Genomic DNA, 55,857 nt, shown 5'->3' with positions numbered 1-55,857 from the left:
TCATAAGGTTCAAGATGAATGTCAAGACCTTCTTCAAAGCCCTTTCTGAAGGCTTCCTTGGCCTGCCCGATTGTAACTTTGTCCCGGCTCAGCTCGTTGATGGCAACGGCTTTGCTTTTGAACGCTCTCTGCATCCTTTCCTTCACACGGTCATTCGGATACTTGAACAGGCTGAAAAGCTTATCTTCATCAAGGTCGAGGAGGATGGATCCATGCTGGAGGATAACACCCTTCTGCCTTGTCTGGGCGCTTCCGGCAACCTTTCTTCCCTCAACAACAAGCTCATACCAGCTTGGTGCATCAAAGCAGACGGAGGAACGCGGGTTCTTCAGCGACTCCCTTTCCTCGGCTGTCTTCGGAACAGCAAAATAGGCATCCATTCCAAGATTGTGGAATCCCTTAAGGATTCCTTCAGAAATCACCCGGTAGGCCTCTGTGACTGTTTTCGGCATTTCAGGATGGTCCTCTGAAACGATGACGCTGTATGTAAGCTCATGTTCATGCAGGACGCCCCTTCCGCCTGTCGGACGGCGGACAAACCCCAGCCCGTGCTTTTTGACTGCATCCATATCGATTTCCTTTTCCGCTTTTTGAAAATAGCCAATGGAAAGCGTTGCCGGATCCCATCCGTAGAAGCGGATGACAGGCGGGATCTTTCCCTCGCTGTTCCACTCGAGGAGTGCCTCATCCAAAGCCATATTGAAAGATGGGGAACCATATCCCGAATCAATAAATCTCCAAGTTTCTTTTAGCATATGTAACCCTCTTTTTCATGTTTTGAGTCTTGCACATGTTCTCTAGTCTATCAAAGTGGGCGGAAAAAACAAAGCAAACAGCCCTTGCCTAATATTTCAATTTACGTCTCGCCCGCTTTGTCTCCAGCAAATCCGAAAACGTGAGAAATACGTGAATTTTGCAGGAATTCCTTTACTCACATGCCTGCCGGCTTATATAATAAAAGCTGGCGTAGCTATACGTGAAAGGAGAAGTCACATTGGATACACTTTATATTCTTTTAATCATTATCGGGGGCTTTGTTACCTACTCTGTCGTTACATGGCTCTATCAGCGCAAAGTCGTCAAGACCCTGACAGAGGATGAATTCCGCGCAGGATACCGGAAGGCTCAGCTGATTGATGTCCGGGAGCCGAATGAATTCGATGCCGGCCATATCCTCGGGTCCAGAAATATCCCGTTATCCCAGATGAAAATGCGCATGAAGGAAATCCGTCCGGACAAGCCTGTGTATCTGTACTGCCAAAGCGGGATGCGCAGCGGACGTGCAGCCCAGTTTTTATACCGCAGAGGCTATAAAGATCTCCACCAGCTGCAGGGCGGCTTCAAAAAATGGTCAGGCAAAATTAAAGCGAAGAAATAAGGGAGGCACTTCCCTTCTATACATGAGCAAGAAAGGGTCCAGCCTTAAGGCGGGACCCTTTTTCCGTGTGATCATATGAAGCATTACTCCATTTCAAGAATAAATATGCGTTAGAAACAGAGTTTCACACGAATGTGCCCAAAATCAGCAGGGAACATACTAAGCCAAAAGAGATAGGGCGAAGCACAGCGCTGATGCCGTGTTTCGCCCCTCAATGCCATGAAACTTAAGCTTCTTTCTTATACCGGAGGACCGGTTTTCTTGCAGCCAGGGTCTCATCCAGGCGGCCGATGACCGTCGTATGCGGCGCTTCCTGCACGATTTCAGGATTTTCCTCCGCTTCCCTGGCAATCTGGATCATGGCTTCAATGAAGCTGTCCAGTGTTTCTTTTGATTCTGTTTCAGTCGGCTCGATCATGATGCATTCTTCTACATTCAGCGGGAAGTAGATGGTAGGCGGATGATAGCCGAAGTCGAGCAGGCGCTTCGCAATGTCAAGCGTTCTGACGCCAAGCTTTTTCTGGCGCTTGCCGCTGAGTACAAACTCATGCTTGCAGTGCCTGTCGAATGGCAGATCGTAGTATTCCGCCAGGCGCCTCATCATATAATTCGCATTCAGGACTGCGAATTCGGTGACATTTTTCAAGCCGTCCGGCCCCATTGTGCGGATATAAGTATAAGCGCGCACATTGATGCCGAAGTTTCCATAATACGGTTTGACCCTTCCAATCGATTGCGGTCGGTCATAATCAAGGACAAATTCCTCACCGCGCTTAGCAACGATCGGTTTAGGCAGATAGGGTATCAGGTCTTTCTTGACGCCGACCGGACCTGACCCGGGTCCTCCCCCTCCGTGAGGTCCTGTGAATGTTTTATGGAGATTCAGATGGACAACATCGAATCCCATATCTCCAGGGCGCGCTTTGGAAAGGACCGCATTCAGGTTGGCACCGTCATAATAAAGCTTGCCGCCGGCACCATGCACAATCTCTGCCATTTCAAGAATGTTTTCTTCAAACAGTCCAAGCGTGTTCGGGTTCGTCAGCATCAGGGCCGCTGTATCGGATCCGACTACCCGTCGCAGATCCTCAAGGTCTACTAGGCCGTTCTCATTCGATTTAACGGTGACGGTTTCAAAGCCGGCGACCGTTGCTGATGCCGGATTTGTCCCGTGGGCTGAATCCGGGACAATAACCTTTGTCCTGCCGGTGTCGCCATTGGATTCATGGAAAGCCCTGATCATCATCAGCCCTGTCCATTCCCCGTGTGCACCTGCTGCCGGCTGCAGCGTCACTTCGTCCATTCCGGTAATCTCAATTAAATGCTCCTGAAGGTCATACATCAGCTCCAATGCACCCTGGACAGAGCTTTCCTCCTGCAGGGGATGAATATGGGCAAAACCGTTAAAGCGTGCTACATTTTCATTGATCTTCGGATTGTATTTCATTGTGCATGATCCCAGCGGATAAAAACCTGAATCCACGCCATGATTCCTTTTTGAGAGAGCAGTATAGTGCCTCATGATGTCCAATTCCGATACTTCCGGAAGCTCAGGCTCTTCTTCACGCAGGTATCCTTCAGGCAGCAATTCAGCCACATCCACTTCAGGTACATCGAGTTCCGGCAGGCTGTAGCCTGTGCGGCCCGGCTTGCTTATTTCAAAAATCAGCGGCTGGTCTTGATTATGCATGGTAATCCCCCAATTCTTTAACAAAAGTATCGATTTCTTCTTTCGTGCGAAGCTCTGTCACGGCAACCAGCATATGGTTTTCCAGTGAACGATAGCTTCTGCCAAGATCATAGCCGCCGATGATTTCTTTATCGAGCAGGCTCTTATTGATCTCCTTGACTGGTGCATTCAGCTTTACGACAAATTCATTAAAGATCGGGCCTTCAAAGGCAAGCTCGAATCCGGCCTTCTTGAACTGATCCCTGGCATAGCGGGCTTTCTGCATATTCTGGACGGCAATATCCCTGACTCCCTTTTTGCCGAGGGCTGTCATGGCGACAGATGCAGCAAGAGCATTCAAGGCTTGGTTGGAGCAGATGTTGGAAGTCGCTTTATCACGGCGGATATGCTGTTCCCTTGCCTGAAGGGTAAGTACGAAGCCGCGGCGGCCTTCTTCATCAATCGTCTGCCCGACAAGGCGGCCCGGCACCTTTCTCATCAGTTTGGAGGTGACGGCAAAATAACCGCAATGAGGTCCCCCGAATGCCGTAGGGATCCCGAATGGCTGCGCATCCCCTGCCACAATATCGGCGCCAAACTTGCCTGGAGGCGTTAATGCGCCCAAGGAAAGCGGATTGCTTGATACAACGAACATGGATTTTTGGGCATGGATGACTTCCTCAAGCTCTTTCAGCGGCTCTATGCGGCCGAAGAAGTTAGGGTATTGAACAATGACTGCAGCTGTATCGCTGTCCATCTGCTCTTTCAGCACATCCATATCTGTGATTCCGTCCTTATGCGGAATTTCAACAACCTCTATATATTGCCCCTTTGCATAACTTCTGACAACATCCTTCGATTCCGGATGTACAGCCTCGGAGATCAGGATTTTCTTGCGGCGCGTCTGGCCAGCTGAAAGCATGGCTGCCTCAGCGAGGGCAGTGCCGCCGTCATACATGGAAGAATTGGCTACATCCATGCCAGTCAGTTCGCAGATCATCGTCTGGAATTCAAAGATGGCCTGCAGCTCCCCCTGCGAAACCTCCGGCTGATACGGTGTATAGGCCGTATAGAATTCGGAGCGGGAAATGACGTGGTCCACAATCACCGGCATATAATGATCATAGACACCGGCTCCGAGGAAGGATGAATTGGACCTGAGGTCGGCATTCTTTCCTGCCAGCTTGGTAAGCTCCTTCAATAATGCCGTTTCCGGCTTTGCCGGTTTAATATTGTACTCTCCCTTAAACCTGACAGCTTCAGGTATATCACTGAACAGTTCATCAATCGAACTTGCCCCGATCTTCTCAAGCATTTCCTTTTTGTCTGTTTCTGTCATAGGCAGATAGCGATGCGTCATGTTTTTCCCCTCCGTCACTTCTTATCTCTTTTATAAAAAGGTGTGGCAGCTATAACTGCTTTCAGCCGTTTGCCGCGGATTTCAACTTCTACCTCATTGCCAAGCTCCGCATATTGGGTCTTGATCAGGGCGAGGCCGATGTTCTTCTTCAGGGTCGGTGATTGTGTGCCTGTCGTCACTTCGCCGACCTGCTCTCCATCCGCCAGCACCGGATATCCGTGGCGCGGGATTCCCCTGTCAATCATTTCAAGCCCGACCAGCTTTCTCGGCACACCATTTTCTTTTTGCTGCTTGAGGACAGGCTTGCCGATGAAATCAGCTTCTTTATTAATCTTTACAGCAAAACCGATCCCGGCTTCAAGGGGGGTAACGTCTGGCGACAGCTCCTGCCCGTACAGCGCAAGGTTTGCTTCAAACCTCAGGGTGTCGCGGCAGCCGAGCCCGCAAGGCAGCACACCTTCTTCTTTTCCGGCTTCAAGGATATCATTCCAGATGCTTGAGGCATCATCCGAATGGCAGTAGATCTCGAATCCATCTTCGCCCGTATAGCCGGTGCGGGAAACGAGCGCTTTCTTTCCATTCAGATCCACGTCACTGCTGAATTTAAAAAAGCCAATTTCGCTTAGATCCTTTTCGCCTGCAAGCTTCTGGAGAATCCCTTCAGCTGCAGGTCCCTGCAAAGCAAGCTGGGCAGTCTGATCAGATAGATTCCTGATGTCAGCGCCGTCAATCAGATGATCTTCAAGCCACTGATAATCCTTTTCTATGTTTGCCGCATTGACAACCAGCAGATAGTGATCATCCTCGAATTTATACACAAGCAAATCGTCAACAGTGCCGCCGCTTTCATAGCACATCGCGGTATATTGTGCACCGCCGCTTTTGAGCTTGGAGATATCATTGGTCATCATTTTTTGCAGAAAATCCTGGCTGGCTTGCCCTTTCACTTCTATCTCTCCCATATGGGATACATCAAACAGGCCTGCTTTTGTTCTTACGGCTTCGTGCTCATCTTTGATGCCAGTGAACTGCACCGGCAGGTCCCAGCCGCCAAAATCGATGGTTTTTGCTCCAAGCTTCCGGTATTCCTCATATAATGGTGTACGTTTTAGCTGCGACATTCACTTGTCCCCCTTGATCCAAATAATAAATACAAGATTGCTAACCATGAGGCTTGAACGCCTGAAGGTTTTGGGCACGAAAAAAGGACAGAGAAATCCCCCGTTCCTAACGAGGGTCTCTGTCCTGGCACCTGAAAGTTTACCTTTTACCGGTTTTCCCCTTTGGTGGCTTCCTAAATGAAGCACTCTCCAGAGCCGCGTCCAACAAGGGTTCTTTTGCCTGAGAGATTCACATGAATGCTTGCTCCTTCGGCGCTGTATACACAGTCTCTCCCCTTATTCTCATCCGCATTTATAATTTTTTCCAATATGGCCATACTATTCAATGAAGAATCCGCAGCATGCTGCTGATGGCCGTTCGGAGCCAAAATTTGTTTAATGACAAATTTCGAAACATTCAAAGCTATTATCATCCTACCATCCTATTTCAGATTGGGCAATATATAATTTGAGACGCTTCTTTTTACCCGCAGGACTCCCCGGGGGCATTGCCAAGAGGGGCTTAACTACAAGCGAAGGAGCTGTTTTACCATGCCAGTCCAGATCGATTTTGATTCTACATGGCAAACCGAGTTTCTATCAAGAATATCCAATGACGGACCTTGGGGGAATTGGGAGCTTTACAGACTTGCTGCAGAGGTCGAGCAGCATACCATCATCCCCGAATTCAATGGCCTCCAGGCTCCGGGGCACTTGCCGGACCTGACGCCGCTGCCCCACCAGCTGGAAGTTGCCAGGCAGGTAGTTGAGAATATGAACGGAAAAGCGATATTGGCCGATGAGGTCGGGCTCGGAAAAACAATTGAAGCGGGACTGATACTAAAAGAATATATGATTAGGGGTCTCGTGAAAAAAGTCCTTATCCTGGTTCCAGCCTCTCTTGTCACCCAGTGGGAAATCGAGCTGAACACAAAATTCTACATACCGGCAGTTGCCCAGCGCAAGGCTTATGTGTGGGAGCAGTGCGATGTGGTGGTATCTTCCATAGATACAGCCAAAAGGAATCCGCACCGCGACATCATTTTTTCCCTTGATTATGATTTGATTATCATCGATGAAGCTCATAAGCTGAAAAACAGCAAAACGAAAAACTATGAATTTGTCCAGAGCCTGAAGAAGAAATTCTGCCTTCTCCTTACTGCTACACCGATCCAGAACAGGATAAGCGAGATTTTCAACCTCGTTTCTCTCTTGAAGCCTGGCCATCTGGGTAATGAAACAGCTTTTTATGAAAAGTATAAGAAGGATTCACGCTCGCTCGATGACAATGCCCACCTGAAAGAGCTGGTCAATAAAGTGATGATCCGGAACAGGCGGGCTGATACCGGGATTGAATGGACAAAACGGCATGTAGAAACCATCCCGATTGAATTTTCCAAGGAAGAAAGAGATCTGTACGAATCTGTTACAGAATTGAGAGGGGAAGGAGATTGGGTCAATTCAAGCCAGTTCTCCGTCATGACCCTGCAGCGCGAGGCCTGCAGCAGCCGGGAGGCAGTCTTTTATACGCTCCGCAATATGGTTTCCAGGCAGGAGGCCCCTTCTGATATGTTTCAGGAACAGATTCAGTTCCTGGTCAGCAAAGTGGAGAAGGTTCAGAGAAATTCTAAAGCAGAAAAAGCGCTCGAGCTTATCAAAGGCATTGACGATAAGGTCATCATTTTCACAGAATACAGGGCGACCCAGCTTTACCTACAATGGTTCCTGAAGCAGCACGGCATCAGTTCTGTCCCTTTCAGGGGCGGTTTCAAAAGGGGTAAGAAGGATTGGATGAGAGAGCTGTTCAAGAACAATGTCCAGGTCCTGATTGCGACAGAGGCCGGAGGTGAAGGGATCAACCTCCAATTCTGCAACCATATTATCAATTATGACCTGCCATGGAATCCGATGCGCCTTGAACAAAGAATCGGAAGGATCCACCGTTTGGGCCAGGAAAAAGATGTGATGATTTATAATTTCGCAGTCAAGGATACAGTTGAAGAACATATTCTCAAATTGCTGTATGAGAAGATTCATCTGTTTGAAAAAGTCATCGGGGAGCTTGATGATATCCTCGCCAAGCTTGAGTTCGGAAGCATCGAGGACCATCTGACAGATATTTTTGGAAGATCGGCTTCAGAGGGAGAGATGAGAATCAAAATGGAGAACTTGAATAGCATGATACAGCTTGCTGAAGAAATGAAGGAGGGCGGCGCACATGCAGCAGCAGGAAATACGTAAATTCCTGGCACGCTATTTTACCGCAAACGGCTGTGATATCACTGAGGAGGGACCCGGCTATATGACAGTCCAGCTGACAATTGAGCTTGATAAAGAGCTGATGAACCGTCCTTTCTACTGGCATTATCTTGAAAAAACCGGAGGCATCCCGAACCCGATGAAGCTGACGTTCATTACTAACCGGCAGCTTGCGCCTTCCGACTTGAAGGGAGAAACGATCCATTTCGGTTCTCCGCGCCTGCATCAGATATTTCAATCAGCACGGAGCCTTGCAGGCTACATCCGTCTGTACGAACAGCATTCTTCCCCGCCGGGCAGGCAGACGCCTTTAAGGCCGTGGCTTTGCATGAATGTAAAAATTTCTTATCAATGCGACCGGAAAAGAGATGTATTCAAATCGATCGGTCTGCAGCTGCTCAATGGCCAAATGGTTGAAAACTTCCATGACCGACTGCTTCAGCTGCAGCTTACACCGAAGATCCCCGACTATTCGTTTACATTGTCGCCTCTGATCATGCCAAAGAGCGGCATCAGCAGGATCGAAGGATTCCTGAAGTCGCAGATTGATTCAGAGGAGCACGGCTGGGCTGACGAGGCAAGGGAACGATGGAAGAAGGATCTTGATCTGCTTGAACATTTTTATGAAGATATGGAAGAACGGAACGAGACCTACGAAAATGAAAAAACCGCCCTGCAGGAGCAATATGAGCCAAAAGTCAATGTCAGCATCGTGAATGGCGGGCTTTTCTATCTGACAGATACGGCCGTTTAGGCAGAAACAGCATGGCTTTCACACATTTTCGATGCTTGTCCGGTATTCGCCGCTCCTCTTATCCTGCTGCAGCATAAGCTGGTACAAGATAAGGGAGTATCTTAAGGCTGTACTTCCTTATCATCACCCCTGGATAGTTTCCAGTATATACTTCTTCATCTCCCGAAAAAAAAGAGAAGTGCAGGCCCGGCCCGCACTTCTCTTTTTTTATTTCCGGCATATCATACTCCCCGCCGCCGGACTGGAGCATACACTCCTATTTCTCAGGCCAGGCTCCTCATAACGCCTTTTTCTATTGCCGTTTTGCCGCTTTACCTTTTTTCAGCCCAGCCAGCAGTGCATATGGGATGATTCCGAACCATTTGAATAGGAACGGCTCTTTTTCATCCTTGCGGCTTTCCTTCTGTTTTTTCCGCTCATCCTTCGGCTGGTCCATATACTTCACAAAAGTCTGGGTGACATATTTCACATAATCATTGGTTTTCATCGGACACACCTCTCTTTAGTCAAAGTATGTCCCGGCCGTCAGCTTTTCAAACACAGCTGCGCTTCTGCCGTGATGGAACCGATTGTCCTCCCATCAGTCTCAATAATATGGTCGGCAGCTTCCTTATACAATGGAAGCCTCGATTGATAGAGAACTTTTACTTTCTGTTCAAGCCCGCCCTCGAGCAGCGGACGTGCCGTATCAGCAGCAAGCCTTTTAATTGTTTCCTCAGGAGAGGCATGCAGGAACAGGACAGTCCCGGTGTTTTTTAGAAGGTCGCGGTTTTCCTTCCTTAAGACGACACCTCCCCCTGTAGTGACGATGATGTCCCTTGCCGACAAACGCTTCAGCATTTGCGTTTCCAGCTTACGGAAATATTCCTCGCCTTTCTGGGCAAACATCTCCTTGATGCTGATGCCTGCTTCCTTTTCTATTTCCTCATCCATATCAACCGCAGGCTTCCCAAGAACACAGGAAAGCTCTCTGCCGACAGTGGTCTTCCCCGCTCCCATAAAGCCGATTAAGTAGATTGTATTCATCAGGCGGATCTCCGTTCACTTTTTTTCTGTCCATTTTATCATTTTTCCGCGGTCTCTGTCATAAAACGCATATGAAACAATCGGTTTCTGGGATCCTATCGCCAGGGTAAAGGAGATTTCGAAGAGAGAGCCCGCCAGTTCTGTCATAGAATATGTCACAGTCCCTTCTTTAAATATAAAGCTGCCAGGCTGGAGGGTTTCATCCTCCTCCACATCCGCCAGGTGCCTCTCAAGCCTTTTGACAGAGCTGAGCAAATAATAATCCTGTTTGAGGATTTGTTCTTTTTCGTTCAGCAATTCTGCTTCTGACACATTCTGCCCCAGCAGGATAAGAAGCGATAAGCAGGAAGCCAGAAGAATGCTCAGAGACACAGGAAAAGCAAACCCTTTTTCATTCCGGAGCATTCTGGTTCACCTCTATAAATGGCACAATCACTGTGTGAAAATTTTCCCCGTTGCGGCTTTGCGCCTCTACGAGAAGGCTCTTGCCCTGAAAGGAAAACGAGGCCGCCTGGATATTCTGCAAAACCACTTCATGCCCTTGCCCGTTGACTCTCCTTCTTAGATTGCTGCCGTACCTTTCAAAGCTGACAGACTCACCGCTCCCCGCAAGCGTCAGCCGCCCTTCATTTACTTCAATATTTACGCTCATATGAACCTCTTTTTTCAGCTGTGCAGAAAAGATTTCCCATTCCATTCTTTGAAGCCTCATTTCCGATGCTTCCCCATCAGCCAGGTATCTGAGCGAAAGAGGGAGCAGTGAAGTAATGATGAGGAAGATGCTAAAGCCGAAGAGCATCTCAGCCAGCGTAAAGCCATTATTCCTTAAAATAAATGTCACAAATTCTTTCGTGTTTCCCGTTCTTTTTCTCATAGTGAACACAAACCTCCACACTCAGTCCATCCAATTCCATCTCCTCTATGGGATAGGCTTCATGGTGAAGCACAGAATGGGCCGATCCCGCAGCTTTCATCTGAAGATATTCATATAAGGCCTGCACCGCTTCAGAGCTTTTTCTGTGTTCCTCCGCCTGGTCTGAGGCATGGAGGAACAGCGGAAACAGCACACAGGCTGAAACAAGCCAGGCAGACAGGCTGAGGATAAGCTCCGCAAGAAAGAAGCCTTCATTCTTTAACAATATAAAACCTTCCTTTCCCTATTAAAAACGTGATCCTGTATGTTTCCCCGCCGGCTTCGGCATACAGCGAACCGAAGCTGCTTACATTCCCGCTTGGGAGAAAACGGAAGGATAACTTCATTGTATCTTCGTATATGGCGATATCCTCCTCATAGCTTCTGTCGATAATAGCGGCAGAATTGGGCGGGGTGGCGATATAACGGTTTTCGTCCGGAAAAATATAAAAGGAAATGGTCTCCTGGCGGGAAATCGCATATTGCTGTGCGAAAAAGAGGTCTGATTGAAGCTGAGACAAAAACAGCCTGCTTTCAAGCCGGCTTGCCTGAGGGACGATATAAACAGCAGCCAGAGAAGAGATCAGAAGAAAAATTGAGAAGACAAGCAGTGTTTCAACGAGCGTGAATCCACCTTCACCTTTAGCCATTATTCAGCTGCGTGACCTCCCCATCCGCACTGATAGAGATGCTGCTGCCGTTCGGACAGGATGTTTCGCCTTCTTTTAAATATCCCTCGCTTACAAGCTCCTCTATTCCCGAAGGATACTGTTTATGCTCTATCTCATATGACTGGACCTGGGCCTGGACCATCTTGATGTAAGCCTCGCAGCCTTTGCTGTTGATCTTGGAATTATGCTTGGTGATATTCGGCACGGTTATGATGAGCAGGACAGAAATGACAAGCAGGACGATCATCATTTCAATAAGGGTAAAACCTTTTTCGTTTTTCACTATTTCATCTCCTTTATAAACCATTTAGTAAATGAAACATGGGGAGCATCACGGCCAGATACATGGAAATCACGAGGGCGCCGATGAGGGAGAATAATACTGGCTGGACGATTTTGAGGCCTGAAGTGACCTTCTGCTCGAATGCCTCCATGCAGTGGATGCTGTAAAACCTCAGCTCCTGTCCAAGCTTGCCGTTTCTCTCGCCATGGCGGATGATTTGGCACAGATCTTCCTGGAAAAAAGCAAAGCCGGACAAAATATCATCCAGTTTCTCCCCGGTTCTGAGCCTGATTTTTATGGATTCCCCCAATTCACTGTAAAAAGGCTGCTGGGGATTTCGCTGGAATAAGAGGAGAGCCTCAGAGACTGAGAGCCCCCCTCCTAGCAGATAGCCAAGCTGGGCCGTGAAATACTGGGTAAAAAACAGCCGGAGCAGTGGGCCGGCTGCAGGGAGCATGGCAAGGCGCCGTTTCTGGTCCATCTGGGGAAGATGCCTGAACCTGAAAGAATAATACAATAATGAAGCTGCAGCGAGGGCAACGAAAAGGACAGCAAAAATGGGGAACAGGGTCCCTGCAAGCATTACCGCTTCAGTAAAGAAATTTGTGTCTAAATCCATGGAAGAAAAAAGCGAAGTAAATCTGGGGAGAAGCGTCTGCTGGACAAAGAAAAATAGAATAAATGTGGCTGACATCAGAAACAGCGGATAATAGAGGATTTTTCTCAGGCTGCTGATTTCCTTGCTTCTTCTCTCCATGATAGCGCTTCCGTCTATAAAGGCTTCTGCAAGGCCGCCATGCTGCTCGGCAAAATAGACATAGCCGATTAAAGTGGGGTTGAACTTGAGGTTTGTGAGGACCCGGTAAAAAGGATGGCCCTCTTTTAAATCATTGAGACTATCTGAAATTGCTGCTTTTCTGAAATCAGGCAGATGATAGGCCAGGGATTCGATTGCTTCGCTGAGCGGGTAGCCCCTCTGCAGAAGTTCGCCTGTCCTCTTCAGGAATCCCGCCTGTTCGTCCAGCGTCCATTTACGAGTCCTCATTATACACCCACCGATCCATTTCAGCCTCCTTAATGTACCCCAGCGCAATTCCTTTGAGAATGGCATTCTTCAGAGTAGGATACTGATAGGCGCTCCCTTCCCCTCTTGCCTCCTTCATGACCGCAGAAAGGGCTTTGCCTGTCAATAATTCAAACACACTCGCCCTTCTTCCCGCAGCGGCACCCCGGCAGTGAGGCGGACAGGTACCGCTGCAATACGGGCATGACAGCTCCACGAGACGCTGCGCTGTTACAGCTATCAGGGTCTGCTCAATTTCCTGCCATCCTACCCCGAACTCACAAAGCCGGTATATAGCACCCTTGGCATCCCTGGTGTGCATCGTACTCAGCACAAGATGGCCTGTCAGCGCTGCCCGTACGGCAATTTCAGCTGTCTCTGCATCGCGTATCTCACCGACCATAATGATGTCCGGATCATGCCTCAGGATGGCCTTCAGCCCTGAAGCATATGACACGCCCGCCTTTTCATTTACCTGCACCTGAAGTACGAGGTCGCTGTCCTTCTCGATCGGATCCTCCAGCGTGATGACATTTCTTTTGAATAAGGATGAAGTTTCATGCAGGAGGGAATAAAGGGTAGTTGTTTTTCCGCTGCCGGTCGGCCCGGTAAACAGGACCAGCCCATGGGCATGCTTCAGCAGTGCCAGGAGCTTATTCGACATAGCCGGAAACAGGGAGATCTTTGAAATGTGGATATTGTCTTCCTGGGGAAGGATGCGGATGACCAGACTTTCATGATGGGAAGAAGGAAGGGTGGACAATCGGAGGCCAATCAGCTTCTGATCAATCTCCAGTGAATACGCGCCGCTTTGCGGGCGCCTGCGGTCGCCGATATCCATTGAAGCAGAGAACTTGAAATGGGCAATCAGCCTCTCACAGTCATCAGTCGGCAGAACCTGCCGCGATAAGAGCCTGTCAGCGATCCTGAGCTGGACCAGGGTATCATGCCTGCGCGGGAGGATGTGGATATCCGAGGCATTTCTCCTGACCGCATCACATACGATACTGTCGGCCAATTTTTCAATTTTACTCAACCATATAACACCGCCTTTCTTTGGGATAATACTTATTTCGACAGTTCCTGCAAATGTCCTCCTGATATTTTTATTTTTTTTGCATAGGACTTCCGTTTTTCCATATACTATTTTTACACAGCAGCATTGGGCTATAGCCAAGCGGTAAGGCAACGGACTTTGACTCCGTCATGCGTTGGTTCGAATCCAGCTAGCCCAGTTTCAGAAGGCAGAAAAAGGGGAATCAGCATGGCTGATTCCCCTTTTTCTGTTCAGCTGCTAAGCTTCAGCGGTTCTTTCCTGCTGGCAATCCCCTTTAAAGCATCGGGATTATAGCCGACAACCAGCTTTTTCCCGTCAGTCAGAATGGGCCTTCTCAGCAGCTTCGGCTCTTCCACGATCATTTTGACAACCTCTGACAGGGAGAGTTCATTCACATCAATGTTCAGATTTTTAAAGGTGCTGCTGCGAGTGGCCAGAACCTCATCAAGGCCTTCTGTTGTCAAAGACAGGATCTCAAGCAGTTCTTTGCTGGATGGAGTTTCGCGGAACAGATGCCTTTCTGAAAAGTCGATTGAGTTTGCCTTGAGCCAGCTTTTGGTCTTTCGGCATGATGTACAGCTCGGGTACGTGAAGAAAGTCAGTTCATTCATTTTTATCCCTCACTTTTCTGGTTTTTTAGTTAGTTAGTTTGTTGTTAAATGAATTGTACATCATTTGTATAACCTTTGTACAGTATTTTACACTCCTTATTTAATACTTTTTTGTGAACTTTTTTCTAACATTCATTTTTGCCTTACCTGTTTCTGCTGCCGCTGTATTATAATGGAATTGGATCGGTGGAGGTGATGAAATGGATCAAACGTTAAAGGTGACAAATGTGCTGGCAGATCCAACCCGCTATCATATTTATCAGTTCATAACAAAGAAGCACAGCGACGTCACTGTCCAGGAGATTGCTGAAAACTTCAGCATTCATGCGAATGTTGCCCGCCTGCATCTGTCTAAATTGGAAGATGCCGGTTTATTGGTTTCCAAATCCGGCAAGACGGGAAAAGGGGGAAGGCCAAGCAGGCACTATAAGCTCTCCGATGAATTGATCCAGATGAATTTCCCTTTCCGGGATTTTCAGCTGCTTGCAAGAATCTGCATTGAATCAATGATGGGCCTCGGTGATGCCGGCAAAAAAGCCCTGAAGGAGACCGGAAGAAAATTTGGCAGGGAGCTCCTTATACAAGAATTGAACAGGCAGGAAAAAAAAGAGGAAGACCTTTCTTTTGACGAAAGATTCTTCTTGCTTAAGGGTGCGGCCATGGCGGCCGGTTTTTTCCCGGAGTTCAGCATGAATCCGGAAAAAACTAAAATATACTTCCAAATTTACAACTGCCCTTTTAAAGAGGTGGCAGCCAAACATCCGGCAGATGTGTGCGACATGCACTTCGAATACCTGCAAGGGATGCTCAGCGCACTTTTTCCTTCTGCCGAACTGGCTGAAACGGAAAATATGATGAATAACTGTAAATCGTGCTCATACTATGCAGCGGTTACAAAGTAACAGCAAAGAGTTGTTTACTTTTTAATAAGAATTACTTTATAATATGGTAGTGATTGAACTGCTTGCTTTAAAGGAGGGATACATATGGATCGCATGTACAGAGTATTGGGATTCTGGACGGGCATTTTTGCTGTCATGTTCTTCTTGGGGGACATGTATACAACGTCTCTAATCTTCTTCGGCCAAACAGGATTTTTCCTGCTTCTAAGCTATTTAAAGCTTTCCGAACGTATGTATATTTATATTTTTGGCGCTTATTTAACCGTTTTCTTTGTTGGCTTCACCTACTGGTCAACTTTTATGATGACCCCAGGAGCCGGTGGGCACTAAAGTGCGCAAAAGAAAAAGCGATGGAATTCCCATCGCTTTTTTTATTTCAAGTAAAATTATATAACTCCGATTACTGTCCACAGCTGCGTTCCTTAACGAAGCAAGGCACTTGCACTCTTTCTATCCTTCACCCAGCCCTTTCGTCTGCACGATGCTATGAAAGGCAGCACTCATCCCGGAAGGCAGGATCAGCTGCCTGATCGCCCGGTTCCGCCTGCTGGCTGCAGAAAAGGGATCAGGATCGTCATGATTTAGCAGATCCTCCAGGATACCGCAGGAAAGTAGGAATTCATCCTGCCTGTACTTCCCTTCAAATTTCAAGTCCCGCTTCTCTCCCTCACGGATAAAAGAATCAAAATGGACATGGCTTGTTATGTCCATTTTGCCGGGGTTGCGCAAGAAGTCATCGATCAGCCTGTGATTGGAATAGCCCCTCAAGCTTCCTCTTTTCCTGGCAGGGTCCATCAATTCTTCATCTGTATATCCATAATCCACAGTCAGGACAATCCCCTTCTGAAGCATTTCAGAAATGGAAGATATTAATCCAATCATCCTTAAAGGGATTTCCAGTCGCTGATTTTCTTTTAGCTTTAAACCGTTTTCCCTTATGTAGGACAGCACAGAAGGATCCCCAAGGGGAACAGCTTCTTCCTTGAGCTCCCCGCTTTCCATTGCTACCATAACTTCCATCATACGCCCCTGCTGTTTTTCAACCACTCTGACCGGCAGGGCATCGAATAATTCATTAGAAAAAATCAAACCGCAAAAAGGCTTAAGTTCCTCGAGAGAATCGACCTGCTGCACACGGGCTCCTATAAGAGAAGACTGCAGGCCTTTATGATATGGGCTTTCTTCTTTGACAAAATATGTGACAGGATCCCCGGACAGTTTATTCCACTCGTCAATGAATGCTGAAGCAAAACGGCCGTCCCCTGCCCCGATTTCACAGACACGGGAAGGGAGTCCCCGCTCCTGCGTTTGGCGGAAGTACCATTTGGCTACCGCCCTTCCATATATATCAGAAATATTTGATGTGGTGATAAAATCCCCGTTACGCCCGATTTTCGGCTTGGGTACCATATAATAGCCTTTATTTTCGTCGTATAGTGCGATATCCATAAACTGCTCAGCCGTTATCCTTCCCGATGGGCTGCGGCTGATGATTTCAGTCAAAAGTTCCAGCACCCTTCATCCCCGCCTTTTACTTGATAGCTCAGAATCCATTAAGGAATGGATTGGAATCCATTTCCTGTCCAATGTAAGTGGCAGGCCCGTGGCCGGAGAGGACCAGGGTATCCTCCGGCAGTACCAGAAGCTTGTCGTGGATGCTCTTCAGCAGCTTTTCCTGGTTTCCGCCGGGAAGGTCTGTCCTTCCTATGCTTCCGCTGAACAAAGCATCACCTGAAGCTACCAGGCTTGCTTCCGGAAAGTAGAATGAAACACTTCCAGGCGAATGGCCGGGCGTCTCAATAATTTGGAACGAAAACGCGCCGATTTTCATTTCCTGATCTCCTGCAAGAAGATTATCCGCAGGCTTGGCAGTGACCTTGCCCATCCTGAAAAACTGTGAGCCGTTCAGGGAAGGATCACGCAGCCATGAGGATTCCTTTTTATGAAGATAAGCAGGACAGCCGAATTCTTCCCTGATTTCATCCAATGCACCAATATGATCAAAATGGGCATGTGTCAGCAGGACAGCAAGCGGCTTCAGCTTATTGCCCTTAATATACCCTGCCAGCTTTGACGCTTCACCACCCGGATCTATAATCAGGCAGGTTCCATCCTCTCTTGAGAGAACATAGCTGTTTGTCTGAATCGGTCCTAAAGGTATCTGTTTCCACTCCATTATATAAAGCCTCCAGTTGAACATTTATTTATGTATATTTTACACTATTACTAATACCACCTAAAGCTGATTGCATAAAGAGGATAAAAATAAACCGGGGGGATGCTGAATTGAAGATTTTTTATGCTGCTGAGGCTTCAAGCCTTATCGGGGAATTGCCTGAGTTTGATCTGCTGCTCAGAAATGAAACAAGCCTGAAGGATACAGCGGGCACCCTATATTTGTTCGAATCTGAACAGGATAGGGAGACAGCGGTCTTTTTGCTGAAAGAAGGGCATCTGTTCGAAGACCGGCACCTCCTCATATACCTGGAAGATGCCATTATGGGGGAACATTTTGATGATTGCGGAACCATTTCAGAAAATGGGGAATATTATCTTTGGATGGAGCTTGTTCGCCCATTTGCCATAACAGCCGGGGAGGCGGCCCAGCGGGAGATGGCCCTGCTGCAATTTGAAGAGCATCTGGCTGCATCGTCTTCTCTCACGTGCGGGCGCGTTTATTTTATCGGGGTACACCTGGAGGAGCTGGCTTTAGGGATTGCAAGGGCATACGACATAGAAGTGTCATTTTTAGACCTCGACAAATTGGGTATATAAAATATATAATAATAACGAATGTAAACCATTACTTACATACAGATTTTACTAATCTGATCATACGATAAAGGGGGCTTTTCAACATGGGCTTGGTCATTGTCTTTGCTTTAGTTTCATTGCTTGCAGCATACGGCACCTTCTCTGCGCTTAAAAATAAGAATCTCCTGGGAATTGTGTTCGGAGGAGGCTCTTTTGCCGTTTTCGGCTGGTTTGCAGTTATGACCCTTATCCACCACGGTTTTCCGGCGGCACACTAATGCATTGAAAAAAGCTTCTGCCCTGCAGCAAGCTTTTTTTATTTTCACAGAAAAACAGGACTGCTTGAAAGCAGCCCTGTTTTTCTGTTATTCCAATCCCTCCAGGCGGCTTTGCACCCTCGCTACCTTGTCTTCCATCTTTCTTGCAACATCCCGCCTGTCATCAATACGGATGTTGGTTGCAGCACGTGCAAGGCCTTTTTCAAACGGCACTTCATGCATGGCTTCGATAACCTTGAATAAATCCGGCAGCTCTCCTTCAATAAGCGTGCTCATAGGGGTCAGCTGAAACCTGATCAGCCCTTCGCTTTCAAACTTCTGCAGGACTCTTTGAATATCTGCCACATATGCACTGACACTTGGCGAACCAGTTCCGATCGGAATGATTGTTACATCTGCAATAGCCACTTACATCACTCTTTCAATCTTATTCAAAGCCTCTATAGCGCATAGAGGATTCATTTTGTATTGTAGACCTTTCCTTTTATAAACAAAAGGGAAAACTATTCTTTTTTCACAAGATCAACCGTTGTTTTATCAGCCATATTCAGAAGCTTTTCAAAATAAAACCCGTACAGGCACCAGCTGCCTTCGGGAGCGCAGCTCAAAGGCTCGTTTTCCATCTCCTCGAAAATGGTATCCTTTATCTGTTCATCAGGACTGTAGCTGATCAGCCTGAAACCTTCTGCGTATGCATCTGCTTCTGTACTGTAGAGCGGTTCAAAGGTATAAAAATGACCGGCGGATTGATCGTATGCATAGTAAGGAACCAGCCAATCTGAATATCTTGTTAAATGAGGCATCGAAAAAGAAGATACACGCTGGAAGCCCCCGTCATAGAAGGTATACTCAGCCATCCCTTCCTGTTCCTGATCGACAGAAAGCGCCACTATCCCTTCAGGCAACGCTTCTGCTTTAATCAGATCATCAAGGACAGTTTTGGCCTCTCCATTCAAAAGCCCCATCGTTTTCATAGGAGCAAAGAGAGAAGGGCTTTGCTCGCTCCAATCCAGATAAAACAAATCGTCCTTGGATATCCATTGGGCAAAAGGCTCTGGCAATCCGATTTTTTCAAGCAGATTCCCGCTGATTTGAAAATGGTAAACCTGGAATTCCCAATCCTCATTAAACACAGAGAGCAGGAGGCTGTTCTCATCAAAAGGATTCCATTCAACTGCAAGCTCATACAGCTCCATCGTTTCTTCAGCTAATTGGGCTCCTTCATGATCAATGATGGTAAGGGTGCTTTCATTGCCGGCCTGCGGTGACTGGATGAGCAGATATTTCCCTGATGGGCTGACTGTTACAGCCGCAATCGGTTCCTCATCCTCATAGATTGTTTGCTGCTTCCCTGTTTTAATATTATGGGTAATCACTTTTGTTCCTTCCTGTTCCGCAACAGTAAAGGCAAGTATGTTCTTTCCAACCCATCCGTTGATGGACTGGATTTCTCCCTCTTCGACGGTTACAGGCTTCACCTTAAATTTTTCTTCCTGGTCTCCCTGCCCCTTGCCAGCTGTCTGGGCCGAATGACCTTTCCCATTTTCCCCGCCATCCCGGCTGGCAGGCTCGGGGCTGCACCCGAATAGGATGAGTGTGGATAAAGCAAATATAAACAGGAATGGGCCTAAAAACTTAAAAAATGGGTGAGAGTCTTCATGTTTCATTCCACACATCCTTTTTCCCTTCTGAGCCATAAATGGTTTCAAGTAAATTTATCTTTTATATTACAAATATATTATATTTTAATAACAAAAATTTTTAAACCGATAATCGGCGAATATGTGAATTACATATATATGGAAGCGAGGAAGATACCGAGCGTCTCTTCATATATTTCATCAAACTGCGACAACGGAAGCGGGTTGATCCCTTTTCCCAGTTCGATCGTGAAACCGGGCCTCTGGAATTCTTTTATAAACCAATCCTTGTATCCTGCAAAACTGTCCACATACTGGATGGCCTCATAGCCGCTTACCCTTGCAAACTCGCTGGCAAGCGCGGCAGATTCAGGCGGTTCCAGACCCTCATATCCCCAATAGAACTCCTCTCCCTGGGTATGATAGGCAAGAATCCTTCCAAATTCCCGCTCCCTTGCAAGTGCTGCCATCGCCTGAGCCTCTGGCTCTGTTAAAGGGGCAGTCCCTGGAAAATCCCTTGGTGCAGGAGCCTTTTCTTCTGTCCGCTCTTTTTCTACTTCCCACTTGGCGGGAAATTGATTGTTCAGGTCCACTCCCTGGATATTGGCTTTCCAGCCTGTAAAATCTGTGCTGCCCCTGTTGATTTCTGCCAGTTCTGCTTCCATTCCTCCGGGAGGCCCTTCCAGGACCAGGTTTACCCCATCCGGGTTTACCATCGGTACGATGGATAGATCGACTGAATCATATAAAGGAAGTGTGCTGATGCCCCTTATGGGCGTGCTGTTGGTTAGAGATAGCAGGAATGTGTTCAGTTGGAGCATTAATACAGATGATGTGATCCATTCATTGGCATGGAATGAAGCATTCAGGTGCACCTTCTTGCTCCCATTGCCGAGCCTGATTTCATATAGGGTTTTTCCGAGGACGCTTTCCCCTGCTGAACCTATCTTTATGAAGGGAAAGATGTCGGCAAGCTCCCTGATATCATTTTCAAGCTGGTCAAATGTATATTTTATCCGCCCATTTACGACTGGGGAAACGGCCCTCACAGGAATCAGTATTTCCTCTCCGGGCTGTATCCTGTTTGGATTGACATCCTGGTTCAGGAGAAGCAGCGCATCCACTGAAAGGCTGCGGGACGCGCTTATTTTCCAGAAGCTATCATTTTCGCGGATTATATAGGATTGTACAGTAAAGCCGGGAATCGCTATTTCCTGGCCGATTTGCAGCATTGCCGGATCCACCCCAGGGTTGGAGTCAGCCAAAAGCCCTGCTGGAACCATAAAAAGACTGCTGTAATACCAAAGCGTATCGCCTGATCGGACTGCTACTTTCATGAAGATCCCCCTTTCCATCTTCTCATATGTATGACAGAAAGAGGCCCATCATTACGGTCTATAAAAGAAGGGCTGCATTTTTTCTTTGCAGCCCCTTTTTCCGTGTGATTCAGTTATCGCCCTTTTGTTTAATATACGGAGAATCCTCATAAAACCTCAGGAGGTCGCCATAAATAATTTTATCGGAATATTCAAGTTCATTTTTTGCTTTCTCTATATACGGCTCACAGGCTGCAGCGTCCGCCGGTTCAGCGGTTTCCTTGCTGTAGCAGGTGTCCCTTGTATAAATATAGTCTTTTGTAATGAAGCTGCCATCCCTAAGCACCGTAAACTCCTGGCGGTCATTTGCAAACAGATCTGATCCAAAATCGATGTCATCCCTGGTGTCTATGCCAAGGAGATGGAGTATAGTCGGCTTTATATCGATCTGCCCGGACACTTTCGAAATCGTTTTTCCCTCCTGGCCAGGAATGTGTATGATGAGAGGGACCCGCTGCAGCTGGGTGCTTACAAACGGAGTAACCTCTGTGCCAAGGAACTCTCCCATCGCTTTATTATGGTTCTCTGAGATGCCGTAATGGTCACCATAAAGGATGATGATGGAATCTTCATATATCCCCTCATCTTTAAGCTTCTGAATGAAATTTTTAATGGCTTCATCAGTGTAGCGGACAGTAGGGAAATAGTTATCAACCGTTTTGTTGCCGGAAGTATATGGTTCAATGAACTGATCTTCTTCCCCAAGCTCGAAGGGGAAGTGGTTGGTCAGCGTGATGAACTTTGCATAATAAGGTTCAGGCATTTCTTTTAAGTGCTGTATTGACTGTTCGAAGAAATCGATATCTTTCATCCCCCAGCCGACTGAATTGGTTTCAGTCACCTCATAATCCGGAAGAGAATAAAACCGCTGATAACCAAATGAATCATACATGATATCCCTGTTCCAGAAGCTCTTATTGTTGGCATGGAGTGACGCTGTGTAATATCCGTTCTGATTCAGGATTTCAGGAGCAGCGGCAAATTCATTCCCGGAATGGGTGAAAAATACTGCTCCCCTGCTGAGCGGATAAAGGGAATTATCCACAAGGAATTCAGAGTCAGATGTTTTCCCTTGTGCTGTCTGATGGTAAAAATTATTGAAATAGTAGCTTTCTTTTATGAAGTCATTCAGAAAAGGTGTGATTTCCTGCCCGTTGACTTTTTCATTTATGACAAAATTCTGGGTGGATTCCATTGAAATGAGAATGACATTCTTCCCTTTGGCAATGCCGAACATATCATCCGCCGGGGCAACGTAGCTGGCGCGCGCATAATTTCCTATGTCCGCCAATTCGCTCCCGTCAGCCAAGGCCCGCTGTGCTGAGGATTTTGACTGCAGGAACACATCGTAAATATGATAATTATAGGTGCCGATATTCTTGACCAGCATTTCCCTGTCAAAGGTACGTGTCAGCAGCTGGGGACGCTCGGTTTCTGCAAGCCCTAAATTAAAGAAGGCAATGGCAACGGCAGCCAGGAAGAATGCCCTCCGGTTCTTTTGGGAATGTTCGCGGTACACCAGTGCCTGGGGTCTGAACATCATGATGATGGCCAGAATAATAAAATCTGCAAAATAAAGCAGATCAGTCAAATTAAGCAGCTCGCTTACACTGCTTCCAAGATCGCTCATATTGCTCGTTTGGAATAGAACCGGGACTGTCAGGAAATCATTGAAAAACCGGTAAAAGACCACATTTGCAAAAAGGATGGCTGATATAATGAAACTGGAAATAACAACATACCTGACTTGATTTTTCTTCTTCAGAAAAAGTCCGAATCCCAGCACAAACATTAAAAAACTAAGCGGATTGATCAGCAGGATTATTTCCTGTTTGAAGTTCTCAATTTTTATATCGAAGCTAGTTTTATAGGCGATATAGGTTTTAAGCCAGAGCACTGCTACCGCAAATCCAATCAGGTTAAGCGCAGGCCATCTTTTATTCCCCATGATCATACCTCCCTGCATTGCCGATTGAAAGACAAGCGTATGCTAAATTATGGAAGATCAACAAAGATAATCTTAATGCTTTCTCAATAAAAAATCAATTTTACATTTACATTCTGAATGTATAATAGGTTATTGGCTGATTCCTTCTTACCCATCTTATTAGACGTTTCAAACAATGAAAGGTTTCCGGTTTGTCCTGTTCTGCCAAAAATGCTTCTATAGTCCGATGACTGTCTCCCGCCATAGGGGGACTTTTTACTATGCTATTATGGTTTCCTTTTTCCCAACCTTAAATCCTCTGGTTTTCTTCACAAAAAAAACCTTCTGCGCAGGCAGAAGGCTTTTTATAATCATTTATTTTTGATAAGCCAGGCAGCGCCAATGACTCCGGCGTCATTGCCAAGAGTGGCAATATCAATTGACGTGGACACCGCAACCCTTGGAAAAGCAAAACGGGCAAACTGAGCTTTGACAGGATCCAGCAGTATGCTTCCGGCTTTGGAAACGCCGCCGCCGAGCACGATCTTCTCAGGGTTGAGTGTATTGGCAATATTGGCCAGCACAAGCCCCAGATAGAAGGAAACTTCTTCAATAACCTTGCCGGCTGTATCGTCTTCCTGTCTGGCTGCATCGAAGACATCTTTAGCAGATAAGAATCCATTATTCCTGTGCAATTCATGCAGCATGCCTTCATCTTGTCCCTTTTTCATCTTGTCCAGCGCAATCCTCACAATACCAGTAGCCGAAGCGATCGTCTCCAGGCAGCCGGTTTTGCCGCAATTGCAGGGAGCCCCGCCTTCAGGAATAGCGGCAATATGACCAATTTCCCCGGCCGCTCCGCTTGTTCCCTGGACTATGTCGCCGTTGGCGATTACCCCTCCGCCGACTCCAGTTCCGAGTGTGACACATACAAGGTCTTTAGCGCCGTCCCCGGCACCCTTCCACATTTCACCCAGCGCGGCACAATTGGCATCATTATCTATGATGACCGGCAAAGAGGTTTCCACTTCAAGCAGATCCTTTAAAGGATAATTATCTTTCCAGCCAAGATTTACAGTATTATAAACGACACCTGAAGCAAGATCTACCGGGCCGGGCGCCCCCATTCCGATGCCGGCAACATTTTCCTTGCTGTGATCCAGTTCTTCAAGCTTCTGATCAATTGCTTTGGCAATATTAATGGTGATATTCTTGCCATAATTAGAATTATCAGTCGGTATCTCCCATTTATGAATGATTTCTCCGTAAAAATTCAAAAAAGCCAATTTGGTTGTCGTTCCTCCCAAATCCACTCCGATCAGCCATTTTTCAGCCATTATTGTCACCTTTTCCTTCTATCGTTTGTTTTTAAGCTGCAGCTGCCTTTCGTGCCTGACGAGCAAAAGAGCAGTCTGAAAATCCTTTGGATCAATCAGCTGGGACTGCCGGAGCTCCATCAGCTCCTCTTCCATCAGCTCAAGGTCAGCCGACCTGTCTCCAATATAAATGAAGGTCCCATACTTTTTTAGAAATTGCTGTACATCATAAATGCTTTTCATTCTCAACCCTCTTACTATTGGTTTGCTTTCATATTTTTGCAGCGGTTACATCAAAAGTATAATCGAAAAACATAGCTATCTCAATGGAAAACAGCAGCTTGAGATCTTTTTAAGGCTGAACAAGACAAACGGCTCAGCAGGCAGCAGCTCAAGCAGCCTTCCAGAACAGATGGGCCGGGGGATAAGCTTTTTCATATTGCACCAAACCAAAAATACCATGTTGATTCATCAGCAATGATAAATAGAGTTTCAACAAATAACCCAGCAATTTGGATACAAAAAAAACCCCTCAAATCAAGAGGGGCTTTGCCAATATCCAATGTATCTTTCAACGATCAGGATCTTTGGGATGAAGAAACCGCGGACGCCTGTTTTTCAGGGGAATCGGCGATCTTAGCAGCACATCCCTGAATGCCCTTAAGTTGAACGGAAGGAACGGCCAAAGGTAAGGGACACCAAATGAATTGATTCTCGCAAGCATAAAGATAAGGAATGTTACCGCAAGCATGAATCCATATTCATGGAATGCTGCTGTGGCCAGCAGCAGAAATATTCTGACAAGCCTGTTGGCGAGGCTCATTTCATAGCTTGGAGTTGAAAAAGTGCCGATCGCTGCAATGGCGAGGTACAAAACTACCTCATTGATGAACAGCCCAACCTCTACGGCCACCTGGCCGATCATCAGGGCGGCGACAAGCCCCAAGGCTGTCGCAAGGGCGGAAGGAGTATGTATGGCAGCCATCCGAAGCATATCAAGCCCAAGCTCAATGATCAAAAACTGAAGGATAAGAGGCAGCTCACCCACTTCATTCGGTCCGATATAGGCAAGTTTTTCCGGGAGCAATTCTGGCTTTACGGCCAGCAGATAATAAAACGGCAGCAGGAAAATCGACGCCCAGACTGCAAGAAAACGGACAAATCGCAGATACGCTCCAATCATCGGCTTGTTCCTGTATTCTTCTGCGTGCTGTAGATGGTGCCAGAAGGTGGTCGGGGTTATCATCACACTTGGCGAGCCATCGATCATAATGCATATATGGCCCTCAAACAAGTGGGTCGCTGCCGTGTCGGGGCGTTCGGTATACCTGACCATCGGAAACGGGTTCCAGTGCCTGCCTGAAATGAACTCCTCAATCGTTTTTTCAGCCATCGGGAGGCCGTCTGTATCAATCTTTGATAGAGCTTCCTTTATTTTCTTCACTGTATCCGGATCAGCAATGTCCTCGATATAGCTGACCACAATATCAGTCTTTGACCTTCTCCCCACCTGCATATATTCCATGCGCAAAGTACGGTCCCGGATCCGCCTCCGTGTTAATGCTGTATTGAAGACAAGGGTTTCAACGAACCCGTCCCTCGATCCCCTGACCACTCTTTCCGTATCAGGCTCCTCCGGCCCCCTGACAGGATAGGTCCGCGCATCAATCAGGATCGCTTTGTCCACGCCATCTGCAAATAATGCTGTGGGGCCAGACAGTACAGCATCCACGACCTTGTCAAGATCATCCAGAGTCTCTACCTCAACATACGGGATATAGGTTTTGACAAGCTTTGCCAGGGTGTCCCCTTCCAGCTGTTCTTTATCCAGGCTTGAAAGCAATTTCATCAGATAATGGAGAATATCATCTTTCACAAATCCATCAACCAGATACAGTGCCATTTCCCTTTCAGCATATTCCACATTCAGCTGAATCACATCAAAGCTCTTATCAACCCCGAGCGCTTCTTTCAGATAGGCGGTATTTTCCCGGAGAACGGGGCTGACATGCTTTTTCGTTCCTTCCATCATCAACACATCCTGACAGTATAAACATCTTATTCCAAATCAATAGTCTCATCATAGACAATGGATGGAAAAAACATACCATGCCGGGAAATTATCCAGTTCATCTTTGAGGAAGATATACTTGAGCAGTTAACCATTACGGACTGGCATACTAAAAAGGTACAGCTCTACTTGAGCTGCACCTCATTACCTGTGATTGCTTCCAGCAAAAGTCTATAACCCTCTTCAGAGGGGTTCAGTTCAATTGCCTGTTCTGCATATTCTTTGGCCTTTGCAGTATCCTGCTCATTATAGGAAATGACGGCAAGATAGTAATACGCCCCATCCAGATCAGGCTGTTCAGCGACAAGCTCTTCAAGCCTGTTCCTTGCCTTCTCTGCTTCTCCTCTCTCCAGCTCCAGATAAGACAGAAGCAGCCGCATTTCAGCAGAAGAACTTTCTGAGTTTTCCACCCTTTCACTAACAAGGCTGTACGCTTTATCATATTCCCTGTTCTTGGTGTATTCCTGCGCCATTACAAAAACAGATTCCTCATCAAGCTCCCTGTCAGGACTGAAGCCATAGGAGAGCCCTGAATAAATGACGGCAGATGCCAGTACAAGGAAAAGGAGCTGTATACCGAATCTTCTTTTTTTAGGCAAATGGACCATACCGGCTGCAAGGAAGCCTCCTGCAAGGCCGCCAAGATGACCGGCATTATCGATGCCCGGTACAGAAAAACCAAAAAGCAGATTGATGCCGAGTACAATCAGGATGTTCAGCCCCATGGTCCTGAAGAATAATTTGGGCTGAATCAGGCCGAAATAGAGAAGTGCACCGAAACAGCCAAAAATGGCTCCGCTCGCACCCGCAGAAACACTTGAGTTGAACAGGAAGCTGGCCAGGGCGCCCATGAAACCTGCCAGAATATAAATGAACAGGAACCGTGTGCTTCCATATATCCTTTCTACAGCTGTTCCCAGATAATAAAGGGCCAATGTATTCATGATCAGATGCAGCAGACCGATATGAAGCACAATCGGTGTAAAGAAACGCCACCACTCACCTTCTAGAATGAGCGGATTGTATTTTGCCCCATATTCAATCAGCACTGAGGTTATCTCGCTTCCTCCATTAGCTTCCAGCCAAAAGAACATGGCTACCTGGATAAAGATAAAAAGGTAGGTGAAAATCGGTCTGCCCTGATTAAAAACAGCCTTATCTGCTTTCACTTTATCAGCTGCATTTCCCAGGGCAGCACGCTTTACGTTTTCTACTTCTGCTTCTTCATACTCCTGCTTTAAGTCAAATGAAATGGAAGTGCCGAGAAAATCCCCTGCTTTCTTCAGCCCATCTTCATAGCCTGCCCGGTCAATCAGGATATTGGCCACCTTCGTTTTGCCCCCTGCACCGGAAGGCGGATCAAGCCTGAATGTATAATCATCAACCGGCGGATAAGCCGTTATATATATATTGAGGATAGTCAGCTCTCTTTTTCTGACCTGCTTCCTTATGTTTTCTCCATTCGCTGCTGTGAGGTCAATATCGCGCTGGAGCGAATTTCCCCAATCCAGATTTCTCCGCAGCAGCCTGACTACCTGTGTATCCTTGCTTTCCAGTTTTTCGAGCCAGATTTCGTTCTGGTTCTTCGACATCTGCACAAGCCTGTAGTCTTTTTCGGCAATCAAAAAATAGGCCAGCCTCCAAAATAAATAATCTTCCATATATACCAATGCTTCCCCTACTTTCTTTGGCAACTCCGGCGCATTTACCCTCTTACACTATAGGCAATGCCCTCTCCTTTTGTCTAGCACCTGCTCCCGAACGTTCAGCAGTTATACATTTTTTCCTTATTTGCGCCCATCCTAAACAGACTTAAACAAATTGAACGGCATTTTCCCAAAATAAAAAGGCCCTTACTGGACCTTTTTTCGGGCAATTCCGGCAAGCTTACCAGCCTGTGTTTCCGGAAAACACCGATTTCATCATTTTATTCCTTACGCCTGGCACATTCATCAATGAAGTAACAAACAGGCGGCGCAGGACAGAGCTTCCCAGCACTGTATTCACCACTCGAAAACGGTTTTGATAAAGATAATATCCCCCGATGCCAATGGCTAATATGGAAATAATCCGTGACATACATCATCCCTCCTGAGATTATTTTTAACGAAAAACTCCATATTATCCATCAGCATTAAATGTTGCAGCCGGGTGCCTGTATGTATCATGACAGCCAAAGCAGGCAGCCGATCCACAAAAGAGAAGCAGCTGACCCGCTTGCAAAATTAACAGCATCGTTGGTCATCCATCTGAACCCGGAAACCAATTCAGACCTGTTTCCGCAATGTTTGCTTTTTTCCATCTCGGCCCCGCAGAATCCACATCTGTATGAAGCCTGCCAATAGGCGCCGATAAAGGTATCCAGTATATTACCGATGCATCCGAACAGAAAGATGGCCATCATATGCTCTGAAGAAAAGGAAAAAAGCAAAGCTGCTCCCCCAGCTATAACCAGCGAGCCTGCTGCACCTGCTGCCGACCCAAGGACGCTTACTGCCCCGGATGTCCCTGCTGATGCTTTTCTCCATGTCCTGATGGAGATAGGGGAGGATTTGCTCAAAGCCCCTATCTCTGAAGACCAGGTATCCGAATTGGCGCTGGCCAGGGAAATAGAAAAGGCAGAAAGCCACAGGATCTGCGGATCAAAAGCGTATATGATGCTGAAGAGTGCAGCAAGCCCCCCATTGGCTGCGACCTGAAGCCAGTTTCTCTGCGCTCCCTTTCCCTGCTTTTCTTCCATCGCTGTTTTTTGTTTCTTTTTATATACCGACCAAAAGCTGGATGTTAAAAAAAACAGCCCCAGAAGAGCCAGCCCCCGCCAGCCGGTCCCCATAACTATGCATATTCCCGCTGCTGCGGCTGCAATGCTCCCTGACGGAGCCAGAAGACGAAGCTTCAGGCTTAGGAAAGCTGCGAGCAGCACAAAAGCTGCCGGCCATAAAAAATCAAACATCATCAGGAGCTGTAATAATCATATCAATTTTTTTGTCGTGGGGCTCAACAGGCATTTCAGGAACCATTTGCATGCGGAAGGCAAGGGAAATGGTGTCCCCGCCATATCCGGCTAGCCAGCGGTCATAATAGCCTCCTCCGAAGCCAAGCCGCAAGCCGCCGGAACAATAAGCAAGGCCGGGGACAATCATCAGGCCGAATTCCTCCGGCTCAATCTTTTCTGTCAATGCTTCAATAGGTTCCAATAAACCGTAATACACGGATTCCAGCTCGAGGAAGGAAGTCAGCCTCCTGAATTCCATCTTTCTATCCGCAGGAAAGCATTTAGGGACTGCGACCCTCTTTCCTTCCTCCCAGGCGCGGCGGATAATTTGCAGGGTATCCGGTTCAGGAAACCTGGAGACTGTTATCCCGATTGTATCTGCCTTTTTCCAGCTTTCTTCATTATATAGCCTTTGTGCCAGCTGATAGGACCATTGTTCATATTCCTGTTTCGTTATTTCCGAAAGCTTCTCTTTCACTTCTTTCCGAAGCTTATTTTTATCTGCCAAGTCATTTCCTTCCCTTCAGAGCCTTTTTCTTCATCATAGCATAATAGGGGATATGAAGAGGAATATACGGATGAAGAAAAAAAAAGCCCGGACAAGTCCGGACTCTAAAAATGAAAACAAAAAAACAGTGGAAGAATCCACTGTTTATTTTGTTTCGCGGTGCAATGTAACACGCTTCAATCTTGGGCTGTATTTCTTAAGCTCAAGACGATCTGGGTTGTTACGTTTATTTTTTTTAGTAATATAGTTACGATCACCAGTCTCTGTGCAAGCCAACGTAATGTTCACACGCATGTAATTTCCCTCCAAACTATGTTTCATCCTAGTTCGTTCATACGACTTTTCTATAATATCATTAATTCAGCTTAAATGCTAGTCCGTTTTTTCATGACTTTTAATTTTTGATCAAACATTCTTATCCAGCGGCCTTAGCGAAACAGAAGCCCCTCCATGGACCATATTTTTTGCTGGTATGGAAATCTCCAAAAGCAGCACACTGGAAGTCTCCCCCCTGATCATCGGGACATAATTCAATATTCCCCTTTTTTCATGCTTCCAGATTTGTCCGTCCAAAGCAGCACTCATGGACAGGGCCGAAAGCTGTGTCCGATTCCTGCAGGGTGAATCAGGAGTGATCAGGAACAGCTTGTTATTACATGCGTGATAAATCGCCTCTCTTGAAGGTGAAACAAATGAAAAAGCCTCGCCCGCTGCTTCCTGATAAAAAGCAAACAATAATTTAACAGAGATGGAAGATGCTTGTTCATTTGCCACTTTCGCAAAAAATAAATCAGATTCTGTTTCGGCCTTTTCTTGGCTAAAAGAGACCGTAACTCCTTTTTTAAGAAAAATCTCCCCGCCATATCCCTTTTCCTGCCAGCAGGTCCGGCCTTCCAGCCATACTCCCTGCCTGACGAGCAGCTTCCCGCCTGCCCGCCTGCTGTCTTGGTCCAAATCTTGCAGATTGGCTGATTGTCTCATTGCCTCGCACCTTTATCCCTTCTATATAGTCAGATGGCCCGCTAGATTCTGCAGCCCAGCACACAGTCTTCAATCACCCGTTTGGTTTCTTCAGCGATCCTGTCCCAGCTGAACAGCTGCAGAGCCGCAGTCTTTCCCATGCTTCCGATCACTTCGGCTTCTTGTTCATTGCAAAGGAGGAAAGCGGCTTGTTCCTTAAAGCTTTGAGCACTTCCCGGCTCCATCAGCAGACCTGTTCTTCTATGGCTGATAATCCCTTTCAGGCCGCCTGTGTCTGACACGATGGTAGGTTTGCCATGCATCATCGATTCCAGCGCCACTATACCAAAAGGCTCATATTCACTTGGAAAAACCGCAACATTACATAGTGAAAATAAAGCGTTGCGCTGCTCATCACCAATGAATCCTATAAAGAATACGGTCCCGGACAGCCCCATTTCTTCCGTTTTCCTTCTATAGAAATCCAATAGCGGACCTTTTCCAGCTATAAAATAATACACATCCGGAAACTCTTCTTTCATGAGGGCTGCTGCTTCCAATAGGGTATCAAAGCCTTTTTCCTTCACCATTCTGCCAAGGGAAAATACTAGCCTTCTGTGCGGGTCAACTGGCAGCTGGCTTAAAACATCTTTTTCCGGCTGGCGAAAATCACCAGGATGAATTCCATTGGCTATGATGTGAACAGGCTTTCCTTCTATATGAAAGATTTTCCGGATCTCATCTCTCATATATCTGCTGCAGACAATCAGCATATCTGCAGCCTCAGCCAGCCTGCTTTCCTTCTGATGAATGAACTTCTGTATTTCCGTATATATGCCCTTATTCCTTCCATATTCCGTTGCATGTATCGTTGCCAAGAGCGGTATGCCGAGCTCAGATTTCAGCGATTCTGAAGCTGGTCCTGCAAGCCAGTCATGTGCATGTATGAGGGAGAAGCGGTGGATACGTGCCAGCTCCAGCCCTTTTTCAGCCATAGCCAGATTCAGGCTCCCTACCCAGTACAGAAAATCTTCTTCTGCAGCAGCAAGCGGCTTCACCCGATGGACAGTGACTCCATCTGCACTCTCCTCCTTCGGCGCGCCGTCTGTACCGGCAGTAAGAACATGAACGTCGAAGCCTTTTCCTGCAAGGCTGGTGGCCAGTCCATGGACATGACGGGAAAGGCCTCCGACGATATTGGGCGGGTACTCCCAGGACAGCATCAGTATCTTTGGCAAACTGCCCTTTTCGGCAATATGCTCTCCTCTGCCTCCAATTGCTGCAAGGATGGGTGATTTCACCTCCAGTTCCTCCAGGATGGCCTCTCCTCCCTCCCCAGCCGCAAAAAGCTTCTCCAGCTTCCGGAATGCTTCGGCATGCTTCTCTGATTCGCCCCGGTAATCGGGATGTGCTCCAAGGGTATTCAAGAAAAACATCCATTCTCTTGCCATTTGTTTATAAATCCTCAGCTCCCGGCTATTCATCAAAGATTCTGCAATCTTCTCAAGTTTCCTTTCCTGGAAGAAGCACTCCTCCCATAAGCCGGATATCTCTTCAAATGGAACTCCGCAATTTTCTAAAAATGATGAGGAAAGGTGCACCCTTTCCAATTCCTCAGCTCTTTCCTTGGCGGAGGAGACTGATACAGCGGATAGTTCTTCAAGGTTAGAAACATTGAGATCATGCAGGCTGACCGCCGGCATACCATCTTCCTTTTTTTCTGTCCCCTTAAAGTGATAGACAGGAATCATGATTACCCCGTGGGGAGATAAGACCTCTCTCTTCCTTCCATCCTGCGGCGCCGGGTCTGCATAGCCGATCGTCCTGCCGTTTATATAGCTGTGAAGGATACCTGCTTCAGCCAGATAAAGATCCAGCCCTTGCTCATAAGCCCCTTTTGGAAACCAGAATCCTGCCGGATGGATGGAAAAATAATCATTTATGATGGAAATCCCAGAATCAATCTGCATTCTTATTCCATGCTGAGTCGAAAGAAAAGGGAGGATCGCTGAACATGACGGAGAAGCAAGGAGCTCCAGTTGGCCGCTTTCGGCAAGCTGGCGCACAAAGATATTCAGCCTTCCCTGATGCTTCTCCCAAATTTGAAGCACCTTTCCAGCCCGCTTATCCTTGTTTAAATAGTCAGCCATTTTCTGCTGAAAATCAGGCTGATCGAGAAGTTCAAAGTAGATGGGAGTTACCGCCAGCTTAATCCCTTGTTTTTCCTGAACATTGTCGAGAAGCAGAACGAACTTCTCAGTAAAAGAAAAAACTTCATCCTGCATTTCCCGGTTCTCTGAATAAAAGTTCATGACAGGCGCTTCTGCGTATACGATAAATCCTTCTGTAGCAGCCAGTTTAAACGCCTCCCTTTTCATTTGTATAAAAGCTGTATGTGCTGACATGTTCAATCCAATTTGGCGGGGACCCATTTTCGTGTGCTTTTAGATCTTCCATAAGACGCCCTGCCTGTGCTTCGGAATTCCTCGGTATTTGAACTGAATTGGATCTCATAAAGGGTATGAATCTGCCGCGAATCCTGGCTCCTGCTTCAATGCAGTAAGACCGGTCAGGGGCCAGGTTTTTAAAAATGCTGGAGTTCTGCCCTTCAGCGAGGATATGTTCCTGGATACTGTGTGCATTGCTGCCATTAAAGATTATGCTGGTGATATCATAAAGCCTGATTGCATCCTCCAGTTCACTTACATGAACTTCAAAATATGACGCAGCAAGGGATTTCTTCATGGCTGCCGTCCTCCAGAAGGAATATATGCATCCATCCTGCACTTGCCAGGCAGCTATCCCCTCTTCCTTCATCAAACAATCCGGCGGTACCCGGCCCGCTTCTGTCACACTCTGTTTTTGCTCCTTTTCATCCTCTTTCTCCTCCGTCTCTTTCAAGTGTTTCATCCACTGATACTGAACTTTTCCCCGGGTTGTACCGAGCTCTTTTGCAATATTCCTGAAAGAAAGCCCTTTCTCCCTTAATCTGATAATTTCAGATTGCATGGTGCACCTCCTGCCGGCCAACCTGCCATTATATGCCCTGCCGGCCCGTCTTATTACTCTCATGTTATCACTGAACCTGCGCCCCCACAATGAACGCATTTTGTCGTATTATGCAGGTCCTTTGAGCACTGGCACCGGAGGGCAAATTAATTTTTCTGCATGAGTTTAGAACCAGTCATTCCGGCCGGATTCTGTTTTAAACTCGGCCAAAAGTACGGATTATGCAGATAAACCTTCTTTTCCTGCTAGATGGAGTCGAATTTTGTCATCTGTAATGGTAAAATTACTAGGGCACTAAAAAATTATTATTGAGGTGAATATAATGGGTTATGTAATGATCGGCCTGATAGCCGCGGCAATATTGCTTCTCATACTCTCGTTTTTCCTGAAAGATCCATATAAAAGCATTCGTGAAGAAATCGACCAGGTATCAATCCATCAGATACAGGAACTTTACTTGATTAAGAAAAAGCTGAAGGTGCTTGAAGAAGAGCTATTAGTTGACGGAGCTGCTGCCAAACCGGCAGGCCAGCCGCTCTCTTCCGGGCCAGTCAATCCCATATTGAAGAATCAGGTTCTCTCCCTTTCACAGCAGGGGCTGTCCATCGACCAGATTTCAAAGCAGTCCTCCCTTTCCAGAAACTCTGTACAGGAGATCGTCAATGAATTTTCTGCAAGGAGAGAGTACTCATGAACAGACTGACCTTGCGGGCATTTTCACTTGGGATGCTGATTACAGCGTGTCTCATTGGTGCTTTTTATTTCTTTTCAAAAGACGATTATATCAGTCTCGCAGATGCTAAAGCTGCCAAGGCAAGCGTAAAGGAAAATGGATATGTCCTCTTAACGGAAAAAGAATACAATGAATTGAAGGGCAAACCTGCTAATGAAACAGAAGGCAGCAAGGCAGAGGGCCAAGCCGCTGAAAAGCCATCCAATGAAGGCGATAAAAAGGCAGATGCAGAGGAAAAAAACAAACAAGATGAGCAGGAAAACGAAGCTGAACCAAAGGTGATTACCTATAAAATCACGATTTCAAGCGGAATGGATACCGGAGAGATTGCAAGCCAGCTGGCTGCAGCAAAGATCATCACCAATGAGTCAGCATTTAAGCAGTACCTCATTTCCAGCGGCATGCATACAAAGATCCAGCTTGGCACGTTTGAACTGAACAATGAAATGACTTCCCAGCAGATTGCAACTGTCATTACCAAAGGCAGATAAAGAAAGAAGCGGATGGAGAGGCACTTGCCCTCCATCCATTTTCATTCAAATAAAAGAGCCCTGCAGAATCCGGGATCCTGCAGGGCTCTTTGCTTTAGCTGTTCAAATCATAGTGCCTTCCTTTAACAAGATAAAACACGCTTTCGGATATGTTGGTCACATGGTCTGCGGCCCTTTCAAGATAGCGGCAGATAAAGGACAGCTGGGTGATCTGCGGCAGGTATTCAGGCTTCTGCAGATTGATCTGCAGGAGCTCCTGTATCGTCTGGCCGTACAAGTCATCAACCTGATCATCCATTTCTGCCACTTCTTTTGCTTTCCTGACATCTTCTTCATTGAAAGCCTCAAGCGACATCTTAAGCATCCTGGAAGTGATTTCATACATTTCTTTAATATGGACGATCGGCTTAACATGCTCCTCGCTTCCAATGCGGATGGTTGATTTTGCGATGTTGACGGCAAAATCAGCTATCCTTTCAATGTCGGTGGCAATTTTGATCGCCACAATGATTCTTCTTAGATCAATTGCGACCGGCTGCTGCTTCGCTATCAGAAGGATGGCAAGATCATTGATTTCCTCATACAGCACATCAGCTTTTGTATCGTCCTCCATGATTTCAAGCGATGACTCAATATCCTTGCTTTCAAGGGCATTAATCGCCCGGAGCAAAGCCTGATCGGCAAAATTGCCCAGTTCCATCAATTTATTCTGCAGCTCTTTTAAATCATAATGAAATTTTTCGCGGATTGCCATTTTATAAGCTCCCTTCTTTTCCTGTAAAGTGTGTTTTCCTTTTTAACCGGGCATCAACCAAATCGGCCTGTAATATAATCTTCTGTCCTCTTGTCAACAGGATTCGAGAAGATCTTATCTGTATTGGAAAACTCGATCACTTCACCATTTAAAAAGAAAGCAGTCTTATCTGAAATACGGGCAGCCTGCTGCATATTGTGGGTAACGATGATGATGCTGAATTCTTTCTTCAGCTCCTGCACAAGCTCCTCAACCTTCAGTGTGGAGATAGGGTCCAGGGCAGAGGTCGGCTCATCCATCAGGATGACATCAGGTTCAATGGCGAGGCAGCGGGCGATGCAGAGACGCTGCTGCTGGCCTCCGGACAGACCAAAGGCATTCTGGTTCAGCCGGTCCTTCACTTCATCCCAAATAGCTGCTCCCTTCAAGCTCTTTTCCACAATCTGATCAAGAATTTTTTTATCGCGGATCCCATGGATCCTTGGCCCGTAGGCGACATTTTCATAGATGGATTTCGGAAAAGGATTAGGCTTCTGGAATACCATGCCTACTTTTGTACGCAGCTCTTCCACTTTATAAGACTTATCAAAAATATTCCTGCCCCTGTAAGCAATTTCTCCTGAAGTCCTAACTCCGGGAACAAGCTCAATCATCCTGTTCAGCGTTTTGATATAAGTTGATTTTCCGCAGCCTGAAGGGCCGATGATGGCTGTCACTTCATTTTCATAGATATCCAGATCGATATTCTTCAATGCATTATTGTCGCCATACCATAAGTTCAGCTGGCTCGTTTTGTATACGATGCTTTTTTCATTAACAGACCCCTGGGTAATGCCTTTTCTGACTGCTGGTGCATTCACTTTATCTTTTGTTGCGTTCATTATGAAAAACTCCCCTTCATCCTATATTATTAGCCCGTCTGATTGGATGCCCATGAAAAATGGGCAAGCTGAAATCTGATCAAACATTTAAGAGCCTTAATATCTTTTCTGAAATTTATTTCTGATCAGGACGGCAACAGAGTTCATGCCGATCAGAAGCACGAGCAGAACAATGATTCCTGCAGCTGCAAGCGCCTGAAACTCCTCCTGCGGCCTTCCGGTCCAGTTATAAATCTGCATTGGCAGTACAGTGAACATATCAAACACAGACCTCGGCAGGAACGCCAGGAACAGCGGAAGTCCCAGGACGACGAGCGGAGCTGTTTCCCCGATTGCCCGGGACAGCGCCAGGATGCCGCCTGTCAGTATGCCGGGCACCGCAGCAGGCATAACAACACGCACAATGGTCTGCCACTTGGTGGCACCCATTCCGTAAGAAGCTTCTCTAAGCTCTTTGGGAACGGAACGGATCGCTTCCTGTGAGGCTACAATGATGATCGGCAAAACAAGCAGGCTCATAGTCAGCCCGGCAGCAATAACACTTGTGCCAAATCCTGCTGCTCTTACAAATACAGTCAGACCGAGCAGCCCGAAAACGATCGATGGCACACCTGCAAGGTTTGAGATATTCACTTGGATGAAATCAGTAAACTTATTTTTCTTCGCGTATTCTTCCAGGTAGATCGCCGTTCCCACTCCAAGCAGAAGTGATACCGGGGCAACGACGCCCATGAGCCAAATGGTTCCGATCAAAGCTGTTTTAACCCCTGCCAGTTCAGGCTTTCGGGATGGCAGGCTTTGAAGGAACTGCATATCAAGGTAGCCGGCTCCTTGAGTGAGTATCCGATACAATAAGATTCCTAAAATCAATAATCCAAACATGGTAGCTGCCAGGAATATCAATTTAAACAGTACATTCTTATACAGCCTTGGTTTCATTTTGTTAACGACAGATGTATGGTCAATCAGCTTCATCAGTATTCCTCCCTAAAGCGGCGGGAAATGAACTGGGCGAACAGATTCATTACTAAAGTGAACAGGAAGAGTGTAAATCCAACCGCGTATATGCTGTAATAGATCGTTGTCCCGTAGCCGGCATCACCCTGGCTGACCTGGACAATATAGGCTGTCATGGTTTGGATGCTGTTTGTCACGTCCCACGAAAGGTTCGGAGTCGATCCGCCTGCCACTGCTACAATCATTGTTTCTCCGATTGCCCTTGATACTGCAAGAACAACGGAAGCAATAATGCCTGATAATGCTGCCGGCAGGACTACCTTAAAGGCCACCTCCAGCTTAGTCGATCCCATCGCAAGAGCCCCTTCCCGCATCGCACGCGGAACCGAAGACATAGCGTCCTCCGAAAGGGAAGCTATCATCGGCGTAATCATGATGCCGATCACAATTCCCGGGCTCAGGGCATTAAAGATTTCAAGAGAAGGAATAATATCCCGAAGGATTGGCGTTACAAATGTCAGTGCAAAAAAACCGTAAACAATCGTCGGTATGCCGGCCAGAACCTCAAGGACCGGCTTAATGATCCTTCTTGTCCTGTCAGATGCATACTCACTCAAAAAGATGGCCGATGCGAGGCCGATTGGCACCGCAACTATAACAGCAATGGCTGTTACTTTCAATGTTCCTGAAACAAGCGGCAGAATCCCATATGAACCCTGTGATTCAGAGAAAGGATACCATTTCTGGGCGGTCAGGAACTCACCTATGCTCACCTTGTCAAAGAAGATGAATGTTTCTACAATAAGAGTCATGACAATGCCGATCGTCGTCAGCACTGAAACTGCAGCTGTCAGCAGCAGAAGCCAAGGTACGAGCTTTTCAATTATATTTCCTGCATTTTTCTTTTGCTTTTTTTCCTGAATCATTTCCTGGACGGAAAATGTGTCCGATGACTTTAATAGTGCCAAAATGAAAACCCCTTTCATCCGCATAGCAAGATGAGAAGCACAGGTGACGCGCTTCCCATCATAAAATTGTTAAATATTATTTAAGGCCTTCTAATGTCTTCATTGCCTCATCATACTCTTCATCCTTCAGCTTTACATAGCCTACATCTTCTGAAAGGACGCCGGCATTCTCGATCGTATATTTGACAAACTCATAAACTTCTTCATTTTTAAGAGATTCGTTTTTCACATAAGTGAAGAGCGGCCTTGACAATGGTGCATATTCTCCGCTTTCTACTGTTTCATTGTTCGGTTCAACAGGGCCGTTTCCGCCGTCAATCGGAACAACCTTCAGGCTGTCTTTGTTTTCAGCATAATAAGCATAGCCGAAGTAGCCAATAGCGTTTTTGTCGCCTGTTACACCTTGTACCAGTACGTTGTCATCCTCAGAAAGTGTGGCTTTTTCAACGATAGGCGCTTCTTCAAGGATTACTTCATCAAAATAGTCATATGTGCCGGAATCTGTACCTGGTGAATAGAATTTAATTTCCTCTTCAGGCCAGCCTTCACGGATATCGGACCATTTTTTCACTGATCCATCTTCAATCCACATTTTCTTCAGTTCTTCAACAGTCAGGTGATCAACCCAGTCATTGTCTTTGCTTACTACAACAGAGAGGCCGTCATTGGCAAGTTTGAATTCTGTGTATTCAATTCCTTTGCTTTCAAGCTCTGCTGCTTCTTCTTCTTTAATCGGACGGGATGCGTTGCTCAAATCTGTGTCACCGGCGATGAATGCCTTAAAGCCTCCGCCAGTACCTGATGATGCAACAGAAACTTTTACTCCAGGCTGTTCCATTCCGAACTCTTCAACGACAGCTTCCATGATTGGATATACAGTAGAAGAACCATCGATATTAATTTCGCCTTGAAGCTGCTTATCTTCATCACTTGCTTGCTCTGTGCTGTTGCCTCCGTCTGTTTGGGAACCATTTGTTGTTCCTTCTTCAGAGTTGCCGCAAGCTGCTGTGAATGCTAGCACTGCCCCGATCATTGCTGATAGTGCCAAGTACTTAAAGCTTTTCATTTCTTTATTCCCCCTAAGAGATTTGGTTGTTTTGTCCTACGAGTATTAGAATAAGGCTTTTCTATTAATCTGGTTTTAACTAAATGTAAAGCTTTTGTAAATGAGGTCTCCTTTTGTATTAAAATGTCGGATTTGAGGGAATGAAGATAAATTTGAACATAGAAAAGCCTGTCCCCGGAGGAGACAGGCTTATACTTATAATGAAAGATTTATATAGCTGCTGATTTATGTTCCAGGCACTTCGCTTTCCGCGGGGTCTCAAAAACTCTGCTGCCTCCTGCAGGACGTTGAATCTGCTTCTTCAAACTGCCCGCGCAGGAGAAAAATGCGCATGCATTTTATGATGAGTCTGCGTGCCTTGCTTATTACAGTCCAGCTTCCTCACGTTCAGCTTCCTGGCCTTCTTTTACATCTTCAATATTCTCCACTTTTTGGACTGCTTCTTCTTTATCTTTATTTTCTTCGGCACGCTTCTTCTTCAGATCGAAATAGGCATCCAGCACACGCTCGCCGATTTTTTTGTTGGCTCCATGATCGACGCTTCCCTGGTAGGCCCATGGGACTAGAACAGCCATGGCTACCTCAGGATTATCTGAAGGTGCATAGCTTACAAGGCTCAGGTTCATGGTTTCAGGCGGCTCCTTGCCGAAATCCTCTCTTCTTGGTCCATCGTAGAAGGCCTCCGCAGTCCCCGTTTTCCCTGCCGGCTTATAAGTTTTCCCTTTTCCGCCAAAGCTTCCGTAAGCTGTGCCGCCCGGCTCCTGCATAACCCTCCTGAAGCCTTCCTGGACGCGTTCAATCCAGTTTTCTTCTACATCAAGCCTGTTCAAGACCTTCGGCTTGATTTCCTCAAGAATCGGCCCGAGTTCACTGTTGTCCATCAGAGGCTCACGGATTTCTTTGACAATATGGGGCTCCATCCGGTTGCCGCCGTTGGCGATAGTGGAAACATATTGGGCAAGCTGCATATTGGAATAGGTGTCATACTGCCCAATTGCAAGGTCAAGCATAAAACCGGGCTTGTCGCTCATCCCCTTGAATCCGGTCTGCTCATTCGGCAGGTCGATTCCTGTCCTGACCCCAAGGCCAAATTGCGCGAAGGAATCCCGGATTGTATCAAACCCTTCCTCATTGAGCGGTAGCGGCCTGTCCGGCTTATAGACACCGTCCCCGATCCTTATGGCTGTCTGGAACATATAGACGTTGGAGGAATATTTCAGCGCATTGATATCATCTAGCGGCCCAAAGTTCTTCCATGATTTTTTTATTGGAGTGCCTTTGATTCGCAGAGGCCCGTCGAAGATGACTGACCCCGGCTGGATGACCCCTTCTTTATAGCCCGTAAGGATGGTGGCACCCTTTACAGCTGATCCGACATTATAGGTCGTCGTAATATTTCCCAGGGCATCATCCTGCATCTCGCCGTCAACGATTTTCTTGCCGGCCATCGTCAGGATTTCCCCGGTCATCGGATCCATCAGGACGGTATATGCCCTGTCTAGAAGTGCGGTTCCAGGGGAACGCTTGGCGGCCCTGAGCTCTTCCTCAAGGATCTTTTCCACTTCCTTCTGAAGTTCCATATCGATGCTCAGGACCAGGTCCTTGCCCCTTTGCCCTTCGCTGATCGTCTCAGTCTTCAGAAGGCTTCCGCCTTTATCGGTTATATTTTTAACCTTTGCTTTCTGGCCATGAAGGACATCCTCATATTGCAATTCGATATAGCTTTTCCCGACCCTGTCATTGCGGCTGTAATCTCGTGCCAGGTAATAATCCACCTTTTCCGCAGGCAGGCCTTCATCTGATTTTGAGATCCTTCCCAGCACCGATTGCAGCGTGCTGCCAAAAGCATAATATCTTTCCCAGTCAGTTGTCGTGTCCACGCCTGGAAGGAATTGAAGATTTTCACTGACAACTGCAAATTCTTCATTGGTGACATCTTTATTTTTCACAATTTGCGGAGTCAATGCATATCCGCTTGTGAAATCCCTGTAGATCGCCAGAATTTCTAAATCTTTATCTGTGAGGGAACTCAGCTCTTCCTCTGTGATGCGATCCAGTTTCAAATCATATACTTTTTTATTGAACTCTTTATCATCTTCATATTTTTCCTTTAAGGCATCAAGCTCTTTTTGTGTTACTTTTGCATCTGCCTTTTCCTGGTTCTTTATGATCCAGTAATCTTTCTTATCCCTCTCCTGGACTTTTTCTGTATCCTTCTGAATCAGGCTGGCCAGATTTTCCGCTACCTTAAGCATTTCCTCCTGGCTTGCGCCTTTATTTGTGTAAGTGATGGCATTCTGCGGCGTATTGTCCACAATTACCTTGCCAGTGCTGTCAAACATCTTGCCCCGCGGAACAGGGTTATTGACAGTCACGTCCTCCGTCCTCTCAATTTCCCTTTTGTAGTCATCCCCATACACAATCTGAACAACGCCAAGGCGAAGGATCAGCATGGAAAACAGCAAAAATACAGCAAAGAACAGCATGTTCAGCCTCATAGGCACATGGTTCTTCTTTTTTCTCTTTTTATTCAAAACAGCAGCACACTTCTTTCCTCATGAATTGTCTTCTTATATTGTAAAAGAAAGTAGAAAATATTTCTATAAACAGCCTGCTGGTTTTAACAGGAAATAATTAGCTTTCGGCACACAAAAAGAGGAGGGCAGGCTCCCTCCCCCTCCTATGCAGGCTTGATTTGAATTTTACGATAGAAGAAGTAAATCACTGAATGGCCTGCCCCCACGAACAGCAACAGAATGGGAATACTCTTTTCCTCGCTGAAAAAAGTTACTGCACCGAGGAAGCAGAGAATGGATACAACCCTGCCCATATTCAGAAATACTTCCCTGACGACAATATACTCAATCCTCATCTCAGCTGCTCGCCAGCCTGTTCCGATAACATCATAGGTCATGGAAACATAGGGAACAAGCAGCAGGGGATAAGCAATGGCAATCGAAGCCGCATACATGAGCAGCCTTGCGTACGTAACATCAATGATGATAAAAAAGATGCTGGCATATAGAATCAGTCCGCCAGCCAGGATCGATTTTTTGCGGTATTTCTTTTTTATGAGCCTTGATGCAAGATAATACGCTACAAAGGCAATGCCCGAATTGATCAGCCCGAATGTCCCGAGAGCCATTTCACTGCCTGTCGATATAAAAACGAAGACAGAGATGACAAACACGAAGGTCCCCTCACGAAGCCCCTGAAAAAAATGTGCATTGGTGACAAGCTTCCAGTTGGGGTTATTATTTCTTTCTTTAAAGATGCGGACAAACCAATAGCCCCCTTCTGCAGGACGGCGCTTCAGAAAAAAGCTTAAAAAGACAGCAAGTGAGAACAGGACTAGAGAAAGTCCAAAAACAATCGAATAGCCTGTGAATTTTTCCAGCCTGGAAATGATGAAGCCTGCTGAAATGGGTCCAATCATCCCTCCGACTGAAGAAAGGATCCCAAGAAATCCGTTGAAAAAATCCCGCGTATCCGGCTCAGTAATTTCAAAGGTAAGCACATTAAACGCCAGCCAATAGAAACCATATCCCATTCCAAGCAGCGCTCCAAGGAGCAGCAGGAATTGGGATGCCTTTGTGCCGATGATCAGGACAGTCAAATAAAACAGAGCCAGGCATATGACGCCGATCCTCAGGACAATGACCCTGTCAATCTTCTTTGCCCATCTTCCTGCAAGTATAAAGGTAAGCGGCTGAATGACGACAATCGATAAATTATACAATCCCAGATCCTTGAATTCCCCTGATTGCTTCCATAAATAAATATTTACAAAAGTGTTTGAAAGAGCAACACTCAAAGAATAAAGCCCCCCGATTAATAGCAGCAGGGTCAGGTCTTTATTCAGCTCAATATTTCCGATCAGCTTATTCAATTTGCTCATTTTATAAAAACTCCCCTTTGTTTCTAAGGGTAGTCTTCTACAATGGGGACTTGCTTATTCATCCCTGAACGCTTTGATTGCATGCAAAAAGGCAGCAGACGAATCTGCTGCCTATCCTGGATGGAAAGATTATTTTGCTGAGCTGTAGCGCTTGGACACTTCTTCCCAGTTAACTGCATTAAAGAAGTTATTGATATATTCCGGACGGCGGTTTTGATACTTGAGGTAGTATGCATGCTCCCAAACATCAAGGCCAAGGATAGGCGTTTTGCCTTCCATCAATGGAGAGTCCTGGTTTGGAGTGCTAGTTACTTCAAGCTCGCCGTTGTTGACTACGAGCCAAGCCCAGCCAGAACCAAAGCGTGTAGTTGCAGCTTTTGCGAACTCTTCTTTGAAGCTTTCGAAGTTGCCGAATTTGCTGCTGATGGCGTCTTGAAGCTCGCCAGTCGGCTCGCCGCCGCCATTTGGAGAAAGGATCTGCCAGAATAAAGAGTGGTTGGCATGCCCTCCGCCATTGTTTCTTACTGCTGTGCGGACTGATTCAGGAACAGCATCAAGATTCGAAACGACTTCCTCAACTGTTTTTGAAAGAAGCTCTTCATTGCCTTCCAATGCATTGTTAAGGTTAGTTACATATGTGTTATGGTGCTTCGTGTGGTGGATGTTCATTGTTTCTTTGTCAATGTTTGGCTCCAGCGCATCGTAAGCATAAGGTAATTGCGGTAATTCAAATGCCATAATAAATTCCTCCCTATGTATCATTATTTAGCTTCCGAACGGCATCTATTCCATTTTTCAGAAAATAGAATCGTTCTAAAAGTCTTTAATGTTAGATTACCAAACTTGGGTAATCCTTTCAAACAAAATGCTTTGCCTGACAGATATACAATACCCTCTCTTCTCCCTTTTATGCATGCAGCGGTCATAAAACGAGAAACAGGAAGTACACAATCATGACTGTCTGAATGAAACCCTTTGCCGCAATGCTGCTGACAAAGCCGACAACCGATCCCATCCCGATTTTTGCAGCTTCCCTGATGCCCTTCCTATGGACAATCATTTCAGCGGCGATGGCGCCGATGAAGGGGCCGATCAGTATCCCTAAAACCGGGATGACAAAAGGGCCGGCCAGGATGCCGATCGTGCTTCCCCAGATTCCCGCCTTTGAACCTCCGTATTTCTTGATGCCAATCATATTGGCCGCATAATCGGCTCCGAACAGAAGAAGGACAAACATCCCCTGGACGAGCCAGAACAGCCACCCGAAGGGCTCAAAAGAATAGGACAGCCCATAAACAACAAATCCTCCGATGATGAAAAGGACGCTTGGGATGATGGGCAGAAAGAGGCCAATAAAAGCAATCGCAAATAAAATAATGATAATCGTCCAGTATACATATTCCATTAGACCAGCACCTTCGACTTTTTATTTTTCTATCCACTCTGAAAAAGGAAAAAGCAAGAGGTTTCCCTCTTGCTTACTATACACTAATTGTCTTCTCCTAAAACAGCCTCTGCAATGTTCACAGCATGATCACCGATACGCTCCAGATTGCTGATAATGTCCACATAAACAATTCCCGCCTGTCCGGTGCATGTCCCTTCATTCATCCTGATGATATGCTGCTTCCTCAGCTTTCTTTCCATCTTGTCAATTTCCTCTTCTTTTTTGACAACATGCCTTGCAGCTTCCTTATCATTATGGTCAAGCGATTCGAGGGATTCCTTTACCGTTGAAATCGTCAAAGCGAACATATCTTCAAGGTCATTCATCGCCGATTCAGTGATTTTCACTTTATTGGCCTGCTGATATTCAATCAGTTCAATGATGTTTTCAAAGTGGTCGCCGATCCGCTCGATGTCCCTTACTGTATCCATCAGGACTGTATGTTCTTCAGACTCATTTTCAGAAAGTGAGCTTGTTGATAGATTAATCAGATAATCTGTAATCTTGCGGTCAAGATTATTGATAGCTTCTTCAAGCTGATAGGTACTGTCTGAATGCTTTTTCAGCTTTGTCTTTAAGAACAGGTTTGTTTCTTCAAGGCCTTTAACCGCAAACGATCCCATCCTGAGCACTTCTTCTTTCGCCTGGCCAAGGGCAATTGAAGGAGACTGTTCTATAAACACCGGATCAAGATGCTTCGCTTTATAGTCAACAACTGAATCTTCGCCCGGAATCAGCTTTGTGACTATGAAGGCAAGCGCCGCTACAAATGGAAGCTGAATCAATGTGTTGGACGCATTGAAGATCCCGTGTGCAAACGCAATTGTCATTTCCGGATTGAGACTAAGCTTATCCTGTAAAGCTGAAATCAGCAGATTGAACGGATGAAGCAGTATCAGGAATATGGTTGTCCCGATCAGATTGAAAAGGACGTGTACAGCTGCCGCTCTCCTCGCTGCGACAGAGGCCCCAATGGCTGCCAGCACGGCAGTAATGGTTGTACCGATATTATCCCCGAAGAGGACTGGCAGAGCTGCATCAAGATTGATCAGATTCTCAGAGAATAAGCCCTGCAGAATCCCGATTGTCGCACTCGAGCTTTGGACGATGACCGTGAACAATGTACCGACCACTACACCAAGGATCGGGTTGGAGCTCATATTGACTGTTAGATCGTGGAATGCCTCAAGCCCCCTGAGCGGTTTCATTCCCCCGCTCATCAGTTCAAGTCCATAAAATAATGCCCCGAATCCAAAAACGATCTGGCCGGCATTATGTACTTTTTTATTTTTAAAGAAGAATAGCATGATCGAGCCCAATGCTATGATTGGAAGTGCATATTCCCCAACATCAATACCAATGATGAACGCCGTTACCGTCGTTCCGATATTTGCACCCATGATGACGCCAATTGCCTGGCGCAGGGTCATGAAGCCGGCACTGACAAGACCGACGGTGATGACTGTTGTAGCAGAGCTGCTCTGGATAAGGATCGTGACAATGATCCCCGCGAGAACACCCATGACCGGATTGGTAGTAAACTTGTCCAATATATCCCTAAGTTTATCACCGGCCGACTTTTGAAGGCCGTCGCCCATGAATTTAATACCGTATAAGAAAATACCAAGGCCGCCCAAAAATTCAAAAAGCATTTGCTGGATGTTTAGTTCCACCATTTTTCAACCCCTATAACTTTTTAGATTCGACATTAATCTACAAACCCCACATCATTATGTATGATGGGTAAATAAAAAGTAAAGATTCCTTCAGCCAAATTTACAATACCTTAACATTTAAGCCTAATGTTACAGTTGTGTTACAAATCTGTTTATGGATCATACTTGTACATATAGGGCTCTGCGGCTAAAATAAATGGTGAATCTTTTTAAGGGTGTGTCAAAATGAATGTATTTAAACAGTTTTTTAAAAGTCTTTATTCCCCAAGGGATATAGCAGCCTTCCGTTTTCAGGGAATCGGGAAGACAATTCTCTATGTTTTCCTCCTTACCCTCCTGTCTGTCCTGCCAACCATCTATTATTTCAGCACGGCCATCATGTCAGGAGCAGATGCTGCCCGTGAGAGCCTGGCAGAGGATATCCCTGACTTTACGATTGAGAACGGGGAACTGAATTCCGATCAAAAAGCTCCGATCATCATCAATAAAAACAGCTTTACCATTGTATTTGACTCAACAGGCACCGCCAATAAAGAAGAGCTGGCCGATTCCAATATGGCCCTCGCTATGCTAAAAGATGAATTTATGTTTGTTGCAGGCGGGCAGGTGCAAACGTATTCTTATTCAATGGCAGGCGATCTGACTTTGACGAAGGAAGACGCAGTATCCTTCCTGGATTCCATTGATTCAGTCCTGGTCATTTTCATCATTATTATGGCTTTAGTCATTTACCTGTTCAGCACCGCGGTTAAATTCATTGAGGTTTCCGTACTGGCGCTGATCGGCCTCCTTCTCCGCAGCATTGCCGGCCGCCGCCTGCAATACAGGCACTTATGGCGGATGGCCGCATACAGCGTCACGCTGCCGACTGTCTTCTTTGCGGTCATGGGCGCTTTGCAGACAAATGTGCCAAGCGGCTTCATGATCAACTGGTTTGTGTCCATCATCATCCTGATGCTGGCAATAAAGGAAGTGCCTATGCCAAAAAGCAAGCAATAAGCGTCAGTAATCAAGCTGTATTCTCAGCCGGATTACCCTTCCAATTTGCATATGAAAAAGGCGGACCATTCGGGCCGCCTTTTTTCATTCATTAATATTTAAACAATGATATGGTTTCCGCAAGCGACCCGGAAAGGGAGATAAGGCTCTCACCCGCATCATGGCTTCTTTTAGTCTTGGCTGCCTGCTCATTGGAAGCTGAAATCATTTGTTCTGCACTTGCAAGTGTTTCCTGGCTTACGGAGGCAAATCCTTCTGCTGCAGCCTCGGCTTCAGGCACTATCCCATTCAGGACGGCCAGTCCCTTCTCGGACTCTTTAATCATCATGCTTACTGATGAAATTTCCCGCATGAGTACATCAAATGTGTTCCTGCTTTTCTCCGCTGCCTCCAGATGAATCTCAAAGTTTTCCTGCATCTCCTGGAAGCCATCTGAAGCTTTAGCAGAAATACTCTCCATCTCTGCTATAGTTCCTGTTATATTTTCAGCAGCTTTTGAAGACTGCTCTGCCAGCTTCCTTACTTCATCAGCCACAACCGCGAAGCCTTTTCCTGATTCCCCTGCCCTTGCTGCCTCTATGGCCGCATTCAGGGCAAGAAGCTTTGTCTGCCCGGCAATATCCTGAATCAGCGTGACCACTTGTGCGATCTTATCTGAATAATCCCTTACCTCCTGTACAGAGGCAGAAACTGCTTTAAACTCCTTCTCATAGTTTCTCACGGTATGAACAAGATCCTTGATGCTTTCTTCACCTTCTGATGCGGATGTATTCATTGAGCTTGCGCTGGCAGTCATACTTCCCATCATCTGAGAGATGCTTTCGATTGAATTTTTCATTTCCTGAAAAAGCTGAATGCTTTTCTCTGAACTTCCTGCGGTTTCTTCTGCCCCGGCCCTTACCATGCGGATGGCTTCATTAAGGTGTTCCTGCTCTTCCAGAACCAGGCCGGAAATTTCCTGCAGATCAGCACCTGTCCATGTCAAATCCCTGGATGTATCCGAAATGCGGATGATCAGCTCCCTCATCTGGCTCATCATGCTATGAAAACTTTTTATCAGAGATGTAATCTCCGGGATTGTGGTTCGTGATTCTGCTTTTAAGTCAAGGTTACCCTTCCTGGCCTGCTTCATAATATCTCTTAACGTATTAAGCGGGCCTGTAATGCTTCGGACCAGCAGCAAGATGAGGAGGGCAGCAGCCGCTATACTGGCAATCGCTGCAATAAGTATGTATGTAGCCATGTCATAAACATTGTGCAGGTATTGCTCTTGCGGGATGGCTATTAAAAATACCCCATTAAGCTCCTGGACATTGTGATAGGAAAGGGTATATTCCTTTCCATTCAAATTTTCATGGGCAATCCCGGTTTTTGTTTCCTGGATGCCGGCCAAAAGCTTCTCCGGAAACTTCAATGAAGATTTTTTACTGACATCAAAAGCTTCCGCCTTTCCTCCCGAAATAAGAAAATATTCACCGTGCAGCCCATCTTTTGCCAGCTCCGCTTCCTGTCCCTTCAGCACCTGGTTTACCTTTTTGCTGAACTCATCTTCTTTTCCCACGTAAATGAACATCAAGTTCTGTGCAAGCTGGTAAAAAGTTTTTGTTTCTCTTTCCAGCCTTTGCTCCATAAGCTCTACCGCTGTATCTTTTGACTTTTCATATGAGATATAGGCAACTGCTGAAATGGCCGCAACAAGCAGCCCCAAAGTCAGGAACAGAAGCCTGAATTGCAGCGGCATCCTTGCCATGAGATTTTTCCCGGTTATTCTTAACTTCATACTCTGCAATGGCCTGGCAAAACGTTTGCCAGCCTTTTTAAGTTTGATGAAATACTGTGATGTTTTTGCCAAAATACATCTCTCCCCCTCTAATACCTTCAATTATAGAGAGGGATTGTTAAGCTTTTGTAAAAAAGCAGTAATATTTTCCTAAATCATTTTTCGTATGCATAGCTTGTTCTATCCTTGGATGTACAGGCATACATTCAGTATAAAAATACTGCGGATCGGAGGCTGTGCCCAATGAAACGGTTTGCTGCGCTGCTGATTGCTGTTCTTGCCATATATATTATATTTTATGATCTGAGCCGCGGGACCCTTCCTGCCCCTGACCAGGCCCCTGCCCTTGAAGCCTCTTCCATTGTGGAGCCGGATGAGGATGCTTTGGCCTATTTTGAACAAAAAGCAGTTCCCGGGGAGACTGTCCTGACAATCGTCGAGAGGCATCTGGACAGCTCAGTTCCCGTTTCTATCTCCCGGGTAGCAGCAGATTTTGAAAAGCTTAACAGCGGAGTGAAGGCCGGGAAGATTCAGGCAGGCAAAATTTATAAATTTCCGGATTACGCAAAAACTAGCAATTGAAAAGATAAATGCCAGAACCATCATTCTTGTCAATTCAGCAGGTTCATTGATACAATAGGATATAGTTTGACAGCGGCAGGACTTTGCAATGCGCTGCTGAAAATTCATTTTATATTGTTCCAATTCCATATTTAAAGGAGCGAATCACCATTGAGTGAAATTATACATCGTACCAAAACCCGCCCGGTCAAAGTAGGCAACCTGACCATCGGCGGCAATAATGAACTTGTAATCCAAAGCATGACGACCACTAAGACGCATGATGTGGAAGCTACTGTTGCTGAAATTAAACGGCTTGAAGAAGCAGGATGCCAAGTGGTCCGGGTGGCGTGCCCTGACGAAAGAGCGGCAAATGCGATCGCTGAAATAAAGAAAAGGATCAATATCCCTCTTGTAGTGGATATCCATTTTGATTATAAACTGGCTCTTAAGGCTATCGAGGGCGGAGCTGACAAAATCAGGATTAATCCTGGTAATATCGGCCGCCGTGAAAAAGTGGAAGCAGTTGTTAAAGCTGCAAAGGAAAAAGGGATCCCGATCCGGATCGGTGTTAATGCCGGTTCACTGGAAAAGCGGATCATCGAGAAATACGGCTATCCGACTGCCGACGGTATGGTGGAAAGCGCCCTGCATCATATTAAAATCCTTGAAGACCTTGATTTCCATGACATCATAGTTTCCATGAAGGCTTCTGACGTCAACCTGGCCATCGAGGCTTATGAAAAAGCAGCCATGGCGTTTGATTACCCGCTTCACCTTGGAATTACAGAATCAGGGACCTTGTTTGCCGGCACGGTGAAAAGCGCCGCGGGCCTTGGTGCCATATTAAGCAAAGGCATCGGAAATACTTTAAGGATTTCCTTGAGTGCCGACCCTGTCGAGGAAGTAAAAGTCGCCAGGGAACTTTTGAAGTCATTCGGACTTTCATCCAATGCTGCTACACTCATTTCCTGCCCGACCTGCGGCCGGATCGAGATCGATTTGATCAGCATTGCCAATGAAGTGGAAGAATATATCCAGAAGATCAAAGCACCTATAAAAGTAGCTGTGCTAGGCTGTGCTGTAAACGGCCCTGGAGAAGCCCGTGAAGCAGATATCGGTATCGCCGGCGCCCGCGGGGAAGGCCTATTGTTCCGTAAAGGGAAAATAGTCCGCAAAGTCCCTGAAGATACAATGGTCGAAGAATTAAAAATCGAGATCGATAAAATCGCTGAAGAATACTATGCTAAACAAGAAGCTGAAAAGCAGCTTCAAATGAATGATTAAGCGGCTTGCCGCCCCTTCAGCTGAAGCAAATAAAAGACCGGCTCAATTGTGAGCCGGTCTTTTTTCCCTTTTCCGCCTAAAAGAACGGAAGGATAAAGATTCCGATGATAATGGAGACGGCACCGATGCCGATTGCCCAGGCCCCGGTTGTGCGCGCCCCTCTTCTGCGCGCTATGAAGCCGAGAATGATGCCGGCAGCGCCAAACAGAATTGGCAGGACAAACAGTGAAAGAATCGAAAGCGCTAAAGCTCCATACCCCATCATACCGCCAGAAAGGTCCATCCCGGCATTTTCTTCCCCGCGGTAGTCCTCCCCGCTGCTGTCTCTTCCCAGCGAAACAGGTGCTGCGATTTCAGCGGCTGTTTCTTCTGTATAATTCCTTGATCCATATTCATTATTTTCGCCAAGCTCTTCGCTGTGACGAAGGTCTTGTTCTTGCTGAGAGCGTTCTTGATCTGCCAATATAATCCCTCCGCTTTCAGAAGCCTGATTTGTTAGTAATGGCAAATTAGCTGCCCCCTTCTATAGGGGCATTATTTATTATCTGCTCTTTCCCCCTGTTTTACGATGCTAATGTATGGATAAAAAAACAGGCATTTCTCCTGCAATCCTTTTTGGCGGGCACTAGTTCTGTTAAGATGGTATGAGACATCCATATAAGGAGAAAAAACATATGAAAAGATTTGGCATTGATATCGATGGGACAGTGACCTGCCCTTCCTCGATCATCCCCTATTTGAATGAAGCGTTTCAATTAAACCTGACCCTGGAGGATGTAAAAGAGTATGACTTAAATCCTCTGGTTGACATAAGCGAAGAAGAATTTGCAAAATGGTTCCTTGATAATGAACCAAAGATTTATGCCAACTCCCCGCTGGCTTCAGGAGCAAAACAGGTCCTGAAAGAATGGGAATCAAAGCATGAGCTGTACTTTATCAGTGCACGCGGCTCTACCCTTCAGAAATTGACCGAAGAATGGTTTCTTGAAAACGAGCTTCATTTCCATCATGTAGAATTGATCGGCTCTCATGATAAAATCAGTACTGCAAAAAAGCACAAAGTGGATATATTCTTTGAAGACAAGCATGATAATGCAGTTGCGATCCATGAAGAATGCGGCATACCCGTCATCCTTTTTGATACACCTTATAATCGCGACCCGATCCCTGAAGGGGTTATAAGGGTGAAAGGCTGGTTTGAGGCGAAGGCAGCAGTTGAAAAGTGGCTGAAAGCTGAAAAATAAAAAACGAAAAAACCGGCCCCCAGGCCGGTTTTTCATTTATTAATGAACACAATCCGGGCAGCGGCCATAAATCTCGAATTTATGGCCGGAAACATCGTATCCCTTCAGGTTCTCCTGAAGCCCATTCATTGGGCAAGTATCAATCTCCTTTGTTTTGCCGCAATCAAGGCAGATAAAGTGATGGTGATGGTGATGGTGCGAGCATGTAAAACGGAAATGTTTCTCTCCGGACAGCTCGGTCATTTCAAAAATCCCCAAATCCACAAACAAAGAAAGGTTCCGGTATATAGTGTCAAAGCTTAACCCGGGATAATCGTCCTTCAATTTATCAAGTACATCTTTGGCAGTCAGGTATTTATTGCTGTCAGAAAAGAACTGCAGCATTTCCTCACGCTTCCCTGTATGTTTATATCCTTTTTCTTTTAAAAGAATCAAGGCTTCTTCCACATTCATTGCAATCACCTCTTTAAATCGCGCTGCCTTCTCCCGGCAGCTGTTCTTGGCCCTTCCTATGCCCCTGCTTTTTCAGAACCGGCTGCAAGTTTCAGGAGCAGGGATTTTATTAAAATGGTCAACACAAGAATTAGGACGGCAATCATTACAATCGTCCCTCCTGGAGCGAGATCCAGGTAATATGAAACCGACAGTCCCCCAAGGACTGAGATTTCACCAAAAATCACCGAGAAAAGAATGGTTTGCTTAAATCCTTTCGCAATGCGGATGCTGGCAGCTACCGGGAGTGTCATCAGGGACGAAACAAGCAAAATCCCGACAATTCTCATGGAGGCCGCAATGACCAGGGCAACCATTACGATAAAAATGAAATGGACACTTTTTGCGGCAATCCCGGATGCCTTTGCATGCTCTTCATCAAAGGAAAGCAAAAATAGCTCTTTATATAATAATACTATAAGAATTGCCACAACAGCGCTAATGATTAAAATTAACCACAGATCTGTCCTGCTGACCGCACTTACACTTCCAAACAGGTAGCTGAACAGATCTGTATTGAAGCCGTCCGCCAGAGAAATGAAGATCACTCCGATCCCGATGCCTCCTGAAAGAATGATCGGTATCGCAAGCTCCTGATAATGCTTATAAACAGCTCTCAGCTTTTCAATAAAAAGTGAGCCTGCAACTGAAAATGCCATTCCCATATACATCGGGTTCAGGCCGCCGGATAGCATAAGTTTCTTTTCCAGGAGGAGGCTGGCAGCAATCCCTGCAAGTGTAACATGGCTCAGGGCATCGGCTATCAGCGACAGCCTGCGGACAACAATGAATACACCCAGAATCGGGGCAATGATGCCGATAATAATGCCGGTCAAAAAAGCATTCTGCAAAAATTCATACTGAAGGATTGCGGAGATCATAATGTCCCTCCTTCATGGTGATGATGGTGATGGTGATCGTCATGATGAAGGACGTGAAGCCCGTGACCGTAAAACTCAGAAACCTCATTCCGATCGAATTCTTCAAATTCTTCTGTCCTTCCATGAAAATGAAGATGCTTATTCAGGCAGGCTACATGCGAAACCTTATCGGTTATCGTACCAATGTCATGCGTGACAAGAACAAGCGTAATGCCCAGTTTTTTATTTAAATCCTCAAGCATCTGATAAAATGACTGCACATTCTGTGCATCAACCCCGACAGTCGGTTCATCAAGGATCATCAGTTTTGGGCTGCTGACAAGCGCTCTCGCAATGAAGACCCGCTGCTGCTGCCCTCCGGATAGCTCCCCTATATTGCGTCCGGAAAAAGCAGTTAAGCCGACTGATTCGATCGCTTCCGCAACTTTTTCCCGCTCCTGCCTGCCGGCAAAACGGAACAGGCCAAGCTTTTTCGTAAGGCCGCTTGAAACCACCTCAAAAACAGTCGCAGGAAATCCGGTATTGAAGGAGTTCGCCTTTTGGGAAACAAAGCCGATTTTTGATTGGTCCCTGAATTTTCCGATTGGCTGTCCAAACAGAAAAATGTCACCTTTCTGCGGCTTAAGAAGCCCCAGGACCATTTTTAGGAGAGTGGATTTTCCTGAACCATTCGGTCCTACTATCCCAAGGAATGCCCCTTCAGGTACAGTTAAATTTATATTTTCCAGCACATTTTCTTTTTCATATCTATAAGTGAGATTTGATATCTCAATTATGGGAGTTTGGTCTTTCATTTTTATCACCTTTTTAATATAAGAATGATTCCGATTTAACTTAAGTAGTATAACGGAACTTTTCCCTAAAGTAAAGAGAACCGGGCTGAATGGTTTAATTTTATTCTGGAGGCAATTTTCAGTAACATTTCCGGGCTATTGTACATATGGTACAGAGGAGGTGGGAGAAAATGAAAATATTCGAAAACATCATCAATCATAAAGTCAGCACGATAACGACTGAAGAGCTTTTAAAATACGCTAAGCAATTCCAAATATCCATAAATCAGACACAGGCAAAGCAGATTGCCAATTACTTAAGAGGTAAACAGGTAAATATCTTCCAGGATTCAGAACGCTCCAAGATCATTAAGGAAATTGCCAAAATTGCCGGACCCGACACAGCAAGGGAAGTAAACAAGCTGTTTATGCAATTTACGAAATAGAAATGCGGAAAAGCCTTGCTCAGCCCCGACAAGCATAAGACGCTTGGGAATAGAAGGCGTTCTTTGCCTTCAATTCCCAAGTGGCTTATGACTCGAGGGGCTAGGCTTTGGAGCTGGACAAATTAAAATGCGGAGGCGGCTTGCCCAGAGACGACAAGCATAAGACGCCAGAGAATAAAAGGCGTTCTTTGCCTTTAATTCTCTGGTGGCTTATGACTCGAGTCTCTAGCCGCTGGAGCTGGACAAATTGAAATGCGGAAAAGCCTTGTTCAGCCCCGACAAGCATAAGGCGCTTAGGAATAGAAGGTGTTCTTTACCTTGCTGGACAAATAGAAATGCGGAAAAGCTTTGCTCATCAGAGGAACGTATACTCAAAACTTCAGTTTAGTCTGCAGCCTATACCCAATATAAAGAACCATAGATGTTAGTATGGGCTGTTGATTTCCGTTGCAGGCACTTCGCTTTCCGCGGGGCGAAGTTGAGCCTCCTCACGCTCCGCGCTGCGGGGTCTCAACTTTTTCGCTGCAATCCCGCTGGAGTCTACGTGCCTTCCACTGCAATCAACAGGGTTATTGTAATTCTTTTCTGCTTAACACCTAATCGGCAGGGAATGATTACCTCTTTAGCCTGAAGCCTCTCTCAT

At 46.2% G+C, this 55,857-nt stretch carries 61 protein-coding genes, 1 tRNA gene and 2 riboswitches (1 of these 64 only partly in view); of the genes, 15 read left to right on the top strand and 47 right to left on the bottom strand.

Annotated features, from left to right (window positions below):
* On the bottom strand, positions 1-755 hold the 5' portion of the coding sequence (locus Q9R36_RS05730) for a lipoate--protein ligase family protein (RefSeq protein ID WP_009794929.1). The gene continues 82 nt to the left of window position 1, outside the view; 755 of the gene's 837 nt are visible here — the first part of the coding sequence; the start codon lies at positions 753-755; its stop codon lies beyond the left edge, outside the window.
* Between the two features lie 239 nt (positions 756-994).
* Here Q9R36_RS05730 and Q9R36_RS05725 point away from each other — a divergent pair, with 239 nt between their 5' ends.
* Positions 995-1,378 (top strand): rhodanese-like domain-containing protein, encoded by a 384-nt coding sequence (locus Q9R36_RS05725; protein ID WP_094767073.1) that lies wholly within the window; start codon positions 995-997, stop codon positions 1,376-1,378.
* Positions 1,379-1,604: 226 nt separating this feature from the next.
* Here Q9R36_RS05725 and gcvPB read toward each other — a convergent pair whose 3' ends face one another.
* From gcvPB to gcvT, 3 genes are read right to left on the bottom strand one after another with little or no spacing between them, the layout of a single operon-like run.
* Complete coding sequence (gene gcvPB, locus Q9R36_RS05720; RefSeq protein ID WP_009794927.1) at positions 1,605-3,068, bottom strand: aminomethyl-transferring glycine dehydrogenase subunit GcvPB; 1,464 nt, start codon at positions 3,066-3,068, stop codon at positions 1,605-1,607.
* Positions 3,061-4,407 carry an aminomethyl-transferring glycine dehydrogenase subunit GcvPA gene (gcvPA, locus tag Q9R36_RS05715; RefSeq protein WP_311224645.1) on the bottom strand — a complete coding sequence of 449 codons (1,347 nt, stop codon included), beginning with the start codon at positions 4,405-4,407 and terminating at the stop codon, positions 3,061-3,063. The genes gcvPB and gcvPA overlap by 8 nt, the downstream gene beginning before the upstream one ends.
* Before the next feature lie 14 nt (positions 4,408-4,421).
* Positions 4,422-5,528: a glycine cleavage system aminomethyltransferase GcvT gene (gene gcvT / locus Q9R36_RS05710; protein ID WP_009794925.1), complete on the bottom strand. Its 1,107-nt coding sequence runs from the start codon at positions 5,526-5,528 to the stop codon at positions 4,422-4,424.
* 117 nt (positions 5,529-5,645) lie between these two features.
* Positions 5,646-5,723, bottom strand: a riboswitch (glycine riboswitch).
* Positions 5,724-5,726: 3 nt separating this feature from the next.
* Positions 5,727-5,814: riboswitch (glycine riboswitch) on the bottom strand.
* 245 nt (positions 5,815-6,059) lie between these two features.
* Here gcvT and Q9R36_RS05705 point away from each other — a divergent pair.
* Together Q9R36_RS05705 and Q9R36_RS05700 are read left to right on the top strand one after the other, a co-directional pair.
* A complete protein-coding gene (locus Q9R36_RS05705; protein WP_009794923.1) occupies positions 6,060-7,748 on the top strand; it encodes a DEAD/DEAH box helicase in 1,689 nt (562 codons plus the stop codon).
* The gene (locus Q9R36_RS05700) at positions 7,726-8,520 is read left to right on the top strand and encodes a YqhG family protein (RefSeq protein WP_009794922.1); all 795 of its coding nucleotides are present in this window, start codon (positions 7,726-7,728) and stop codon (positions 8,518-8,520) included. Before Q9R36_RS05705 ends, Q9R36_RS05700 begins: the two co-directional genes overlap by 23 nt.
* 58 nt (positions 8,521-8,578) lie before the next feature.
* Here the strand turns inward: Q9R36_RS05700 and Q9R36_RS05695 are convergent, their stop codons facing one another.
* From Q9R36_RS05695 to comGA, 10 genes are all read right to left on the bottom strand, one after another.
* A complete protein-coding gene (locus Q9R36_RS05695) occupies positions 8,579-8,740 on the bottom strand; it encodes a hypothetical protein (protein ID WP_156917017.1) in 162 nt (53 codons plus the stop codon).
* 72 nt (positions 8,741-8,812) lie between these two features.
* Entirely contained in the window at positions 8,813-9,007 is a 195-nt protein-coding gene (locus Q9R36_RS05690; protein WP_009794920.1) for a YqzE family protein, read from the bottom strand.
* A gap of 38 nt (positions 9,008-9,045) precedes the next feature.
* Positions 9,046-9,546 carry a shikimate kinase gene (locus Q9R36_RS05685; protein ID WP_129612053.1) on the bottom strand — a complete coding sequence of 167 codons (501 nt, stop codon included), beginning with the start codon at positions 9,544-9,546 and terminating at the stop codon, positions 9,046-9,048.
* Positions 9,547-9,561: 15 nt separating this feature from the next.
* Positions 9,562-9,951: a competence type IV pilus minor pilin ComGG gene (gene comGG, locus Q9R36_RS05680; protein ID WP_148949100.1), complete on the bottom strand. Its 390-nt coding sequence runs from the start codon at positions 9,949-9,951 to the stop codon at positions 9,562-9,564.
* Complete coding sequence (comGF, locus tag Q9R36_RS05675) at positions 9,938-10,420, bottom strand: competence type IV pilus minor pilin ComGF (RefSeq protein ID WP_148949099.1); 483 nt, start codon at positions 10,418-10,420, stop codon at positions 9,938-9,940. The genes comGG and comGF overlap by 14 nt, the downstream gene beginning before the upstream one ends.
* Entirely contained in the window at positions 10,365-10,685 is a 321-nt protein-coding gene (locus tag Q9R36_RS05670) for a hypothetical protein (RefSeq protein WP_148949098.1), read from the bottom strand. Before Q9R36_RS05670 ends, comGF begins: the two co-directional genes overlap by 56 nt.
* Complete coding sequence (comGD, locus tag Q9R36_RS05665) at positions 10,672-11,109, bottom strand: competence type IV pilus minor pilin ComGD (protein ID WP_148949097.1); 438 nt, start codon at positions 11,107-11,109, stop codon at positions 10,672-10,674. Before comGD ends, Q9R36_RS05670 begins: the two co-directional genes overlap by 14 nt.
* Positions 11,102-11,437 (bottom strand): competence type IV pilus major pilin ComGC, encoded by a 336-nt coding sequence (gene comGC / locus Q9R36_RS05660; RefSeq protein WP_148949096.1) that lies wholly within the window; start codon positions 11,435-11,437, stop codon positions 11,102-11,104. The genes comGD and comGC overlap by 8 nt, the downstream gene beginning before the upstream one ends.
* A complete protein-coding gene (comGB, locus tag Q9R36_RS05655) occupies positions 11,427-12,458 on the bottom strand; it encodes a competence type IV pilus assembly protein ComGB (RefSeq protein WP_311224644.1) in 1,032 nt (343 codons plus the stop codon). The genes comGC and comGB overlap by 11 nt, the downstream gene beginning before the upstream one ends.
* Entirely contained in the window at positions 12,445-13,512 is a 1,068-nt protein-coding gene (gene comGA, locus Q9R36_RS05650) for a competence type IV pilus ATPase ComGA (protein WP_311224643.1), read from the bottom strand. Before comGA ends, comGB begins: the two co-directional genes overlap by 14 nt.
* Positions 13,513-13,639: 127 nt before the next feature.
* Between comGA and Q9R36_RS05645 the strand changes: the two genes are divergently transcribed.
* Positions 13,640-13,711: transfer RNA gene (locus Q9R36_RS05645), tRNA-Gln, on the top strand.
* A gap of 52 nt (positions 13,712-13,763) precedes the next feature.
* On the opposite strand, the gene Q9R36_RS05640 is transcribed toward Q9R36_RS05645, so the two are convergent.
* A complete protein-coding gene (locus Q9R36_RS05640; RefSeq protein WP_009794911.1) occupies positions 13,764-14,144 on the bottom strand; it encodes a Spx/MgsR family RNA polymerase-binding regulatory protein in 381 nt (126 codons plus the stop codon).
* Positions 14,145-14,344: 200 nt separating this feature from the next.
* Between Q9R36_RS05640 and Q9R36_RS05635 the strand changes: the two genes are divergently transcribed.
* Both Q9R36_RS05635 and Q9R36_RS05630 read left to right on the top strand, forming a co-directional pair.
* Positions 14,345-15,046 (top strand): helix-turn-helix transcriptional regulator, encoded by a 702-nt coding sequence (locus tag Q9R36_RS05635; protein WP_009794910.1) that lies wholly within the window; start codon positions 14,345-14,347, stop codon positions 15,044-15,046.
* Positions 15,047-15,130: 84 nt separating this feature from the next.
* Positions 15,131-15,376, top strand: coding sequence for a DUF2626 domain-containing protein (locus Q9R36_RS05630; protein WP_009794909.1), 246 nt, complete (start codon positions 15,131-15,133; stop codon positions 15,374-15,376).
* Between the two features lie 120 nt (positions 15,377-15,496).
* Here the strand turns inward: Q9R36_RS05630 and Q9R36_RS05625 are convergent, their stop codons facing one another.
* Positions 15,497-16,561, bottom strand: coding sequence for a class I SAM-dependent methyltransferase (locus Q9R36_RS05625; protein ID WP_311224642.1), 1,065 nt, complete (start codon positions 16,559-16,561; stop codon positions 15,497-15,499).
* A 28-nt stretch (positions 16,562-16,589) separates the two neighbouring features.
* Positions 16,590-17,222, bottom strand: a complete 633-nt coding sequence (locus tag Q9R36_RS05620; RefSeq protein ID WP_009794907.1) for an MBL fold metallo-hydrolase — start codon at positions 17,220-17,222, stop codon at positions 16,590-16,592.
* Positions 17,223-17,332: 110 nt separating this feature from the next.
* Here Q9R36_RS05620 and Q9R36_RS05615 point away from each other — a divergent pair, with 110 nt between their 5' ends.
* Both Q9R36_RS05615 and Q9R36_RS05610 read left to right on the top strand, forming a co-directional pair.
* Positions 17,333-17,821 carry a hypothetical protein gene (locus tag Q9R36_RS05615; protein ID WP_009794906.1) on the top strand — a complete coding sequence of 163 codons (489 nt, stop codon included), beginning with the start codon at positions 17,333-17,335 and terminating at the stop codon, positions 17,819-17,821.
* Positions 17,822-17,904: 83 nt separating this feature from the next.
* Positions 17,905-18,078 carry a DUF2759 domain-containing protein gene (locus Q9R36_RS05610; protein ID WP_009794905.1) on the top strand — a complete coding sequence of 58 codons (174 nt, stop codon included), beginning with the start codon at positions 17,905-17,907 and terminating at the stop codon, positions 18,076-18,078.
* A gap of 87 nt (positions 18,079-18,165) precedes the next feature.
* Here Q9R36_RS05610 and Q9R36_RS05605 read toward each other — a convergent pair whose 3' ends face one another.
* From Q9R36_RS05605 to Q9R36_RS05535, 15 genes are all read right to left on the bottom strand, one after another.
* Complete coding sequence (locus Q9R36_RS05605; RefSeq protein WP_094767064.1) at positions 18,166-18,486, bottom strand: MTH1187 family thiamine-binding protein; 321 nt, start codon at positions 18,484-18,486, stop codon at positions 18,166-18,168.
* A gap of 95 nt (positions 18,487-18,581) precedes the next feature.
* Positions 18,582-19,745 (bottom strand): YqgU-like beta propeller domain-containing protein, encoded by a 1,164-nt coding sequence (locus tag Q9R36_RS05600; protein WP_224951502.1) that lies wholly within the window; start codon positions 19,743-19,745, stop codon positions 18,582-18,584.
* Positions 19,746-19,867: 122 nt separating this feature from the next.
* Positions 19,868-21,055 carry a M14 family metallopeptidase gene (locus tag Q9R36_RS05595; protein ID WP_311224641.1) on the bottom strand — a complete coding sequence of 396 codons (1,188 nt, stop codon included), beginning with the start codon at positions 21,053-21,055 and terminating at the stop codon, positions 19,868-19,870.
* 109 nt (positions 21,056-21,164) lie between these two features.
* Positions 21,165-23,042 carry an LTA synthase family protein gene (locus tag Q9R36_RS05590; RefSeq protein WP_224951506.1) on the bottom strand — a complete coding sequence of 626 codons (1,878 nt, stop codon included), beginning with the start codon at positions 23,040-23,042 and terminating at the stop codon, positions 21,165-21,167.
* 350 nt (positions 23,043-23,392) lie between these two features.
* Positions 23,393-24,358 carry an ROK family glucokinase gene (locus Q9R36_RS05585; RefSeq protein ID WP_224951508.1) on the bottom strand — a complete coding sequence of 322 codons (966 nt, stop codon included), beginning with the start codon at positions 24,356-24,358 and terminating at the stop codon, positions 23,393-23,395.
* A gap of 18 nt (positions 24,359-24,376) precedes the next feature.
* Positions 24,377-24,580 (bottom strand): YqgQ family protein, encoded by a 204-nt coding sequence (locus Q9R36_RS05580; RefSeq protein ID WP_009794897.1) that lies wholly within the window; start codon positions 24,578-24,580, stop codon positions 24,377-24,379.
* A gap of 328 nt (positions 24,581-24,908) precedes the next feature.
* Positions 24,909-26,369 carry a spore germination protein gene (locus tag Q9R36_RS05575; RefSeq protein WP_148949031.1) on the bottom strand — a complete coding sequence of 487 codons (1,461 nt, stop codon included), beginning with the start codon at positions 26,367-26,369 and terminating at the stop codon, positions 24,909-24,911.
* Between the two features lie 164 nt (positions 26,370-26,533).
* Positions 26,534-28,069: a rhomboid family intramembrane serine protease gene (locus Q9R36_RS05570; RefSeq protein WP_311224640.1), complete on the bottom strand. Its 1,536-nt coding sequence runs from the start codon at positions 28,067-28,069 to the stop codon at positions 26,534-26,536.
* A 226-nt stretch (positions 28,070-28,295) separates the two neighbouring features.
* Complete coding sequence (locus tag Q9R36_RS05565; protein ID WP_009794893.1) at positions 28,296-28,487, bottom strand: hypothetical protein; 192 nt, start codon at positions 28,485-28,487, stop codon at positions 28,296-28,298.
* An 85-nt stretch (positions 28,488-28,572) separates the two neighbouring features.
* Positions 28,573-29,364, bottom strand: coding sequence for a DUF92 domain-containing protein (locus Q9R36_RS05560; RefSeq protein WP_009794891.1), 792 nt, complete (start codon positions 29,362-29,364; stop codon positions 28,573-28,575).
* Positions 29,354-29,911: a 5-formyltetrahydrofolate cyclo-ligase gene (locus tag Q9R36_RS05555; protein ID WP_022544191.1), complete on the bottom strand. Its 558-nt coding sequence runs from the start codon at positions 29,909-29,911 to the stop codon at positions 29,354-29,356. Before Q9R36_RS05555 ends, Q9R36_RS05560 begins: the two co-directional genes overlap by 11 nt.
* Before the next feature lie 144 nt (positions 29,912-30,055).
* A complete protein-coding gene (rpmG, locus tag Q9R36_RS05550; RefSeq protein WP_022544192.1) occupies positions 30,056-30,205 on the bottom strand; it encodes a 50S ribosomal protein L33 in 150 nt (49 codons plus the stop codon).
* 111 nt (positions 30,206-30,316) lie between these two features.
* Positions 30,317-30,892: a hypothetical protein gene (locus Q9R36_RS05545; RefSeq protein ID WP_009794887.1), complete on the bottom strand. Its 576-nt coding sequence runs from the start codon at positions 30,890-30,892 to the stop codon at positions 30,317-30,319.
* Between the two features lie 41 nt (positions 30,893-30,933).
* Positions 30,934-33,276, bottom strand: coding sequence for a glycosyltransferase (locus Q9R36_RS05540; protein ID WP_311224639.1), 2,343 nt, complete (start codon positions 33,274-33,276; stop codon positions 30,934-30,936).
* Complete coding sequence (locus Q9R36_RS05535; protein ID WP_022544193.1) at positions 33,230-33,880, bottom strand: DUF4912 domain-containing protein; 651 nt, start codon at positions 33,878-33,880, stop codon at positions 33,230-33,232. Before Q9R36_RS05535 ends, Q9R36_RS05540 begins: the two co-directional genes overlap by 47 nt.
* Before the next feature lie 322 nt (positions 33,881-34,202).
* On the opposite strand from Q9R36_RS05535, the gene Q9R36_RS05530 reads away from it, so the two are divergent.
* On the top strand, positions 34,203-34,574 hold the full coding sequence (locus tag Q9R36_RS05530; RefSeq protein ID WP_009794884.1) for a hypothetical protein: 372 nt from the start codon (positions 34,203-34,205) through the stop codon (positions 34,572-34,574).
* Entirely contained in the window at positions 34,571-35,104 is a 534-nt protein-coding gene (locus Q9R36_RS05525; RefSeq protein ID WP_253618001.1) for an endolytic transglycosylase MltG, read from the top strand. Before Q9R36_RS05530 ends, Q9R36_RS05525 begins: the two co-directional genes overlap by 4 nt.
* Before the next feature lie 94 nt (positions 35,105-35,198).
* Here Q9R36_RS05525 and phoU read toward each other — a convergent pair whose 3' ends face one another.
* The 10 genes from phoU to Q9R36_RS05475 form a co-directional block, all read right to left on the bottom strand.
* Positions 35,199-35,858: a phosphate signaling complex protein PhoU gene (gene phoU, locus Q9R36_RS05520; protein WP_009794882.1), complete on the bottom strand. Its 660-nt coding sequence runs from the start codon at positions 35,856-35,858 to the stop codon at positions 35,199-35,201.
* 53 nt (positions 35,859-35,911) lie between these two features.
* A complete protein-coding gene (gene pstB / locus Q9R36_RS05515; protein WP_224951515.1) occupies positions 35,912-36,739 on the bottom strand; it encodes a phosphate ABC transporter ATP-binding protein PstB in 828 nt (275 codons plus the stop codon).
* A gap of 96 nt (positions 36,740-36,835) precedes the next feature.
* Positions 36,836-37,714, bottom strand: a complete 879-nt coding sequence (gene pstA, locus Q9R36_RS05510) for a phosphate ABC transporter permease PstA (RefSeq protein ID WP_009794880.1) — start codon at positions 37,712-37,714, stop codon at positions 36,836-36,838.
* Entirely contained in the window at positions 37,714-38,688 is a 975-nt protein-coding gene (pstC, locus tag Q9R36_RS05505; protein WP_009794879.1) for a phosphate ABC transporter permease subunit PstC, read from the bottom strand. The genes pstA and pstC overlap by 1 nt, the downstream gene beginning before the upstream one ends.
* Positions 38,689-38,740: 52 nt before the next feature.
* Entirely contained in the window at positions 38,741-39,730 is a 990-nt protein-coding gene (locus Q9R36_RS05500) for a PstS family phosphate ABC transporter substrate-binding protein (RefSeq protein WP_009794878.1), read from the bottom strand.
* Positions 39,731-40,095: 365 nt separating this feature from the next.
* Positions 40,096-42,264: a peptidoglycan D,D-transpeptidase FtsI family protein gene (locus tag Q9R36_RS05495; protein WP_035403010.1), complete on the bottom strand. Its 2,169-nt coding sequence runs from the start codon at positions 42,262-42,264 to the stop codon at positions 40,096-40,098.
* A gap of 146 nt (positions 42,265-42,410) precedes the next feature.
* Complete coding sequence (locus Q9R36_RS05490; protein WP_101550310.1) at positions 42,411-43,628, bottom strand: MFS transporter; 1,218 nt, start codon at positions 43,626-43,628, stop codon at positions 42,411-42,413.
* A gap of 129 nt (positions 43,629-43,757) precedes the next feature.
* A complete protein-coding gene (locus tag Q9R36_RS05485) occupies positions 43,758-44,366 on the bottom strand; it encodes a superoxide dismutase (protein WP_009794873.1) in 609 nt (202 codons plus the stop codon).
* A 184-nt stretch (positions 44,367-44,550) separates the two neighbouring features.
* Positions 44,551-45,033, bottom strand: coding sequence for a DUF456 domain-containing protein (locus tag Q9R36_RS05480; protein WP_009794872.1), 483 nt, complete (start codon positions 45,031-45,033; stop codon positions 44,551-44,553).
* 83 nt (positions 45,034-45,116) lie between these two features.
* Complete coding sequence (locus Q9R36_RS05475; protein WP_009794871.1) at positions 45,117-46,751, bottom strand: Na/Pi cotransporter family protein; 1,635 nt, start codon at positions 46,749-46,751, stop codon at positions 45,117-45,119.
* Positions 46,752-46,976: 225 nt separating this feature from the next.
* Here Q9R36_RS05475 and Q9R36_RS05470 point away from each other — a divergent pair, with 225 nt between their 5' ends.
* On the top strand, positions 46,977-47,750 hold the full coding sequence (locus tag Q9R36_RS05470; RefSeq protein WP_101550312.1) for a DUF1189 domain-containing protein: 774 nt from the start codon (positions 46,977-46,979) through the stop codon (positions 47,748-47,750).
* A gap of 91 nt (positions 47,751-47,841) precedes the next feature.
* On the opposite strand, the gene Q9R36_RS05465 is transcribed toward Q9R36_RS05470, so the two are convergent.
* Positions 47,842-49,602 (bottom strand): methyl-accepting chemotaxis protein, encoded by a 1,761-nt coding sequence (locus Q9R36_RS05465; protein WP_009794868.1) that lies wholly within the window; start codon positions 49,600-49,602, stop codon positions 47,842-47,844.
* A gap of 171 nt (positions 49,603-49,773) precedes the next feature.
* Between Q9R36_RS05465 and Q9R36_RS05460 the strand changes: the two genes are divergently transcribed.
* A complete protein-coding gene (locus tag Q9R36_RS05460; protein ID WP_009794867.1) occupies positions 49,774-50,112 on the top strand; it encodes a hypothetical protein in 339 nt (112 codons plus the stop codon).
* Between the two features lie 150 nt (positions 50,113-50,262).
* The gene (ispG, locus tag Q9R36_RS05455; RefSeq protein WP_022544197.1) at positions 50,263-51,378 is read left to right on the top strand and encodes a flavodoxin-dependent (E)-4-hydroxy-3-methylbut-2-enyl-diphosphate synthase; all 1,116 of its coding nucleotides are present in this window, start codon (positions 50,263-50,265) and stop codon (positions 51,376-51,378) included.
* 76 nt (positions 51,379-51,454) lie between these two features.
* On the opposite strand, the gene Q9R36_RS05450 is transcribed toward ispG, so the two are convergent.
* Positions 51,455-51,886, bottom strand: a complete 432-nt coding sequence (locus Q9R36_RS05450) for a DUF308 domain-containing protein (protein ID WP_094767047.1) — start codon at positions 51,884-51,886, stop codon at positions 51,455-51,457.
* Between the two features lie 166 nt (positions 51,887-52,052).
* Between Q9R36_RS05450 and Q9R36_RS05445 the strand changes: the two genes are divergently transcribed.
* On the top strand, positions 52,053-52,622 hold the full coding sequence (locus Q9R36_RS05445; protein ID WP_224951521.1) for a hypothetical protein: 570 nt from the start codon (positions 52,053-52,055) through the stop codon (positions 52,620-52,622).
* A 39-nt stretch (positions 52,623-52,661) separates the two neighbouring features.
* Here the strand turns inward: Q9R36_RS05445 and zur are convergent, their stop codons facing one another.
* The 3 genes from zur to Q9R36_RS05430 are packed head-to-tail and all read right to left on the bottom strand — an operon-like array spanning position 52,662 to position 54,789.
* Entirely contained in the window at positions 52,662-53,075 is a 414-nt protein-coding gene (zur, locus tag Q9R36_RS05440) for a zinc uptake transcriptional repressor Zur (protein ID WP_022544199.1), read from the bottom strand.
* A 56-nt stretch (positions 53,076-53,131) separates the two neighbouring features.
* The gene (locus tag Q9R36_RS05435; RefSeq protein ID WP_101550318.1) at positions 53,132-53,995 is read right to left on the bottom strand and encodes a metal ABC transporter permease; all 864 of its coding nucleotides are present in this window, start codon (positions 53,993-53,995) and stop codon (positions 53,132-53,134) included.
* The gene (locus tag Q9R36_RS05430; RefSeq protein ID WP_224951523.1) at positions 53,992-54,789 is read right to left on the bottom strand and encodes a metal ABC transporter ATP-binding protein; all 798 of its coding nucleotides are present in this window, start codon (positions 54,787-54,789) and stop codon (positions 53,992-53,994) included. The genes Q9R36_RS05435 and Q9R36_RS05430 overlap by 4 nt, the downstream gene beginning before the upstream one ends.
* A 170-nt stretch (positions 54,790-54,959) precedes the next feature.
* On the opposite strand from Q9R36_RS05430, the gene Q9R36_RS05425 reads away from it, so the two are divergent.
* Positions 54,960-55,214: a DUF2624 domain-containing protein gene (locus Q9R36_RS05425; RefSeq protein ID WP_022544200.1), complete on the top strand. Its 255-nt coding sequence runs from the start codon at positions 54,960-54,962 to the stop codon at positions 55,212-55,214.
* The last annotated feature ends 643 nt before the right edge of the window (positions 55,215-55,857 follow it).

Origin of the sequence: Bacillus sp. AG4(2022), from assembly GCF_031844465.1 — a bacterium.
Classification (GTDB): Bacteria; Bacillota; Bacilli; order Bacillales; family Cytobacillaceae; genus Bacillus_AB; species Bacillus_AB infantis.
This window is presented reverse-complemented; position numbering and strand designations above follow the sequence as displayed.

What these genes read in the sequence shown, in the direction of transcription:
- gcvPB (WP_009794927.1), bottom strand. Translation starts at nt 3,068, where the DNA reads ATGCATAATCAAGACCAGCCGCTGATTTTTGAAATAAGCAAGCCGGGC.
- gcvPA (WP_311224645.1), bottom strand. Translation starts at nt 4,407, where the DNA reads ATGACGCATCGCTATCTGCCTATGACAGAAACAGACAAAAAGGAAATG.
- gcvT (WP_009794925.1), bottom strand. Translation starts at nt 5,528, where the DNA reads ATGTCGCAGCTAAAACGTACACCATTATATGAGGAATACCGGAAGCTT.
- Q9R36_RS05705 (WP_009794923.1), top strand. Translation starts at nt 6,060, where the DNA reads ATGCCAGTCCAGATCGATTTTGATTCTACATGGCAAACCGAGTTTCTA.
- Q9R36_RS05700 (WP_009794922.1), top strand. Translation starts at nt 7,726, where the DNA reads ATGCAGCAGCAGGAAATACGTAAATTCCTGGCACGCTATTTTACCGCA.
- Q9R36_RS05695 (WP_156917017.1), bottom strand. Translation starts at nt 8,740, where the DNA reads ATGCCGGAAATAAAAAAAGAGAAGTGCGGGCCGGGCCTGCACTTCTCT.
- Q9R36_RS05690 (WP_009794920.1), bottom strand. Translation starts at nt 9,007, where the DNA reads ATGAAAACCAATGATTATGTGAAATATGTCACCCAGACTTTTGTGAAG.
- Q9R36_RS05685 (WP_129612053.1), bottom strand. Translation starts at nt 9,546, where the DNA reads ATGAATACAATCTACTTAATCGGCTTTATGGGAGCGGGGAAGACCACT.
- comGG (WP_148949100.1), bottom strand. Translation starts at nt 9,951, where the DNA reads ATGCTCCGGAATGAAAAAGGGTTTGCTTTTCCTGTGTCTCTGAGCATT.
- comGF (WP_148949099.1), bottom strand. Translation starts at nt 10,420, where the DNA reads ATGAGAAAAAGAACGGGAAACACGAAAGAATTTGTGACATTTATTTTA.
- comGD (WP_148949097.1), bottom strand. Translation starts at nt 11,109, where the DNA reads ATGGCTAAAGGTGAAGGTGGATTCACGCTCGTTGAAACACTGCTTGTC.
- comGC (WP_148949096.1), bottom strand. Translation starts at nt 11,437, where the DNA reads ATGGTTTATAAAGGAGATGAAATAGTGAAAAACGAAAAAGGTTTTACC.
- comGB (WP_311224644.1), bottom strand. Translation starts at nt 12,458, where the DNA reads ATGAGGACTCGTAAATGGACGCTGGACGAACAGGCGGGATTCCTGAAG.
- Q9R36_RS05640 (WP_009794911.1), bottom strand. Translation starts at nt 14,144, where the DNA reads ATGAATGAACTGACTTTCTTCACGTACCCGAGCTGTACATCATGCCGA.
- Q9R36_RS05635 (WP_009794910.1), top strand. Translation starts at nt 14,345, where the DNA reads ATGGATCAAACGTTAAAGGTGACAAATGTGCTGGCAGATCCAACCCGC.
- Q9R36_RS05630 (WP_009794909.1), top strand. Translation starts at nt 15,131, where the DNA reads ATGGATCGCATGTACAGAGTATTGGGATTCTGGACGGGCATTTTTGCT.
- Q9R36_RS05620 (WP_009794907.1), bottom strand. Translation starts at nt 17,222, where the DNA reads ATGGAGTGGAAACAGATACCTTTAGGACCGATTCAGACAAACAGCTAT.
- Q9R36_RS05610 (WP_009794905.1), top strand. Translation starts at nt 17,905, where the DNA reads ATGGGCTTGGTCATTGTCTTTGCTTTAGTTTCATTGCTTGCAGCATAC.
- Q9R36_RS05600 (WP_224951502.1), bottom strand. Translation starts at nt 19,745, where the DNA reads ATGAAACATGAAGACTCTCACCCATTTTTTAAGTTTTTAGGCCCATTC.
- Q9R36_RS05595 (WP_311224641.1), bottom strand. Translation starts at nt 21,055, where the DNA reads ATGAAAGTAGCAGTCCGATCAGGCGATACGCTTTGGTATTACAGCAGT.
- Q9R36_RS05590 (WP_224951506.1), bottom strand. Translation starts at nt 23,042, where the DNA reads ATGGGGAATAAAAGATGGCCTGCGCTTAACCTGATTGGATTTGCGGTA.
- Q9R36_RS05585 (WP_224951508.1), bottom strand. Translation starts at nt 24,358, where the DNA reads ATGGCTGAAAAATGGCTGATCGGAGTGGATTTGGGAGGAACGACAACC.
- Q9R36_RS05580 (WP_009794897.1), bottom strand. Translation starts at nt 24,580, where the DNA reads ATGAAAAGCATTTATGATGTACAGCAATTTCTAAAAAAGTATGGGACC.
- Q9R36_RS05575 (WP_148949031.1), bottom strand. Translation starts at nt 26,369, where the DNA reads ATGATGGAAGGAACGAAAAAGCATGTCAGCCCCGTTCTCCGGGAAAAT.
- Q9R36_RS05570 (WP_311224640.1), bottom strand. Translation starts at nt 28,069, where the DNA reads ATGGAAGATTATTTATTTTGGAGGCTGGCCTATTTTTTGATTGCCGAA.
- Q9R36_RS05565 (WP_009794893.1), bottom strand. Translation starts at nt 28,487, where the DNA reads ATGTCACGGATTATTTCCATATTAGCCATTGGCATCGGGGGATATTAT.
- Q9R36_RS05560 (WP_009794891.1), bottom strand. Translation starts at nt 29,364, where the DNA reads ATGATGTTTGATTTTTTATGGCCGGCAGCTTTTGTGCTGCTCGCAGCT.
- rpmG (WP_022544192.1), bottom strand. Translation starts at nt 30,205, where the DNA reads ATGCGTGTGAACATTACGTTGGCTTGCACAGAGACTGGTGATCGTAAC.
- Q9R36_RS05545 (WP_009794887.1), bottom strand. Translation starts at nt 30,892, where the DNA reads ATGAGACAATCAGCCAATCTGCAAGATTTGGACCAAGACAGCAGGCGG.
- Q9R36_RS05540 (WP_311224639.1), bottom strand. Translation starts at nt 33,276, where the DNA reads ATGTCAGCACATACAGCTTTTATACAAATGAAAAGGGAGGCGTTTAAA.
- Q9R36_RS05535 (WP_022544193.1), bottom strand. Translation starts at nt 33,880, where the DNA reads ATGCAATCTGAAATTATCAGATTAAGGGAGAAAGGGCTTTCTTTCAGG.
- Q9R36_RS05530 (WP_009794884.1), top strand. Translation starts at nt 34,203, where the DNA reads ATGGGTTATGTAATGATCGGCCTGATAGCCGCGGCAATATTGCTTCTC.
- Q9R36_RS05525 (WP_253618001.1), top strand. Translation starts at nt 34,571, where the DNA reads ATGAACAGACTGACCTTGCGGGCATTTTCACTTGGGATGCTGATTACA.
- phoU (WP_009794882.1), bottom strand. Translation starts at nt 35,858, where the DNA reads ATGGCAATCCGCGAAAAATTTCATTATGATTTAAAAGAGCTGCAGAAT.
- pstB (WP_224951515.1), bottom strand. Translation starts at nt 36,739, where the DNA reads ATGAACGCAACAAAAGATAAAGTGAATGCACCAGCAGTCAGAAAAGGC.
- pstA (WP_009794880.1), bottom strand. Translation starts at nt 37,714, where the DNA reads ATGAAGCTGATTGACCATACATCTGTCGTTAACAAAATGAAACCAAGG.
- pstC (WP_009794879.1), bottom strand. Translation starts at nt 38,688, where the DNA reads ATGCGGATGAAAGGGGTTTTCATTTTGGCACTATTAAAGTCATCGGAC.
- Q9R36_RS05500 (WP_009794878.1), bottom strand. Translation starts at nt 39,730, where the DNA reads ATGAAAAGCTTTAAGTACTTGGCACTATCAGCAATGATCGGGGCAGTG.
- Q9R36_RS05490 (WP_101550310.1), bottom strand. Translation starts at nt 43,628, where the DNA reads ATGAGCAAATTGAATAAGCTGATCGGAAATATTGAGCTGAATAAAGAC.
- Q9R36_RS05485 (WP_009794873.1), bottom strand. Translation starts at nt 44,366, where the DNA reads ATGGCATTTGAATTACCGCAATTACCTTATGCTTACGATGCGCTGGAG.
- Q9R36_RS05480 (WP_009794872.1), bottom strand. Translation starts at nt 45,033, where the DNA reads ATGGAATATGTATACTGGACGATTATCATTATTTTATTTGCGATTGCT.
- Q9R36_RS05475 (WP_009794871.1), bottom strand. Translation starts at nt 46,751, where the DNA reads ATGGTGGAACTAAACATCCAGCAAATGCTTTTTGAATTTTTGGGCGGC.
- Q9R36_RS05470 (WP_101550312.1), top strand. Translation starts at nt 46,977, where the DNA reads ATGAATGTATTTAAACAGTTTTTTAAAAGTCTTTATTCCCCAAGGGAT.
- Q9R36_RS05460 (WP_009794867.1), top strand. Translation starts at nt 49,774, where the DNA reads ATGAAACGGTTTGCTGCGCTGCTGATTGCTGTTCTTGCCATATATATT.
- Q9R36_RS05445 (WP_224951521.1), top strand. Translation starts at nt 52,053, where the DNA reads ATGAAAAGATTTGGCATTGATATCGATGGGACAGTGACCTGCCCTTCC.
- zur (WP_022544199.1), bottom strand. Translation starts at nt 53,075, where the DNA reads ATGAATGTGGAAGAAGCCTTGATTCTTTTAAAAGAAAAAGGATATAAA.
- Q9R36_RS05435 (WP_101550318.1), bottom strand. Translation starts at nt 53,995, where the DNA reads ATGATCTCCGCAATCCTTCAGTATGAATTTTTGCAGAATGCTTTTTTG.
- Q9R36_RS05430 (WP_224951523.1), bottom strand. Translation starts at nt 54,789, where the DNA reads ATGAAAGACCAAACTCCCATAATTGAGATATCAAATCTCACTTATAGA.
- Q9R36_RS05425 (WP_022544200.1), top strand. Translation starts at nt 54,960, where the DNA reads ATGAAAATATTCGAAAACATCATCAATCATAAAGTCAGCACGATAACG.